The sequence below is a fragment of the Sphingomonas sp. BE138 genome, assembly GCF_031456125.1.
Classification (GTDB): domain Bacteria; phylum Pseudomonadota; class Alphaproteobacteria; order Sphingomonadales; family Sphingomonadaceae; genus Sphingomonas.
Genome location: NZ_JAVDUC010000006.1, coordinates 1 through 57,257, shown reverse-complemented (window position 1 = coordinate 57,257; position 57,257 = coordinate 1). Strand labels below are relative to the sequence as shown.

The window sequence follows — 57,257 nt, the reverse complement described above, 5'->3', positions numbered from 1 at the left end:
TTGGGAGCATCGCGAGGACGTCGCGGAAGGCTTCACTCGCCAATACGGGTGCAAGACGTTGGTCTGGTTCGAGGTGCATGATCGTATCGACGATGCGATCCGGCGCGAGAAGCAGATGAAGGAGTGGCGGCGGAGCTGGAAGCTGCGCCAGATCGAGGTCATGAACCCCGACTGGCACGACCTCTTTCCGACGCTGGCGTAGCAACTGGACCCCGGCCTGCGCCGGGGTGACGGCTAGAAGGTACAGGCACCCGATGAGCATCCTCGTCGACAAGAACACCAAGGTCATCACGCAAGGGATGACCGGCAAGACCGGCACCTTCCACACCAAGGCGGCGCTGGACTACGGCACGCAGATGGTCGGCGGCGTGACGCCGGGCAAGGGCGGCACGACCCATGAGGAACTGGGCCTTCCGAACTTCGACACCGTCGCGGAGGCGGTCGCCAAGACCGGCGCGAACGCCAGCGTCATCTACGTGCCGCCCCCCTTCGCGGCCGACTCGATCCTGGAAGCGATCGACGCCGAAGTGCCGCTGATCGTCGCGATCACCGAGGGCATTCCGGTGCTCGACATGGTGCGCGTGAAGCGCGCGCTGGCGGGCAGCAAGTCGCGGCTGATCGGCCCGAACTGCCCGGGCGTGCTGACGCCGGGCGAATGCAAGATCGGCATCATGCCGGGCAACATCTTCAAGAAGGGCTCGGTCGGCGTCGTCTCGCGCTCGGGCACGCTGACCTATGAGGCGGTGTTCCAGACCTCGAACGCCGGGCTGGGCCAGACGACCGCGGTCGGCATCGGCGGCGATCCGGTCAACGGCACCAACTTCATCGACGTGCTGGAACTGTTCCTCGCCGACGAGGAAACGCAGTCGATCATCATGATCGGCGAGATCGGCGGCGATGCCGAGGAGCAGGCCGCACAGTTCCTGATCGACGAGGCCAAGCGTGGTCGCAAGAAGCCGATGGCCGGCTTCATCGCGGGCCGCACGGCGCCTCCGGGCCGTCGCATGGGCCACGCCGGGGCGATCGTCTCGGGCGGCAAGGGCGACGCCGAGAGCAAGATCGCGGCGATGGAAGCGGCGGGCATCAAGGTGGCGGCGAGCCCCTCCGAGCTCGGCTCGACCTTGCTGAGCGTGCTGAACAAGTAAGCGTATCGGGCCGTCGCCCCGGCCGGTGCCGGGGCGGCGCGCCACACTATCCCGGCGGGCGGTCGGGACGACGAAGGTAGGATCGTCATGGGCTACGAAGGCCAGGATTTCAGCGATATCGCCGGAGGCGTCAGCCCCCAGTTCATCGACGCGCTCTATGCGCGCTTCAAGGAGTCGCCCGATTCGGTCGACACCGGCTGGCGGTCGTTCTTCGAAGGGCTCGAAGGCTCGATGGGCGCGCCGTCATGGACCAACAAGCGCTGGCCGCTGACCACCACCGACGAGCTGACCGCCGGGCTCGACCCGACGCAGATGGAGCCCGCGCCGAAGCCCGAGCGAGACGGCAAGGGGGGCGGCAAGCCCGTTTCCGCCGCCGCGGCTCCTGCCCCGTCGCAGGACGCGATCGTCAAGGCGGCGGCGGACTCGATCCGCGCACAGCTCCTGATCCGCACCTATCGCGTCCGCGGCCACCTGGCCGCCAACCTCGACCCGCTCGGCCTGTCGGGTCTGCGTGAGCTGCCCGCCGACCTGACGACCGAATATCACGGCTTTTCCGACAGCGACATCGATCGTCCGGTCTATCTCGGCGGCTCGCTGGGCATGCAATGGGCGACGATCCGCGAGCTCGTCGACACGCTGCGCGCCAATTACTGCGGCAACGTCGGCCTCGAATATATGCACATCGCCGACGTCGAGGAGCGCAAGTTCCTCCAGGAGCGCATGGAGGGCAAGGACAAGCAGGTCGAGTTCACCGCGCAGGGCAAGAAGGCGATCCTGAACAAGGTGATCGAGGCCGAGCAGTGGGAGAAGTTCCTCGGCCGCAAGTACGTCGGCACGAAGCGCTTCGGGCTTGACGGCGGCGAGAGCATGATCCCCGCGCTGGAAAGCGTCATCAAGTACGGCGGCGCGGCGGGCGTCAACGAGATCGTGTTCGGCATGGCGCACCGCGGCCGCCTCAACGTGCTCGCCAACGTCATGGGCAAGCCGCTGCGCGTGATCTTCCATGAGTTCGCGGGCGGCTCGGCCAACCCCGACGACATCGGCGGCTCGGGCGACGTGAAATACCACCTCGGCACCTCGACCGACCGCGAATTCGACGGTCACAAGGTCCACATGTCGCTGGTCGCCAATCCGTCGCACCTCGAGGCGGCCGATCCGGTCGTCCTGGGCAAGACGCGCGCGATCCAGACGATCGCCAAGGACCTGGAGACGCACTCGCGCTCGCTGCCGGTGCTGATCCACGGCGACGCGGCGTTCGCGGGTCAGGGCATCGTGTGGGAATGCCTCGGCTTCTCGGGCATCCGCGGCTACAACACCGGCGGCTGCGTCCACTTCGTCATCAATAACCAGATCGGCTTCACGACCAGCCCGCAATTCGCGCGCTCGTCGCCCTATCCGTCGGATGTCGCCAAGGGCGTCCAGGCGCCGATCTTCCACGTCAACGGCGACGATCCCGAGGCGGTGACCTTCGCGACGAAGATCGCGATCGAATACCGCCAGAAGTTCCATCGCGATGTCGTGATCGACATGTGGTGCTACCGCCGCTTCGGCCACAACGAGGGCGATGAGCCGGGCTTCACCCAGCCGCTGATGTACAAGGCGATCCGCGAGCATCCGCCGGTCAGCGACATCTACAGCAAGCGACTGATCGCCGAGGGCGTCGTCGACAAGGCGTGGGTGGATGACAACGTCAAGCAATACACCACGCTGCTGGAGGGCGAGTTCGAGGCGGGGGCCGGCTACAAGCCGAACAAGGCCGACTGGTTCGCGGGCCGCTGGTCGGGGCTGCACGCCCCGGCCGATGCGGAAACCGCGCGGCGCAGCGTGGAGACGGGCATCGAGCAGAAATTGTTCGATTCGATCGGCCGGACGCTCACCACCGTTCCCGACAGCATCACGATCCACAAGACGCTGTCCCGCGTCCTCGATGCCAAGCGTCAGATGTTCGAGGGCGGCAGCAACTTCGATTGGGCGACCGGCGAGGCGCTGGCGTTCGGCTCGCTGCTCCATGAGGGCTATGGCGTACGCCTGTCGGGCCAGGACTCGGGCCGCGGCACGTTTTCGCAGCGGCATGCGGTGTGGGTCGACCAGAACGACGAGCACAAATTCGTGCCGCTCTGGACGATCCCGCACGGCAACTTCGAGGTGCTCGACAGCCCGCTGTCCGAGTACGGCGTGCTCGGGTTCGAATACGGCTATGCGCTGGCCGATCCGAAGACGCTGGTGATGTGGGAGGCGCAGTTCGGCGACTTCGTCAACGGCGCGCAGATCATGATCGACCAGTTCATCGCCAGCGGCGAGGCCAAGTGGCTGCGCGCCAACGGCCTGGTGATGCTGTTGCCGCACGGCTACGAAGGTCAGGGACCGGAGCATAGCTCGGCACGCCCCGAGCGCTTCCTGCAGCTGTGCGCGGGCGACAACATGCAGGTCGCGAACTGCACGACGCCGGCGAACTACTATCACCTGCTGCGGCGGCAGATGCACCGCAACTTCCGCAAGCCGCTGGTCGTGTTCACGCCGAAGTCGCTGCTGCGCCACAAGCTGGCGGTCAGCAGTGCGGCGGACTTCCTGGGCGACACGCACTTCCGCCGCATCCTGTCGGACCCGTCGGCGCCGGCGGACACCGAGACGAAGCGGCTGGTGCTGTGCACCGGCAAGGTCGCCTACGACCTGATGGAAGCGCGCGATGCGGCGGGCGACCGGAACACGCAGATCGTCCGGATCGAGCAGCTCTATCCGTTCCCGACCGAGGCGCTGGCCAAGCGCATCGCGCGGATGACCAACCTGGAGGAGGTCATCTGGGCACAGGAGGAGCCGCGCAACAACGGTTACTGGTTCTTCGTCGAGCCGTTCATCGAGGAAGCGCTGGGCATCGCCAAGGCGCGGATCGGACGTGCGCGCTACGCCGGGCGTGCCGCTGCGGCGTCGCCTGCGACCGGGCTGATGAAGCGCCACCAGGCCGAGCAGGGAGCGCTGATCGCCGACGCGCTGGGCCACAACGTGCGCGACGAGATCCGTCGCACGCGCGAGGCCGAGACGACCAAGAAGGCGGCGACGCCGACCGCATGACCCGATCCCGGTTGCGGCCGGGATCTGCTAACGACACTTATCGGCCACGGCCGCGACGACGAGGTTTGAGATGGCAACCGAAGTTCTGGTCCCCACGCTGGGCGAATCGATCACCGAAGCGACGGTCGGCGAATGGCTGAAGCAGCCCGGCGATGCGGTCGCCGCCGACGAACCCATCGCCAGCCTCGAGACCGACAAGGTTTCGGTCGAGGTCCCGTCGCCCGTCGCGGGGGTGATGGGGCAGCACGCGGTGAAGGTCGGCGACACGGTCGAGGTCGGCGCGCTGATCGCGACGATCGAGAGCGGTTCGGGTGCGCCCGCCAAGAGCGAAGCACCGCAGCCCGCGGTGACCGAGACGCCCGCCCCGGCCGCCTCGCCCACCCCCGCTCCCTCGGGCGACGCAGCGGCATTGTCGCCGTCGGTGCGTCGCGCGGTGCTGGAGCACGGTGTCGATCCCTCGACCGTGAAGGGCACCGGCAAGGACGGCCGCCTGACCAAGGAAGACGTCGCCGCCGCCGCCTCGTCGAAGCCCGCCGCTCCGGCCGCCGCCCCTGCCCCGACGCCTTCGGCGTCGACCGCGGGCGGGCGCAAGGAAGAGCGCGTCAAAATGACGCGCCTGCGCCAGACGATCGCCAAGCGCCTGAAGGAAGCGCAGAACACGGCCGCGATGCTGACGACGTTCAACGACGTCGACATGACCGCTGTCATCGAGGCGCGCGCCAAGTACAAGGACCTGTTCGAGAAGAAGCATGGCGTGCGCCTGGGCTTCATGGGCTTCTTCGTGAAGGCCGCGACGATGGCGCTGAAGGACATCCCGGCCGTCAACGCCTCGATCGAGGGCGACGAGATCGTCTATCACGATTACGCCGACATCTCGGTCGCGGTCAGCGCGCCGAACGGCCTGGTCGTGCCGGTCATCCGCGATGCGCAGGACCTGTCGGTCGCGGGTATCGAGAAGACGATCGGCGACTTCGGCAAGCGCGCGAAGGATGGTACGCTGAAGATGGACGAGATGAAGGGCGGCACCTTCACGATCTCGAACGGCGGCGTGTTCGGCTCGCTGATGTCGACCCCGATCATTAACCCGCCGCAGTCGGCGGTGCTGGGCCTGCACCGTATCGAGGAGCGCCCGGTGGTCCGTGACGGCCAGGTCGTCGTGCGCCCGATGATGTACCTCGCGCTCAGCTACGACCACCGCCTGATCGACGGGCGCGAGGCGGTGACCTTCCTCGTCGCGCTGAAGAATGCGATCGAGGATCCGACGCGGATCCTGATCGATCTGTAAGGAAAAACGTCACCCCAGCGAAAGCTGGGGTCTCTCGCCACGTGCGGATCGCCCGTGGCACAAGATCCCAGCTTTCGCTGGGATGACGATCGGAGAATAGTGATGGCAGACCAGTACGACTATGACGTCCTCGTGATCGGCGCCGGCCCCGGCGGCTATGTCGCGGCGATCCGCGCGGCGCAGCTCGGGCTGAAGACCGCCTGCGCCGAGAGCCGCGAGACGCTGGGCGGCACCTGCCTCAACGTCGGATGCATCCCTTCGAAGGCGCTGCTGCACGCTTCCGAACTGTACGACCATGCCGCCAACGGCGCGATGGCCAAGCTGGGCATCAAGACGACCGTCGAGCTCGACCTCGACACCATGCACGGTCAGCGCCGCGACGCGGTGAAGCAGCTGACCGGCGGCATCGAATATCTCTTCAAGAAGAACAAGGTGACCTGGCTGAAGGGCCGTGCGGCGTTCAAGGACGCGCACAGCGTCGACGTCGCCGGGCAGACGGTGACCGCGAAGAACGTCGTGATCGCGACCGGCTCCAGCGTCACGCCGCTTCCCGGTGTCGAGATCGACCAGAAGATCATCGTCGACTCGACCGGCGCGCTCGACCTGCCGACCGTTCCCGAGCACCTTGTCGTCATCGGCGGCGGCGTGATCGGGCTGGAGCTGGGCAGCGTGTGGCGTCGCCTGGGTGCGAAGGTGACCTGCGTCGAATATCTCGACCAGATCCTGCCGGGCTTCGACGGTGATATCCGCAAGGAATCGAACAAGATCTTCAAGAAGCAGGGCATCGAGTTCCAGCTGTCGACCAAGGTCACCGGCATCAAGGTCGAGGGCGACAGGGCGATCCTGACCGTCGAGCCCGCCGCCGGCGGCGAGCCGACGACGATCGAGGCCAGCCACGTGCTGGTGTCGATCGGCCGACGTCCCAACACCGAGGGATTGAACCTGGAGGCCGCGGGGCTGTCGACCAACCCGCGCGGGCAGATCGAGATCGACCACGACTTCCGCACCAAGACGGACGGCGTATGGGCGATCGGCGACGTCGTTCCCGGTCCGATGCTCGCGCACAAGGCCGAGGACGAGGGCATCGCGGTCGCGGAGAATATCGCGGGCCGGCATGGCATCGTGAACCATGCGGTGATCCCGTCGGTCGTCTACACCTGGCCCGAAGTGGCCGGCGTCGGGCTGACCGAGGAAGCCGCGCGCGAGCAGGGCGAGGTGAAGGTCGGCAAGTTCCCGATGATGGCCAACAGCCGCGCCAAGACCAACCACGAGCCCGATGGCCTGGTGAAGGTGATCGCCGACGCCAAGACCGATCGCGTGCTGGGTGTATGGTGCATCGCCAGCGTTGCCGGCACGATGATCGCGCAGGCCGCACAGGCGATGGAGTTCGGTGCGACCAGCGAGGACATCGCCTACACCTGCCACGCGCATCCGACGCATTCGGAAGCGGTGAAGGAAGCCGCAATGGCCGTCCAGGGCAAGCCGATCCACATCTAAGCCCCGGATGGCCGCGCTGACGCAAGGGGCGCGCCGGACCGGCGCCGCCCCGACCGGGACATGACCACGCGCGCCGAGCGGGAGCGGCAATGGCTGTCGCTGACCCGCGAGACCTTGCCGGCGCTCGCGACGCCGCGCGGATGGCCGGTACGCGCGGATCACTGCTTCCAGCGCATCCTGCTCGACCATGCGTGCGGTGGTCGTTGGTACGATCATATCGCCGCCCGTCCGGCGTATGCGCATGCTCCAGACGCTATCCTTGATGCGGCGATCGCGCTGGGCGAAGCCGTGGCGGCGGGCATCGCGGACCTCGCCGCCCTGAACAATCAATCGCTACGATGGCGCGGAAAGCGGTAGCGTCGCGCGCCGCCGACGCGGCTCGATAGGGGAACGACGATGATCGAACGGCTGATTGCGATCATGGCACAGCTGCGCGGGCCGAACGGCTGCGAGTGGGACCGCGCGCAGACGTTCGCGACGATCGCACCCTATACGATCGAGGAGGCCTATGAGGTTGCCGACGCGATCGAGCGCGGCGATCTGGCCGATCTCAAGGACGAATTGGGCGACCTGCTGCTCCAGGTCGTCTTTCATGCTCGCATCGCCGAGGAGGCGGGCGCCTTCGCGTTCGACGATGTCGTCGCCGCGATCAGCGACAAAATGGAACGCCGCCACCCGCATATCTTCCGCGGCGAGCCCGATGGCGGGCACCACCGCTGGGAAGAGGTGAAGGCGGCCGAACGCGCGGCGAGGGGTGCCGCCAGCACGCTGGACGGGGTGGCACGCGGTCTGCCGGCACTCCTGCGCGCCGAGAAGTTGCAAAAGCGCGCGGCGCGCGTCGGCTTCGACTGGCCGGATGCGGACGGACCACGCGCGAAGATCGACGAGGAGTTGGCGGAGGTTGCGACGGCGCAATCGTCGGCCGAGATCGAGGAAGAAGTCGGCGATCTGCTGTTCGCGACGGTCAATTGGGCGCGGCATCTGGGCGTCGATCCCGAGGCGGCGCTGCGGCGCGCGAACGCCAAGTTCGAGCGGCGCTTTCGGATGATGGAGGATGCGGCGGGAGCAGCCTTCGCGGATTTGTCGCTGGAGCAGAAAGAGATGCTCTGGGTCGACGCGAAGGCGGCGGAATAGGCGTCGCCGCCCCCGCGAAGCAGAGGCGACGACACGTCGCTAATCCCGCGTCAGGAAGCGTTCGTGATCGGCGGGGGACATGCGGACCTCGTAGACCACCCGGTCGTCCTCCACATGGCTGTCGAGCACTTCGCCGTGCGCATGCAGCCATGCCGCGGCGGCGCCGTCGCCTGCATCGAGCGTCAGCGTGTACCGCTGATGGCCCTGTGTCAGCAGGTCGCCTACATGGCGGACCAACACCTCCACCCCTTCACCCGTCAGCGCGGAGATCGCGAGCACGTCGTCGCGCCGCGTCGCCTCGGCGAGCAGATCGTCGCGCGCCTCGCCATCGAGCAGATCGAGCTTGTTCCACGCCTCGATCACCGGCGTCCCCTCGGCGACCCCGACCTCGGCGAGCACGGCCTCGACATCGGCCTTTTGCGCGGCGCTGTCGGGATGCGCGACGTCGCGGACGTGGATCAGCAGGTCGGCGGAAACGACCTCCTCCAGCGTCGCCTTGAACGCGGCCACCAGTTGCGTCGGCAGCTCGGAGACGAAGCCGACGGTATCGGACAGGATCGCCTTGTCGATGCCGGGCAGCGACACCTGCCGCAGCGTCGGGTCAAGCGTGGCGAACAACAGATCCTCCGCCATGACGTGTGCACCGGTCAGGCGGTTGAACAGCGTCGACTTGCCCGCGTTGGTGTAGCCGACCAGCGCCACCACCGGCCACGGCGCACGCTGCCGCCGTTCGCGATGCAGGCCGCGCGTCCGCGTGACCTGGTCGAGCTCGCGCCGCAGCCGCGCCATGCGGTCACGGATCAGGCGACGGTCGGCCTCGATCTGCGTCTCGCCGGGACCGCCGAGAAAGCCGAAGCCGCCGCGCTGCCGCTCAAGGTGAGTCCAGCTGCGCACCAGCCGCCCCGACTGGTAGTCGAGGTGGGCGAGCTCGACCTGCAAGCGGCCCTCGGCGGTCGCGGCACGCTCCCCGAAGATCTCAAGGATCAGGCCGGTACGATCGATGACCTTGGCTTCCAGCGCAGTCTCGAGATTGCGCTGCTGGATCGGGGTGAGGCTCCCGTCGAAGACGACCAGGGTCGCCTCCTCCATGCGCGCGCGGGTGGCAAGCTCCTCGATCTGGCCCGAGCCGATCAGCGTCGCAGCGCGCGGGGTGCGGACGCGCAAGGCGACGCGATCGACAACGACCACCCCGATCGCCTCGGCCAGCCCGGCGGTTTCCTCCAGCCGCGCCTCGGCATCGCGGCTCGATCCGCCGAGATCGGGATAGACGACGATCGCGCGCGCGCCGCGCGTCACATCGTCGTCGCGGTCACGCTCGAACCCGGTGTTCACGGAACTGATCTCAATCCTCCCCGTCGTCGGCATCGTCTTCGTCGTCGGCCTCATCGTCGCCCGACAGGTTCAGCGGACGCGACGGCTGAATCGTCGAGACCGCGTGCTTGTAGACGAGCTGGGCCATGCCGTCGCGTTGCAGCAACATGCAGAACAGGTCGAAGCCGGAAATCGCACCTTGCAGCATCACGCCGTTGACGAGGAACATCGTCACGGGATCTTCCGACTTGCGCACGGCGGTCAGAAAGATGTCCTGAAGCAGCGGCTGCTTGCGGCTGTTCTCGCTCATCTGCCCGACGATACCGGCGACATCGACCGGCCCGGCGGGCATGATCGTGGAAATGGCGTGCTTGTAGATCAGCTGCGACTGTCCATCCCGGCGCAGCAGCACCGAAAAATTGTCGAACCAGGTGACGATGCCCTGGAGCTTGACCCCCTTGACGAGGAACATGGTGACGGGCGTCTTGGACTTGCGGAGCGCATTGAGGAAAAGATCCTGCAGCGACGTCTGCTTGTCGGCCATTAGGTACGTGTCCTTGTTCTTGGCGGGAGGTTCCCCGCGGCGTGCGCCGTTGCCGGCGTCGGTTGCGCCGCTGTCACGGCGGCTCACGCAAAATAGGGTTTCGGTGTCCCGGCGTCCACCGGGGCGATGCGGAAGTTGGCGATGTTTCCGCCGATCGCCGTCAAACGCGCCGTCGTGCGAGGCGCAGCCGAGGCGAAACGCCGTCAAAAGGGTCGCGGACGTGGGCGACAGTCCGCGTCAATCGTCCCTGGATTCGGTGATGCCGAGCAGCTTGAGTTTGCGGTGGAGCGCGGAGCGTTCCATGCCGATGAAGCTGGCCGTGCGCGAGATGTTGCCCGAAAAGCGGCGGATCTGCACGCGCAGATACTCGCGCTCGAACGTCTCGCGCGCCTCACGAAGCGGCGCTCCCATGATCGCGCTCGCGCCGGTGCCCGCATCCTGTGTGCCAAGTACCTCGGCGGGGAGCAGGTCGAGGTCGATGCGGCCGATGCGGTCGCCCGGCGTCAGGATGATCGTGCGCTCCACCACGTTGCGCAACTCGCGGACGTTGCCGGGCCATTCGTAGGATTGCAGCGCCACGAGCGCATCGGTCGCGATCTCGGGCGGGGGCACGCGCCGCTCGGCGGCGTAATGCGCGACGAAATGCTCGACCAGCGAAGGAATGTCCTCGCGCCGTTCGGCGAGCGGCGGGATCGTCACGGGGACGACGTTGAGGCGATAATACAGGTCCTCGCGGAAACGCCCCTCCGCAATCTCCATCGCGAGGTCGCGCGCGGTGGCGGAGACGACGCGGACATCGACCTTGACCACACGGGTGCCGCCGACGCGGGTGAAGCTCTGGTCGGTCAGCACGCGCAGGATGCGCGCCTGCGTCGCAGGCGGCATGTCGGCGATCTCGTCGAGGAACAAGGTGCCGCCATGCGCTTGTTCGAGCAGCCCGGTGCGGACAAGGTCGCCGCCCTCCTCAACCCCGAACAATTCTTCCTCGATCCGCTCCGGGTTCATCCCCGCGGTGCTGGCGATCACGAAATTCGCGTGCGCGCGCGTGCTCCAGCCGTGGAGCAGTCGCGCCGCGACCTCCTTGCCCACCCCCGCAGGCCCCATGATGAGCACGCGGCTGCCCGTCTGGGCGACGCGCTTCAGGGTCGCGCGGACCGCGTTGATCGCGGTCGAGCTGCCGGTCAGGTCGGTGCCGCGCCCGGTCGCGGCGCGCAAGCTGGCGACTTCGGCGCGCAGCCGCTCGGTCTCGGTCGCGCGCTCGACCATCAGCAGCAGGCGTTCGGCCTGGAACGGCTTCTCGATGAAGTCGGCGGCGCCTTTTCGGATCGCGGCGACTGCGGTGTCGAGCGTGCCGTGGCCCGAGATGACCAGCACCGGGATCGAGGGATCTCGACGCTTGATCTCCTCGAGCAGGTCGAGCCCGTCGAGCCGCGAGCCTTGCAGCCAGACGTCGAGCAGCACGAGGCTGGGACGGCGCGTCGCGATCGCCTCCAGCGCGCCGTCGCTGTCGCCGGCGACGCGCGTGTCATAGCCCTCGTCTTCGAGCACGCCCGCCACAAGCTCGCGGATGTCGCGTTCGTCGTCGACGACGAGGATGTCGATCGCCATGGCTCTAGATCCGGTTTCTGGTGAGGGCGGCGATCGTGCGATCGTCGTCCTGGGAGGGCGAATGATCGTCGCTGGCGAGGGCTGCCAGCGGCGCGGTGTCGAACGACAGGGTCACGATCGTGCCGCCGCCGGGCCGATCGGCGAAGGTCATCGTGCCGAAATGTTCCTCGACGATCTTCTTGACGATCGCGAGGCCAAGCCCCGTGCCGCGGGCGCGGGTGGTCATATACGGCTCGACGATGCGGTCGCGTTCCAGCGGCAGGCCGACGCCGGAATCGGCGACCGCGATCGTCACGCGACCCTCGTCCCCGCCCAGCGTCATGGTGATGCTGCCCTCGCTGGCATCGGCCTCCTCGACCGCCTCGACCGCGTTCTTGACGATGTTGGTCAGCGCCTGCCCCAATTGGCGGCGGTCGCACACCAGCGACGGCGCGGGATCGTCATGGTCGAGCACGAAGTGGATGCCGGGGTGCGCGACCTCGTGCAGGAACATGGTCTGGCGCGCGATATCGACCAGGGATTCCTCGCGGAACACGGGCTTGGGCATGCGCGCGAACGAGGAGAATTCGTCGACCATCCGGCGCAGGTCGCCGACCTGCCGCACGATCGTGTCGGTCAGCCGCGCAAAGGTGGTGTCGGACGCATCGATCTTGCTGCCGTAGCGGCGTTGCAGGCGCTCGGCGGCGAGCTGGATCGGGGTCAGCGGGTTCTTGATCTCGTGCGCGATGCGGCGCGCGACGTCCGCCCAGGCGGCGCGGCGCTGATCGGTCAATTGCTGGGTGATGTCGTCAAAGGTGATGATCGGGCCGCTGCCGTCGCGCGCGATCCGCACCGCAAAGGTGCGCATCTCGCCCTGCACCGCCAATTGCACCCCGGCCTCGCGCCCCGGCTGGTCGAGCAACCCGTCGAGCTCGGGTGCGACGTCGTGCAGCTTGCGCCCGACCGGCGGCTCGGCCAGTCCCATCAACGTCTGCGCCGAGCTGTTGATGAGGCGGATCGTGCGATCCTTCGCATCGATCGAAATGACGCCCGCCGATACGCCCGACATCACCGCCTCGATCAGCGCGCGGCGGCTGTCGAGCGCGGCGTTCTGCGCCACCAGCCGTGCGGTCATGCTGTTGAAGGCGTTGGAGAGTGTGCCGATCTCGTCGCGTTCCAGCGTCTCGGGCACGCGCGCGGAGAAGTCGCCGCCCTCGACCCGGCGCGCGGCGTCGACCAGTTCGCCGACCGGGCGGACGAGGCGGTCGGCGACGGTCAGTGCGATCCACACCGCCACGCCGACGATCAGCAGCGACACGATCAGCAGCGCGGCGTTGAAGCGCAGTTGCAGCGAGCGAGCGCGCACGATCAACTGACGATAATCGTTCAACACCGCGTCGCCGCGCGTGATCGTCGCCTGGAGCTGCGGCTCGAAGACGCGCGCCACGTAGAGATACGTGCCCGGCGCATAGTCGAGCGGGGTGAGCGCGCCGAGCCGGTCGGACGCCGGCACCGGCACGACGGCCTCGCCGGTCCGCAGCTTGCGAAGAAGCGGGGCGGTGACCACGCGGTCGAGCGCGCGGTCGTAGGGGTTGACCAGCGCCAGCGTGCGCAGCTCGCCGTCGGTACCACGCTGGACGATCAGCGCCTCCGACAGGTTGCGCAGGTACAATTGGTAGAACAGCCCTTCGGTGAAGCGCCGGCTGTCGATCGGCGATTCGCGGAGATATTCGGCGAGGTCGCCCGACATTGCCCGTGCGGCGCCGGTGACGCGATCCTGTTCGGTGCGATAGCTTTCCTGCGCGAGCGAGGCGGCATTTTCGAACATGCCGCGTGCGCGGTCGGAATACCAGAATTGCACGCCGTACTGAAACAGCAGCGAGGCGAAGATCGTGACCAGCAGCGCGGGCACGGCGGCGACCAGCGAAAACAGCAGCACCAGCCGCACGTGCAGCCGCCCCCCCGCCCCGACCGGCGAGCGCGCCGCGCGGCTGAGCGCGATCCGCCGCCCGAGCAGCATCATCAGCGCGATGCCGGTCACGAGATTGGCGACGAGCAGCGAGGCGACGAGCGGCGGCGCGAGCAGTCGGCCCGGATCGCCCTCCCCGCGCAACGCGAAATAGCTGCCGACCGCGACCGCCACCGCCGCGGCCAGCACCATCAGCTCGATCGCCGGCGTCACGCCGACGCGGCGCCGCAGACCGGGCAGGGAAGAGGAGGAGGAAGTCACTCCTGCGAACATCGCTTCCTTGCTACAACATCAGTGTTGCATGGAAAACACATATTTGCGCACGAATGATCCCGATCAGGTACCGGTGCGTCGCTGCCGTGTGTGAGGCTTCCAGCTCAAGCCCGCTCGTCAATGGGAGAAATCTAGACGTCGATCCCCAGCAGGTCGAGCCGCTTGCGCAGCGTGTTCCGGTTCAGGCCGATCGCGCGTGCGGCGCGCAGCTGGTTACCGCCATGCCGCGCCAGCATCGCCTCGATCAGCGGACGCTCCACCTCGCCGATGATGCGCGCATAGAGCGAGCCGTCGTCGAGCGCGCGCGGCTCCTGGCGCGCCAGCCGCTCGATCATCGCGCGCACCGCCGCCTCGATCCCAGGATCGGGCGCGGCGTCTGCCACGGTGCCGCCGCCGTTCCAGATCGTCGCGCGTACCTCCGCCGCGCCGATCCGGTCGTCGCGCGACAATGCGGCGAGCCGGCGCATGACATTCTCCAGCTCGCGGACGTTGCCGGGCCAGTCGTGCGCCTCCAGCACCGCGACTGCCTCACCATCAAGCGTCTTGCGCGGCAGTCCCTCGGCGGCAGCGCGGTCTAGGAAATGCCGCGCCAGCTCCGCCACGTCGCCGCGGCGCTCGCGAAGCGGTGGCAGCGCGATCGGCACGACGTTGAGGCGATAGTAGAGGTCCTCGCGGAACTGCCCGCCGGCCACCGCCTGTTGCAGGTCGCGGTTGGTGGCGGCGACGATGCGCACGTCGGCGCGGATCGTGCGCGCGCCGCCGACGGTTGTGAACTCGCCCGATTGCAGCACCCGCAGCAGCCGCGTCTGCGCCTCGATCGGCATGTCGCCGATCTCGTCGAGGAAGAGCGTGCCGCCCGCAGCCTGTTCGAAGCGGCCGGCGTTGCGCTGTGCAGCACCGGTGAAGGCGCCGCGTTCGTGGCCGAACAGCTCGGCCTCGATCAGCTCGCGCGGAATCGCGGCCATGTTGATCGGCACGAACGGCGCGGCGCGGCGCGCACCGAGATCGTGGATCGCGCGCGCGACCAGTTCCTTGCCGGTGCCCGACTCGCCCGATACCAGCACAGTCAGGTCGTTGGAGACGACGCGCGCGATCACGCGATATACGTCCTGCATCGCGGGCGAACGGCCGATCAGCGGCAGCGAGGGATCGTCGTCGGTCGCCTGCGCCTCGCTTGCCGCGCCGCGCCGCGCCAGCGCGGCGGCGACGGTGCGGGTCAGCGTGTCGAGGTCGAACGGCTTGGGCAGATAGTCGTACGCGCCTGCCTCGGTCGCGCGCACCGCGGTGGTCAGCGTGTTGCGCGCCGACAGCACGATCACCGGCAGCGCCGGATGCGCGGCGAGCACGGCGGCGACATTCTCGATCCCGTCGCCGTCGGGCAGGACGACGTCGGTCAGCAGCACGTCGGGCATGCGCGTCGCCAGCTCGCGCGCCAGCTCCGCCAGGCTGCCGGCGGTGCGCACCTCGTGGCCCGCGCGGCGCAGCGCGTGCGCGACGACGGTGCGGATCGCATCGTCGTCGTCGACCAACAGGACGCGCGTCACGGCGGCGCCGGTCATGGTCGTGCCCGCGGCAGGAGGATGCGGAACACCGTCTGGTGCGGCGTGCCCTCGCGCGAATATTGCACGATGCCGCCCATGTCCCGCACCAGCTTGTCGACGAGCGCGAGGCCGAGCCCCTTGCCCTCCGGGCGGCCGGACACGAACGGGTCGAACAGATGGTCGGCGATGTCGGCGGGGGCGCCGGGGCCGCTGTCGATCACGCAGATCTCGATCGGCAACGGCGTGCGACCGCGCGCTCCGCCACCGGCAGCGACCGTCACGCCGTGGCGATACGCGGTGGCGAGCGTGATCCGCCGCTCGCCGCGCTCGCCGAGCGCCACGGCGGCGTTCTTCAGCAGGTTGACGACGACCTGGAGCAGCGAATCGCTGTTGCCCAGCGCCTTCGGGAGCGACGGGTCGTAGCGCTCCTCGATCGTCATGCCGCGGGCGAAGCCGGCCAAGGCGACGCTGCGCGCGTGCGCCAGCAGCGGGTAGATGTTCATCGGCGCCACCTCGCGCGGGCGGGTGTCGGTAAAGTCTTCCATATGGTCGATCAGCGCGGTGATGCGGTCGACCTCGGCGATCATCAACTGCGTGAGGCCGGCGACGTCGACGCCGTCGGCGATCAGCTGCGCCGCGCCGCGGATGCTCGACAGCGGGTTCTTGATCTCGTGCGCCAGCATCGCCGCCGCGCCGACCGCCGAACGCGCCGCCGCCGCGCGGTCGGTCGACACGCCCAGCCGTCGCGATGCGCCGGCGTGATGAAGCGTGATCGCGCGCCAGCCGGGATGATCGACCACCGCCGCCTCGATCAGGTCGACGCGCAGCCGCGTGCCCCGCATCGTTTCGACGCGCGCATCGAAGATCGCGAAGGCATGGCCCTCGCGCCGCGCCTCGGCATCGGGGAGGGTCAGGACGTTGCCGAGCGGCTGCCCCAGCATCGCGCGCTCCGACAGGTTCAGCAACGTCTCGCACTCGGCATTGACCCGCGCGATCCGGTCCTCGGCATCGACCACCAGCACCGCGACGGGCAGCGCGGCGAGCAGCTCCGCCGGCTCCGGGCCGCGCATCGTCAGCATCACGCCGCGGCGCTCAACCGGTAGGGAGCGTAGAAGTCGGCCAGCATAGACTTGACGCGCGCGGCATCCGGCTCCTGGTTGACCCGGTTGCGGAACTCCGCGGAGCCGTTCAGACCCTTGGTATACCAGCCGATGTGCTTGCGCGCCATGTTGACCCCGGTGAAGTCGCCATAATGCGAAAGCATCGCGTCGTAATGTTCGGCGATGACGCGGTATTGCTCGTCTAGCGGCGGATCGGGCATCCGCTCGCCGGTACGCAGCCAGTGCATGACCTGCGCGAGCAGCCATGGGCGGCCATAGGCGCCGCGCCCGATCATGATCCCGTCTGCGCCGGATTGCTGGAGCGCGGCCTCGGCATCCTCAATCGAGCAGATGTCGCCATTGGCGATCACCGGAATCGACACGGCATCCTTGACGGTGCGGATGAAGCGCCAGTCGGCGGAGCCCTTGTACATCTGGTTGCGGGTTCGGCCGTGGACGGTGACCATCTTCACGCCGAGGTCCTCGGCGATGCGCGCCAGTTCGGGGGCGTTCAGGCTGTCGTGGCACCAGCCCATTCGCATCTTGAGCGTCACGGGCGCGTCTACCGCCTTGACGATCGCGTCGATCAGCTGCGTCGCCAGCTTCAGGTCGCGCATCAGGGCCGAGCCGGCATCGCCGTTCGTCACCTTGCGGACCGGGCAGCCCATGTTGATGTCGATGATCGCCGCGCCCTTGTCGCGCGCCAGCTTCGCCGCCTCCGCCATCTCATACGGCGTGCAGCCCACGAGCTGCATCGACACCGGTTCCTCCGAAAGATGCCACGCGGCCTTCTGGATCGACTGGCGCGTCTCGCGGATCGCGGCCTGGCTGGCGATCATCTCGGTGACGTTAAGCCCCGAGCCGTAGCGACGCACCAACGTGCGGAACGGCTGGTCGGTCACGCCGGTCATCGGCGCGAGCACGACGGGTTCGTCGATGCGCACGTCACCGATCTGGATGGGTCGAAGCATGGAGGTTCGCAAGTTGCCTGAAAAATAGGCAGATAGGGGAAAGGGGTGAGTCGGGCAAGGTGCCGCACCGACGCGGCGAACCGCCCCTGATCCCACCAAAATGTGCGCTCGAGACACGTGCTTCGACAAGCTCAGCACGAACGGCGGGGGGCGATCACGCGAGGAGAGTAGCCATTTCATCGCGCCGCAACCTGTTCTAGGGCGCCGCCATGACCACGGTCGCCCTTATCGTCGCCGCCGGGACCGGCTCCCGCAGCGGCAGTTCGCTCCCTAAGCAATTCGCCCCCGTCGCCGGCCGAGCGATGCTGGCGTGGAGCCATGCCGCGCTGGCCGAGCACCCTGCGATCGACCGCGTGCTGGTGGCGATCGCGCCGGGGCAGGAAGGGTTGCTGCGCGCCGCGTTGCCGGATGCGGAGTGGGTGATCGGCGGGGCGGAGCGACGCGACAGTGTCGCGGCGGGTCTCGCGGCGCTAGGCGACGCGACCCGCGTGCTGGTGCACGACGCGGCGCGGCCGTTCGTGCCCGCGGCGGTGATCGACCGGCTGCTGGCGGCGCTGGACGCGGCGGACGGCGCGATCCCGGTACTTTCCGTGGCCGACACGCTGGTCGCGACCGATGGCGAGACGATCGCGCGCGACCGGCTGCGCCGCGTGCAGACCCCGCAAGCGTTCCGCGTCGATGCGCTGAACGCCGCGCACGCCGCATGGGACGGGACGGTCGCCACCGACGATGCGCAGATGGTGCGCGCGCTGGGCAAGCGCGTCGCGATGGTGGAAGGCGATACGATGCTGGACAAGATCACCTACCCCGCCGATTTCGCCGCTGCCGAGGCACGTGTCGCGACCGAGACGCGTTCCGCCAGCGGCTTCGATGTCCACCGGCTGGAAGACGGCGAGGAATTGTGGCTGGGCGGCGTGCTGATCCCGCACCACCAAGGGCTGTCGGGACACAGCGACGCCGATGTCGCGCTCCATGCGATCACCGACGCGGTGCTCGGCACGATCGCGGCGGGCGATATCGGCACGCACTTTCCGCCCAGCGATCCGCAATGGCGCGGTGCCGAATCGGGGCAGTTCCTGGCGCATGCCCGTGGGTTGGTAGAGGCGCGTGGTGGCCGGATCACCTTCGTCGACCTGACGTTGATGTGCGAGGCGCCCAAGATCGGACCGCACCGCGCGGCGATGCAGGCGCGGATCGCGGAACTTCTGGGGCTGTCGACCGATCGGATCAGCGTGAAGGCGACCACCACCGAGCGACTGGGATTCACGGGCCGTGGCGAGGGCATCGCCGCGCAGGCGGTCGCGACCGTCGAACTGCCGCGCCGGTGGCTGGCATGAAACGCTCCGCCGCGCTCGCCGCGTGCGTGGCGATGCTGACCGCGTCCGCCGCTTCGGCGCAGGCGCCGTGCCTGAGCGCGGCCGATGCCGAGTCGATCGCGCTGGTCGCGATGCCCGACATCATTCGCGACGCCGGTCGCGTCTGCGCATCGCTGCCTGCGAGCAGCCTGCTGCGGCGGCAAAGCGGCGCATTCCTCGACAAATACGACCGTGAGGCGGACCGCGCCTGGCCCGCCGCGCGCACCGCCATTGCAAAGCTCAGCGATCCGGCGGTGGAACTGCTGCTGCTCAGCGACTATGCGCGCCCGATGCTTACCTCGATCTTCGCGCCGCAGATCACCGGGCGTATCCAGCCTGCCGACTGCCCGACGCTCGACCGCCTCGTCACGTTGCTGGAGCCGCTGCCGCCGCGCAATACCGCCGGGATCGTCGTCGCGACGCTGCAATACCTCAAGAGCGAGAAGAACAAGGGCAAGCGCACCGACATCCCCGACCTGCCGGTCTGCGCCGCCGGAGCCGCGCGATGAACGACGTGACTTTGCCCCCCGAACTGGTCGACGCCGCGCGCCGCGTGGTGGAAGCGAACCGCGCCGCCGGGCGCCGCATCGCCGTGGCCGAAAGCTGTACCGGCGGGCTGGTCGCGGCGGCGTTGACCGAGATACCGGGTTCTTCCGACGTGCTGGAGGCCGGTTTCGTCACCTATTCGAACTCCGCCAAGCAGAAATTGCTCAACGTCAGCGGCGACGTGCTCGACACGTTCGGCGCGGTATCGATCGCGGTGGCGTGGAGCATGGCGCAGGGGGCGCTCGCGGAGTCGGAAGCCGATGTCGCGGTGGCGATCACCGGGGTCGCCGGGCCGGGCGGCGGGACCGAGAAGAAGCCGGTCGGCACCGTCGTCTTCGCCCGCGCGGAGCGCGGGGGCGACCCCGCGGACGTGGTCGCCGACAAGCGCTTCTTCGGCGACCTGGGCCGCGGCGGGGTGCGGCTTCAGGCAGCGCTGTGCGCGCTGGAACTGCTGCTGCCCGACGCGCCGTAGAGTTTCGCGGCGCGCTCCTCAAACGCGCCGATCATCCGGCGTAGCGCGACGCCGAACACCTGGCCCGCCAGCATCTCGAACATCCGGTTCTTGAACGCGAAATCGACCGAGAAGTCGACCAGGCACCCCGCATCGCCATCAGGACGGAAGCGCCAGTCGTTGTTCAGATATTTGAGCGGCCCCTCGATATACTCGACGCGGATCGTGTCGGGGCGATGCTTGGTCACCTTGGACGTGAACGTCTCGCGCAGCCCCTTGAATCCGACGATCATGTCGGCAAGCGTCTCTTGCGGATCGTCCTTGCGGACGCGCATCGCGCTGACCCACGGCAGGAACTCCGGGTAGCGCCGCACGTCCGCGACCAGGTCGAACATCTGTTCCGGCGTATAGGGTAGCCGCCGGGTCTCGCTGTGCTTAGGCATTCGTCACGGCGGCCAGCTTTGCATCGCGCGCCGCCTTCATCTTCGCGAAATCGTCGCCCGCATGATAGCTGGAGCGCGTCAGCGGCGAGGAGGCGACCAGCAGGAAGCCCTTCGCGCGCCCGATCGCGGCAAAGGCGTCGAACGCCGCGGGGGTGACGAAATCGGCAACCTTGGCGTGGCGCGGCGTGGGCTGGAGATACTGGCCCATCGTCAGGAAATCGATATCGGCGGACCGCATGTCGTCCATGACCTGATGCACTTCCAGGCGTTCCTCGCCCAGCCCGAGCATGATGCCCGACTTCGTGAAGATCGAAGGGTCGAGTTTCTTGACGCTTTCCAGCAATCGCAGCGACGCGTAGTAACGGGCGCCCGGCCGGATGGTCGGATACAGCCGCGGCACCGTTTCCAGATTGTGATTATATACGTCCGGACGTGCCGCCACGATTGCCTCGACCGCCGCCTCATGCTTGTTGCGGAAGTCGGGGGTCAGGATCTCGATCGTGGTGTGCGGATTTGTGCGACGAATGGCCTCGATGACCTTCACGAACTGCTTGGCACCGCCATCGGGAAGATCGTCGCGATCGACCGAGGTCACGACGATATGCGCCAGGCCCATCTGCGCCGCCGCATCGGCGACGTTCTGCGGCTCCATCGGATCGACCGCGCGTGGCATGCCCGTCTTCACGTTGCAGAATGCACAGGCGCGCGTGCACGTGTCGCCCAGGATCATGACGGTCGCGTGCTTCTTGGTCCAGCACTCCCCGATGTTCGGGCAGGCCGCCTCTTCGCACACGGTCGTCAGGCTTTTCGAGCGCATCAGCGCACGCGTCGCGGCGAAGCCTTCGCTGGTCGGGGCCTTGACCCGAATCCAGTCGGGCTTGCGTTGCCGCTGCGGAGCCGGGAGCGGGGTCATGTCGTTCATGGGGTCGCAGATAGCGTTTACTTCCACCCGAAACAACGAAGGGCTTTTGTAGAATGAGAAAGTTCCACGACCTGATCGAAGGCTATTACCGCTTCCGCGGCAACGAATGGATCGAGGAGCGCGACAGCTGGAGCAAGCTGGCCGAGGGACAGTCGCCCAGGGTGATGGTGATCGCGTGCTCGGACAGCCGCGTCGATCCCGCGACGATCTTCGGCACGGTGCCCGGCGAGGTGTTCGTGGTGCGCAACGTCGCGAACCTGGTGCCGCCGTTCGATCCGTCGGGCGGCCTGCACGGCGTGTCGGCGGCGGTGGAGTTCGCGGTCACCGTGCTGAAGGTCGACGAGATCCTGGTGCTCGGCCACGGCCAGTGTGGCGGCGTCAAGGCGTCGCTGTCGGGCGCGCTGCGCGATGCCAAGCCGGGTGAAGGCGGGTTCGTCGCCGAGTGGATCAAGCTGCTCGACGACGCGCGCGAAAAGGTGATCGCGGAATATGGCGACGGTCCGGAGGGCCAGACCGCGCTGGAGCGCGAGGGCGTCAAGGTCTCGATCGAGAACCTCAAGACCTTCCCGTTCGTAAAGGCGCGGCTGGACGACGGCTCGCTGAAGATCCACGGCGCGGTCTTCGCGATCAAGGACGGCAAGCTGAACGTCCTGCAGGAAGACGGGCATTACGAAGCCGCATAAGCCGCGTAATAAGGTGATGGGCCGCCTCGCTCCTTCACGGAGCTTGGCGGCCATCCTTTTGGAGGCTGAGGGCAGCGCGATTACCACACACCGTCATTCCCGCGTGCGCGGGAATGACGAGGGGAATGTGCGACATCCGCCCTCGCCTCACCCCGCGTGCGGGCTCACCGTGGCCGCGGCGTCCTTTTTCGGCGCGTCGGCGGTCACGCGCACGCTCAGCTCGCGCAGTTGCTTGGCCGAGGCCGGAGTGGGCGCGCCCATCAACAGGTCCTCGGCGCGCTGGTTCATCGGGAACAGCGACACCTCGCGCAGGTTCTGCGCATCGCACACCAGCATGACGATCCGGTCGACGCCCGCCGCCATCCCGCCGTGCGGCGGCGCGCCGTACTGGAACGCGCGATACAGGCCGCCGAACCGCTCCTCGACATCCGCCTTCGACAGCCCGACCAGCTCGAACGCCTTGACCATCAGCTCGGGCGACTGGTTGCGGATCGAGCCCGAGGCGATCTCATAGCCGTTGCAGACGAGGTCGTACTGATACGCCTTGATCGTCAGCGGGTCCTGCCCGGTCAGCGCGTCCATGCCTCCCTGTGGCATCGAGAACGGGTTGTGGGCGAACTCGACCTTCTTCTCGTCCTCGTCCCATTCGTAGAAGGGGAAGTCGACGATCCAGCACAGCCGGAACGCGCCCTGCTCGATCAGTCCGAGCTGGTCGGCAACGCGGGTGCGCGCGAGGCCCGCGAGCTTGGCGGCCTGCTCCGGCTTGCCCGCCGCGAAGAACAGCCCGTCGTCGGGTCCGAGCCCGAGCGCGGCGTACAGCGCCTCCATTCCCTCGGCGCCATGGTTCTTGGCGATCGGCCCGCCGAACTCGCCGCCCTTGCGGGTGACATAGCCGAGGCCCGCATGGCCCTCGCTGCGCGCCCAATCGTTCATCTCGTCGAAGAACTTGCGGCTCTTCTCGGCGGTGCCCGGCGCCGGGATCGCGCGGACGACGCCGCCCGAGCCCACGATCCGCTCGAACAGCCCGAAGCCCGAGGTGGTGAAATGCTCGGACACGTCGGTGATGAGGAGCGGGTTGCGCAGGTCGGGCTTGTCGCTGCCGTATTTCAGCATCGCCTCGTCATAGGGGATGCGCGGGAATTCACCGATCGGCGTCACGGTGCGGCCGTCGGCGAATTTCTCGAAGATGCCGCCGATCACCGGCTCCATCGTCTCCCATACTTCTTCCTGCGTGACGAAGCTCATCTCCAGGTCGAGCTGGTAGAATTCGCCCGGCAGCCGGTCGGCGCGCGGGTCCTCGTCGCGGAAGCACGGCGCGATTTGGAAATAGCGGTCGAAGCCCGCGACCATCAGCAATTGCTTATATTGCTGCGGCGCCTGCGGCAGCGCGTAGAACTTGCCCGGATGGATGCGGCTGGGCACCAGGAAGTCGCGCGCGCCCTCCGGCGACGACGCGGTCAGGATCGGCGTCGAATATTCGGTGAAGCCCGCGTCCTCCATGCGGCGGCGCATGTCGGCGATCACCTTGGTACGGCGCACGATGTTGGCGTGCAGCGTCTCGCGGCGCAGGTCGAGGAAGCGGTAGCGCAGGCGGATATCCTCGGGATAATCCTGCTCGCCCGCCACCGGCATCGGCAGCTCCTCGGCCGCCGACAGGATGGTCGCGGCGCGCGCATAGACCTCGATCTCGCCGGTCGCGAGATTGCCGTTCACCGTGCCTTCCGAGCGACGCTTCACATCGCCGTCGATCGTGACCACCGACTCGACGCGCACCGCCTCCAGCACCGACAGCGCGGGCGAGTCGCTATCAGCCACGATCTGCGTGATGCCGTAATGGTCGCGCAGGTCGACGAACAGGACGCCGCCATGGTCGCGCTTGCGATGTACCCAGCCGGACAGGCGGACGGTGTCGCCGGCCTGGTCGGCGGACAGCGCGGCGCAAGTGTGGGTACGATAGGCGTGCATGGGTTATCTCTGATAGCGTCATCCCAGCGGAAGCCGGGATCTCGTGCCGCAAGCGCGCGCCCGCGGGGAAGACCCCAGCTTTCGCCGGGGTGACGAAGTTGTCGTTGGCCAGCGCCCTCCCCTTTTCATCCCCTCTTTGTCAAGGCGCGTGCGCCGGGCTATGGACGGGCGCTTATGCACGTTCATCCGCTCATCACCGACAGCGCCACGCTCGCCAATCTCTGCGCGCGCCTTGCACAATCTCCGTTCGTCACCGTCGACACGGAGTTCATGCGCGAGAGCACCTATTATCCCGAGCTGTGCCTGATCCAGATCGCCGATACCGAGGAAGCCGCGGCGATCGATCCTATGGCGCCGGGGATCGACCTGGGTCCGCTGCTCGACCTGCTGGTCGACAATGACGACGTGCTGAAGGTCGTCCACGCCGGCGGGCAGGATATAGAGATCATCTACAATCTGACCGGACGCACGCCCCACCCGCTGTTCGACACGCAGGTCGCGGCGATGGCGCTGGGTCAGGGCGAGCAGATCGGTTATTCGAACCTCGTCGACAGCTGGCTGGGCGTGCAGATCGACAAGGGCGCACGCTTCACCGACTGGGCGCGCCGCCCGCTGGACGCGCGGCAGATCGAATATGCGATCGGCGACGTGACGCATCTGTCGAGGATCTTCCCGAAGATGCTGGAGCGGCTGCGCAAGACCGGGCGCGGCGCGTGGCTGGACCAGGAGATGGAGCGGCTGGCCGATCCCGCCAATTATGCCAACGACCCCGATGTCGCTTGGAAGCGAGTCCGCATCTCGAGCCGCAAGCCGGAGGTGCTCGGCCGACTGAAGGCGATCGCGAAGTGGCGCGAGCTGGAGGCGCAGGCCAAGGACCTGCCCCGCGGCCGCATCGTCAAGGACGAGACGATCGCCGACCTCGCCGGCCACGCGCCGCGCAAACAGGCCGATCTCGCCAAGGTGCGCGGGCTGTCGCAGACCTGGGCGACTAACGACATCGGCGCGCGACTGATGGCGGCGATCGAAGGTGCGCGACCGCTGCCCGACGACGAGATGCCGCCGCGCGAGGATCGGAAGCCCGGGCTGGGCAAGGAGGGCGCGCTGGTCGCCGACCTGCTCAAGCTGCTGCTCAAGATCCGCGCGCGCGACATCGACGTCGCGCCGCGGCTGCTGGCGCGTGGCGACGAGCTGGAGGCGCTGGCCGCCGGGCAGCGGCAGGGATTGCAGATCCTGCAGGGATGGCGCTTCGACCAGTTCGGGCAGGATGCGCTCGACCTGGTCGAGGGACGGATGGCGTTCGCGGTGCAGGACGGCCGGCTGACGATGTCGCGCACGATGTCGAGCACCGGGGCAACGGCATGACCCGCAGCGCCGCGATCGTGGCGCCGCTGATTCTGGCGGCATGCGCGACGCCGGCACCGCCGGTCGTCGAGGCGGCGGCGCCCGGCGTGCAGTGCGACGCCAATACGCTAGAGCCGTTGGTCGGACGTCCCGCCGCGCAGGTGACCGGCGAGGCTCAGCGGCTGAGCGGCGCGCGGACGGTGCGCGGCTATGCGACCAGCGATGCGGTGACGATGGACTTCCGCCCCGACCGGCTGAACGTGGAGCGCGACGCCGCGGGGAAGGTGGTGAGGTTCACCTGCGGATAGGCGCGCCCATGCGTCGCCTTTTCCAGCCGCTTCGATGCTGATCGACGTGATTACAGATGGTTGCACTCTGCCGTAGCGTGGGCGGTGGAGGTGCGTCATGCGAATATTCCATCTGAACTGCGGAACCGACTGCCCGCTGGGCGGCGCGTTGTTCGACGGGCGCAGTGTCGGCCCGCTCGGCCGCATCGTCTGCCACTGCCTCCTGATCGAGACCGATGCGCACGGACTGGTGCTGGTCGATACCGGCTACGGCCTGCGCGACGTCGCGCATCCGCACCATCGCCCCGATCCGCGGATCAGCGTGCCGTGGCGCATGATGCTCAACATCCGGCTGCACGAACGCGAGACCGCGATCCGCCAGATCGAGGCGCTGGGCTATGCGGCCGGCGACGTGCGGCACATCATCGCCACGCATCTCGATTTCGATCATGCCGGCGGGCTGGAAGACTTTCCCAACGCCACCGTCCACGTCATGCAGCGCGAATATGATGACGCCACCGGCCCGCGCGCCGGGGTGGTGGCGCGGAATCGCTGGCGCCCGTCGCAGCTGAACGAGGTGCAGCGCTGGCAGGGATATGGCGCACAGGGCGACAGCTGGTTCGGGTTCGACGCGGTGCGCGATCTGGTCGGCCTGCCGCCCGAAATCCTGATGGTGCCGTTGCCCGGCCATACCTGGGGGCACGCCGGAGTTGCGGTTCGGCAGGACGACGGCCGCTGGCTGCTGCACGCCGGCGATGCGTACTTCTACCGCGGCGAGATGCGGCAGGCGCGGCGGCGCTGTACGCCGGGCCTGCGCGCCTATCAGCGGCTGATGGAGGTCGACGCCACCGCACGGCTCGACAACCAGCAGCGGCTGCGCCGCTTGTCGGTGGAACGGCGCGACGCGGTCACCGTCACCTGCACCCACGATCCGGTCGAGCTGGAACGCTTGCAGGCCGGGCGACCGCTATAGCGTCACTCCGGGCGCAGCACCGCCACGATCGGGAAGTGATCGGAGGGGTAGCGCGCGCCCGCGTGCGTGGTCAGCACCCGAGCGGAGATCGGGCGGAAGCCCTTGACCAGCACATGATCGATCCACTTGCCGGGCTCGGGCACCCCGGTGAAATCGTGGAACGTGCCGGTCGGTGCGCCCTTGGTTCGCGCCAGGGCGGAGGCGTCGGTCAGGAACGCGGTCAGGTGCTTGACCGCCGCGCTGTCGACGGTGGTGTTGAGGTCGCCGGTCAGCACGATCGGCAGCCCGCGCGCGATCGCCGGCAAGCGCTCGGCGATCAGCGCGGCGGAGCGGGTACGCGCTTCCTCGTCCTCCGCGCCGCGATGCGCGAAATGCGTATCGGCCATCAGGAAGCGGTGCGGCGTCTTCTCGCCAACGGTTTCGAACACGGCCCATGTCACCATTCGCGGCAGGTTCGCGCCCCACGCCGGCCTGCCCGGCACCTCGGGCGTGTCGGAGAGCCAGAAGTCGCCGCTTTGCACCAGCTTGAGCCGGTCGGTGCGGTAGAAGACGCCCATATGCTCGCCGTCATGCCCGCCGTCGCGGTCGCGCCCGAACCAGCGGTATGCCGGCAACGCGGCGACGATGTCGTCGCCCTGCGATCTCAGCAATTCCTGCGTGCCGATCACGTCGGGGTTCGCCGCGCGCACCGTGCGCATGAACACCGCGCGCCGCGCGCTCCACACGTTTGCGCCGTCGCTCGGATTGGCGAAGCGCACGTTGAAGGTCATTACCCGCAGGTCGCGCGCCCAGGCGCCGCTCGCGGTCATCACGGCCGCGGCCGTCGCGGCGATCATCATCAAGCGTTTCATCGGCAACCTCATTTTTCTTCACAGCGCTCCGCTATCGACCAGAAGCGTCGTCATGGCGAGCGGGGCGACGAAGCTGCAATTGCCCGATCGCAACCAATTCCACGCCCCATCGCCCGCCGTTTCCGCGCAAGGGATGACAGGCGCATGACGCGCGGGCACCCTGCCCGGCGCAAAGGGATAGGAATGTCACGGTTGCTCGACCCCGCACGGCTCACCCACCTCCAGCGGCTGGAGGCCGAGGCGATCCATATCCTGCGCGAAGTGGTGGCCGAGGCGGACAACCCCGTCATGCTGTATTCGGTCGGCAAGGACAGCGCGGTGATGCTGCACCTGGCCCGCAAGGCGTTCTTCCCCAGCCCCCCGCCCTTCCCGCTGCTGCATGTCGACACGACGTGGAAGTTCCGCGAAATGTATCGCCTGCGCGACCGGATGGCGGCGGAAAGCGGCATGACCCTGCTCGTCCACCAGAACCCGGAGGCGATCGAGCGCGGGATCAACCCGTTCGACCATGGCGCGCTGCACACCGACATGTGGAAGACCGAGGGGCTGAAGCAGGCGCTCGATCAATACGGCTTCGACGCGGCGTTCGGCGGCGCGCGCCGCGACGAAGAGAAGAGCCGCGCCAAGGAGCGGATCTTCAGCTTCCGCACCGCCACCCACGGCTGGGATCCGAAGAACCAGCGGCCGGAGTTGTGGAACCTCTACAACGCGCGCAAGAACAAGGGCGAGAGCATCCGCGTCTTCCCGATCTCCAACTGGACCGAGCTGGACATCTGGCAGTACATCCACCTGAACGACGTGCCGATCGTCCCGCTGTACTTCGCCGCCGCGCGGCCGACCGTCGAGCGCGACGGGATGCTGTTGATGGTCGACGACGAGCGCTTCCGCCTGCTGCCCGGCGAGGAGCCGGTCATGCGTTCGGTCCGTTTCCGCACGCTCGGCTGCTATCCGCTGACCGGCGCGGTCGAGAGCCGCGCGACGACGTTGCCGGAGGTCATCCAGGAAACGTTGCTGACCACCACCAGCGAGCGGCAGGGGCGCGCGATCGACAAGGATGCGGGCGGCGCGGGCATGGAAGTGAAGAAGCAGCAGGGGTATTTCTGATGAGCAATGCACCCGCTCCCCAGCCGGCCTATGTCGTCGACGATCTGGTCGCGCAGGACATCGACGCCTATCTCGACCGCCACCAGCACAAGACGATGCTGCGCTTCATCACCTGCGGCTCGGTCGACGACGGCAAGTCGACGCTGATCGGGCGGCTGCTCTACGATTCGAAGATGATCTTCGAGGACCAGCTCGCCGCGCTGGAAAGCGACTCGCGCAAGGTGGGCACGCAGGGTGGCGAGATCGACTTCGCGTTGTTGGTCGATGGCCTTGCCGCCGAGCGCGAGCAGGGCATCACGATCGACGTCGCCTATCGCTTCTTCAACACCGAAAAGCGCAAGTTCATCGTCGCCGACTGCCCCGGACATGAGCAATATACGCGCAACATGGTCACCGGCGCCTCCACGGCGGACCTGGCGGTGATTCTGATCGACGCGCGCAAGGGCGTGCTGACGCAGACGCGGCGGCACAGCTACCTGTGTCACCTGATCGGCATCCGCAACATCGTGCTGGCGGTCAACAAGATGGATCTGGTCGGCTACGATCAGGACGTGTTCGACGCCATCGTCGCCGATTACACCGCCTTCGCGCGCTCGATCGGGATCCAGACCTTCACCGCGCTGCCGATCTCCGGCTTCAAGGGCGACAACATCACCGCGCGCTCCGCAAACACGCCCTGGTACACCGGCCCGACGCTCATCGAGCATCTCGAGACGGTCGAGGTGCTATCCTCGCTCGACGCCGACAAGCCGTTCCGGATGCCGGTGCAATGGGTCAACCGCCCGAACCTCGACTTCCGCGGTTTCGCCGGGCTGATCGCGACCGGTCGTGTGTCGGTCGGCGCTGCGATTCGTGTGCTCCCCTCGGGCAAGACCTCGACCGTCACCCGCATCGTCACGCTCGACGGCGATCTGGAGCAGGCGGTCGCGGGCCAGTCGATCACGCTTTGCTTCGCCGACGAGATCGACTGTTCGCGCGGCGACGTGATCGCCACCGCCGACCAGCCGCCGCAGGCCGCCGACCAGTTCGAGGCGACGCTGGTCTGGCTCGCCGACGAAAGCTTGCGCGTCGGGCGCGGCTATTGGCTGAAGCTTGCCACGCAGACCGTGTCGGTCACCGTCCAGCAACCCAAATACGTCGTCAACGTCAACACGCTCGAGCAGCTCGCCGCCAAGACGCTCGACCTCAACGCGATCGGCGTCGCGGAGTTGACCACCGATCGCGGACTGGTCTTCGAGCCCTACGCCGACAACCGCACGCTCGGCGGCTTCATCCTGATCGACAAGCTGACCAACGCGACGGTCGCGGCGGGGATGCTGCACTTCAGCCTGCGCCGGGCGCAGAATGTCCACTGGCAGGCGGTCGACATCAGCCGCGAGGCGCATGCGCGGCTCAAGGATCAGCAGCCGGCGGTGCTGTGGTTCACCGGTCTGTCCGGCTCGGGCAAGTCGACGATCGCCAACCTGGTCGAGAAGAAGCTGCACGCGCTCGGCCGCCATACCTTCCTGCTCGACGGCGACAACGTCCGCCACGGGCTCAACAAGGACCTGGGCTTTACCGAGGCCGACCGGATCGAGAACATCCGTCGCGTCGGCGAAGTCGCGAAGCTCATGACCGACGCCGGACTGATCGTGCTCACCGCCTTCATCAGTCCGTTCCGCGCGGAGCGCGAGATGGTGCGCGCGATGCTGCCGGCGGGCGAGTTCGTCGAGGTCTTCGTCGACACGCCGTTCGAGGAGGCCGAGCGCCGCGACGTGAAGGGCCTCTATAAGAAAGCGCGGACCGGGCAGCTCAAGAACTTTACCGGGATCGACAGCCCCTACGAGCGTCCGGAAACGCCCGAGGTGCGTATCGACACCACGCGGACCACCCCCGAGGAAGCAGCCGAGCGGATCGTCGACCTGCTGCTGCGCCGCGCATGACCGACGCCGATCTCGCCGCGCATCTCGCAAATGCCGCGGGTGCCCTGCTGATGACGGTGCGCGACAGCGGAATGCTCGCCGACAAATCGCTCGGCGTGGCGGGCGACGCGATCGCCAATCGCTTCCTCGTCGACGCGTTGCGCGCGCAGCGTCCGCAGGACGGTCTGCTGTCGGAAGAGGAAAAGGATTGTCCGATCCGCCTTGACCGCTCGCGGGTGTGGATCGTCGATCCCGTCGACGGCACGCGCGAATATGCCGAACGGCGCGAGGATTGGGCGGTGCATGTCGGGCTCGCGATCGACGGCGTTCCCGCGATCGGCGCGGTCGCGCTGCCCGCCGCCGGCCGCGTCCTGCGCAGCGACCGGCCGGTCCCCGTCCCCCCCGCCCCGGAGCGGCTGCGGATGGTCGTCAGCCGCTCGCGCCCCGCGCCCGAAGCGGTCGCGGTGGCGCAAGCACTCGGTGCCGAACTGGTGCCGATGGGCAGCGCCGGCGCCAAGGCGATGAGCGTGATCCTCGGCGAGGCCGACATCTACCTCCACTCCGGCGGGCAATATGAATGGGACAGCTGCGCCCCCGCCGCGGTCGCCCGCGCGCATAAGCTGCACGTCAGCCGCATCGACGGCACGCCGCTGATCTACAATTGCGCCGACACCTGGCTCCCCGACCTGCTGATTTGCCGCCCGGAGCATGTCACTCGGGTCATGGCGGCGCTGAACCAAGTATCCTGAACTACCCACCGCGTTCGTGTTGAGCCTGTCGAAGCACGTGAGCTAGATGAAGCGCCTGTGGCACGCACTTCGACAGGCTCAGTGCGAACGGCCAGTACATGAGGCTCGTCACGCCAACGGCCGCACGCGCACCAACAACGCCCCACCCGCCATCGCCAACACCCCCAGCAGCAGGCAGAACGCCACCACCCCGCCCCACCCGGCGTGCGTCCAAGCGACGCCGCCGGCCGATCCCAGCACGCTCGATCCCATGTAATAGAAGAACAGATACCACGCCGCCGCCTGCCCGCGCGCCGCGCCCCCGCGCCGCCCGACCCAGGCGCTGGCGATCGAGTGCGCGCCGAAGAAGCCGATCGTGACGATCCCAATGCCCGCGACCACCAACCACAAGGGCGCGGCGGCGGTCAGCGCGACGCCCGCGATCAGGATCGCGACCGGCACCCAGAACACCTTGCGGCGCCCGACGCGCCCCGCCAGCGTCCCGAACCACGACGAGCTGACCGACCCCAGGACGTAGAGCAGGAACACCGCCCCTACCTCCGCCTGCCCCAGTCGGTACGGCGGCCCGAGCAGGTGGAAGCCCGCATAGTTATAGACGGTGACGAATGCCCCCATCAGCAGGAAGCTTTCGGCATAGAGAAGCCGCAAGCCGGGATCGCGGAACAGCGGCCCCGCCCCGCGCACCAGCGTCAGCCAGTCGCCGCCAGCCCTCGCAAACCGGCGCGACGGCGGGGCGAGGCGCCGGAACGCCTCGGCAAGCAACAGCCCGACCCCACCGACGATCGCCAGCGCCCAGCGCCAGTCCGCAACCGCAGCGACCAGGCTGGCGACCAGTCGCCCGCCCATCCCGCCCAGAGCGCTGCCCGCGATGTACAAGCCCATCGCTGATCCGACCGACGCCGTATCGACCTCCTCCGCGACATAGGCCATCGCCACCGCCGGCACCCCCGCCAGCGCGACACCCGCCAGCAGCCGCAACGCCAGCAGCGCATACCAGCCCGGCGCCGCCGCCGCGGCCAGCGTCAGCACCGCTGCCGCCATCATCGCCGCGACCATCAACGGGCGCCGCCCGACCCGGTCGGACAACGCCCCCGCGACGAGGATGCCGATCGCCAGCGGCCCGGTGGCCATCGACACCGCGAGCGACGCCCCCTCGGCGCTCAACCGGTAATGGTCGGCCAGCGCGGGCAGCAACGGTTGCACTGCATAGAGCGTCGAAAAGGTCGCGAACCCGGCGAAGAGCATCGCCAGCGTCAGCCGGCGGTAACCGGGCGACCCGGTCGCCAGCCCCGGCGGTGCTGGCTGGGGCGACGGCATCACCCGCCCGTCGTCTCCCGTCGCGCACCCGCGATCATGCGCTGCGCGATCGCGCGCACGCCGTCGTCGTCCTTCGTCGTGTCGCGTGCCGGATCGCCGAGATGGTCGAGGCTGTCCTCCAGATAGTCGAGCAGCCCCGGGTGCCGGGCCTCGACATATTCGATCAGCTTGAACAGCAGATGCTCGGTCGCGATCTCGCGCTGGCGGGTCTGCACGTCGGTGTCGGTCATGGTGGCACTCCGTCGAGGTTGCCGAGCAAACCGCCGCCGGTACCGCGACGTTCCGTGCGAACCGGCAGGCGCGCCCAACGTCGATCCGCCTCAGTCCTCCAGTTTCGTGATCCGTTCGGTCAGCACCGCCACCGTGATACCGAACTTCTTCGCCTCCAGCCGGTTCGCCAGCGTCCGCCCATCCGGTTGCAGCACCAGCGTCTGACGGATGCGAAACCCGTCGTTGCTGGTGAAGCGCAACGCCATTCTGCGCCCCGTCACCTCACCCGTCACCGGTCCGCGCGCATCGGTCAGCGTGCCCGCATACCGCCCTGGTGCGACCTGCCGCAGCAGCCAGCGGCGCTGCCGCGGCGGCTTGTCGCCCTCTACCACGATCTGGTCGAGCGTCAGGCTGCCGTCCGCGCCGATCCGCCCCGTGCCGCGCACCGACACCGGCCGGCGCGCGCGCAGGATGACCTTCAACTGCGCCTCGCCGCGCGTCCGCCCGTCGAAGAAGCGCAACGGGTCAAACGCCGGCGACGCGGTGACTGCGAGCAGCGTGGGCAGGACGGCGAGCATCATCGCTCCCCAACGCGTCTGCGGCGCGAATGCTGCAAGGCCGCGTGCGGGCGGCCCGGTACTGCACCAGCTTTGTAACAATCTGTGCAAATGATAGTGACTCGCATCATCTCCATTGCTAAAGCCCGCCGCATTCGGGGAGCTAACACATGAAGAATTGGTTATTTTTGCTGTCGAGCAGCGCAGCGGCGCTGTCGTCTGCGGGAGTGCAGGCGCACGGATCGGCGGGCGTCATCGTGCCCGCGTCCGAGGTCCCCGCGCCTGCGGATGACGCCGCCGCGCAGCGCGGCGACGATGTGGTGGTCGTCGGAAAGAGCTACGGCCGCGAGGTCGGCAAGACGGTGACCCCGCTCAAGGACACCGCCAACACGATCACGCTGATCGACCGCGACCAGATCGAGGCGCAGAACCTGTTCACGCTGGAGGACGCGCTGACCGCCACCAACGGCATCACCGTCACCGGCATCGGCAGCGAGGATCCGTCCTTCATCTCGCGCGGCTTTGCCATCGACAATTATCTGATCGACGGCGTGCCGACGCGGTCGTTCGGATTTCCCGGCGTGGTGCCGGACCTGTTCTTCTACGACCGGCTGGAGGTGCTGCGCGGCCCGGCCGGGCTGTTCACCGGCTCGGGCAATCCGGCCGGCAGCATCAACCTGATCCGCAAGCGCCCGCTGGAGGCGACGCGCGTACAGGCGACCGCCGGCTACGGCAGCTTCGACAACCTGCGGCTGGAGGTGGACGCCTCGACCCGCCTGACCGACGCGGTCGGCGTGCGCGCCGGCGCGATGGCGCAGGATCAGGACCAGTTCTTCGACACCGCGCACCGCCGCCGCTACGGCGCGTTCGCGGTCGGCGACGTGGCGATCGGCGCGCGCACCACGTTGACCGGCGGGGTTTATTACGACCGCTTCCAGCCCGCTGTGCAGACCGGACTGCCCGGCTATGCCGGCGGCGCGGACGGCAGCGAGGGGCGACTGCTCGACGTGCGCCGCTCGACCTATCTCGGCGCCGACTGGAACCGCTTCGATGCGGAGAGCTGGACCGGGTTCGTCGAACTCGCGCACCAGGTCAGCGACCGCTGGACGCTGCGCGCGACCGGGCTGCTCGCCAATGTCGATCGACTCGACAAATACAGCTATATCGGCAACGCCGCGATCACCCCCGCCAATGCCGGGCTGACCAGCCACATCGCGTTTCTGGGCGACAATCGCCAGCGCACGCGCTCGTTCGACCTGAACGGCGTCGGCAGCTTCCCCGCGTTCGGGCGCGATCAGACGCTGATCCTCGGCGCCGACTATCAGGCGCTCGACTATACCTCCTACTTCTCGCGACTGTCGGGCTATGCGCGGATCAACGTCTTCGATCCCGTCTACCCCGCCGAGCCCCCGCTCGACCCGCGCGTCCAGCTGCCCGCCTATCCCGTGCAGGGCACGCAGGGACGCTGCAGCGCCGTGCCCGCGGAATGCGTCACGCAGGTCGCCGGGGCGACGCGCACCTATGTCGAGCAATACGGCCTCTATGGCCAGCTGCGCCTCTCGCCGGTCGAGCGGCTGACGCTGGTCGGCGGCGGGCGGGCGACCTGGTGGTCGAGCGACGTGGACACGCTCTACCGCTTCACCGGCGCACCGACCGCGCGTACGCAATATGGCTATAACGGCCGCTTCACGCCTTATGGCGCGGTGCTGTTCGACGTGACCCGTACGCTAAACCTCTACGCCAGCTACGCCGATAGCTTTACGCCGCAGGCGCCGCCCGCCAACCGCGCCCGGCCCGACGGCCGCGCGATCGAGCCGTTGATGGGCGCGCAATATGAGGTCGGCAGCAAGCTGTCGCTGATGAACGACCGGCTGCTGCTGTCGATTGCCGGCTATCAGATCACGCAGGACAACCGGCTGGTCAACCCGCCCGAACTGCCCGACGTGGTGCTCCAGACCGGCCGCGTCCGCGCACGCGGGATCGAGGCGGAGGCGACCGGGCAGATCCTGCCCGGCTGGCGCATCAACGGCGGCTACACCTACACCCACACCGAATACCTGGAGGATAACGAGCCGCAGTTCGAGGGCATCGCGCTGATCCCGATCATCCCCGAACACATGGTGAAGTTCTTCACCAACTATGCGCCCGAGAATGGCCCGCTGGCGGGCGCGAGCATCGGCGGCGCGCTGACGTGGTTCTCCTCCACCTACGGCGGCAATCCGGCGCTCTACGCGGCGAACGGCACGGTGCGCAGCGTGTCGACGATCGTGCGCCAGCCCGATTATGCGGTGGTCGACCTGCGCGCAGGCTACAAGCTCACCGAGCAGCTGTCGCTGTCGCTCAACGTCGCCAACGTGCTCGACAAGAGTTATTACGCCCGCATCTCCAGCACCGGGCGTGGCAATTTCTACGGCAGCCCGCGCACCGTGTTCGGCACGATCCGCTATACCTTCCAATAGCGGCCCGCGGCGAGCGCCCCCCGCCGGTCGGCGCGGGCGCTGCAACGAAAAGCGCGATCGGCCGCCCGAAAGTTGCCCGATCGCGCGGTGACCGATACCGGGGCGGAATCGGGCGGCTAACCGCGCGTGTCCGCCGATCCCGCGGACGATCACATGAACAAACGACCGGCTTCTGGTCGCGCTGGGGCCGCGTCAATGACCGACGCCTTACCCGATCGGCATCCCCGGCGGGATCGTCGGCGCGGCACGGGTGGCGGGCGCCAGGACGCGATCGAGCGACGCGGCGTCCCCAAGCAGCCGCGCGACCCCCAGCGCCCATGGATCGCCCTTGTCGCGACCGAGCCGCTCGCGCATGGACTGGAGACTTGCGTCGAGGCGCAGCGCGACGTCCGGCCCGGTCGCGGGCGCGCGCGCAGCGGCGGCAATCGCGAGCACCGTACGCAGCGCAATCCGCTGCGCGACCGCCCCGTCGTGGCGCATCACGATTTCGCGGACAAGTCGATCAAGCACCGTCTCTATGCCAGGCAGCGCCGCGTCCGCGGCGTGCTGGAGATGAAGCCGAGTGAGGCGGGTCGGCGCGAGCAGCGTCTCCAGCGTCACCTGCGCCGCCACGTCGGTCGCAACCAACGGGTCGAAGACCGCGCCGCCCGCGGTGTCGAGCACCTCCGTATCGAATTGCGGGTCGGCGTTGCCGTTGACGCCCGACGACAGGGTCAGGGCCAGCGCGGGCGGCACCGTCAGGGCAGCAGGAGACAGGGTCGCGAGCAGCGCGTCGAGCGCCCCGGCCTGCTCCGCTGCGCTGGCGCGGCTCGGCGTCGGCGCGCTATCGCCGACGGTGGCGTAGCTGTAATGCACACCCCCCAGCGTCTTGCCGATCGCAGCGACGGCGTAGCGGTGGAACAGCCACACCGGCACGAAGCTGCGACGGAGATCCGCGAGCGGTGCACCGGCGTGGAGCACGCCGGGACCGAAGCGCGCCAGCGCGACGCGGCGTACCGCCATGACGTGCGCGAGGTCCGCAGGTCCGTCGTCGCCCTCCGTCCACATGCTGTCGCCGGGCACGGCAAGGCTCGCGTCGCGTCCGTCGATGTCGGTCAGGTACCGCATGCCCGCGCGCTGCGCAGCGTCCGCCTTGGCCGCAGCGGCGGCGTCCGGGTCGGCGCCCGCAGCGGGTTGCCCATACAACCAGTCGACCGTGAACTTGTCCCACGTCCCGATGCCGGTCGCATAAGCATCGGAAAGATCGATCGTATCGCCGTTCAGCGCGACCTTGGCGAAGGGATAGTCCATCACCGAGGCGCGCCCTTGCGTGCTCGCCGCGAAATTGTGCGAAAAGCCCAGCGCGTGGCCGACCTCGTGCGCGCCCAGCTGCCGGATCCGGGCCAGCGCGACCCGGACCGGATCGTTCGCGGTGCCCTTGTTTTCCTCCCCGGTGCCTACCAGAGCCTCGAAAATAACGATGTCCTGACGCAGCCGGAGCCCCTCCAGCACGACATTGCCCTTGATAATCTCGCCCGTGCGCGGATCGGTGACGCCGCCGCCATAGGACCAGCTGCGCGTCTGCCGCTCGTTCCAGTTGACCACATTGTAGCGCACGTCCTGCGGATCGGCGTCGGCGGGCAGCACGCGGGCCTGGAAGGCATCGATATAGCCCGCGGCGTCGAACGCCTGGTTCCACCATGCCACGCCTTCGACCAGTGCCGTGCGGATCGGCTCGGGCGCCTTGTTGTCGATGTAGAAGACGATCGGCTTGCGGACGCGCGATCGCGCCGCACCGGGGTCCAGCTTTTCGATACGGAAATGATTGGCATATTGCTGCAATACCGGCGCGCCGAGCGGCGTGTTGAATTCGTACACGGGCGTGGCGAACGTGCCGGAGCGGATATCGAAGCGGCGCGGGACGAAACCGGGCGCCGGCAGTCGTATCAGCGAGTGGTGGACGGTGAAGCTCACCTGACGCCCGTCGGGTGCGATCGTATCGACCTCCTTACCCGGCGTGTCGGAGGCGTAGGTCTGCACCGCCTCCATCTCGATATTATCGGGGAAGGCCTTGACCGATCCGGGATCGACCGCGCTCAATGCATCGATCGGCTTGAAGCCCTTTGCCTCGGCGTTGAGCTTGTCGGCCAGCCGCATCGTGTCGCGCAGCAGGAACGGCGCGAGATCGACGGTCACTGCGCCGTCCGGACCACTCGCCGCAACGTCGAGCATCGCCACGGTGCTGAACGGAAAGTCCGCGCTCGCGCCACGCCGCTCGAGCGCATCGCCGGACGAGCGATAGCGCGGGTTTTCGAACACGACCGCGACCTTCTTGCCGAGGCGTCTGAAGGCTAGCACCTGCGTCTCGCCGACCATGCCGTGATCGATACGGATCGGCGCCGATCCGAGCCCGGTCTTGAGCGCGGTGGCATAGAGGAAGCGACCGGAGACGCCGTCGTCATCGGGGCGCGGCAGGGTGACGAGCACCTTTCCGCTCTCCCGCTCGACCTTCACCGGGAGCAAAGTCGGGGCGACGGTGGCGGGTTGCTGCGCGGCGACGCTGGAAGCGCCCGTTCCAGCGGCAAGCAGGAGCGACGCGCCGAGCGCGCGGCGAAGCAATTCGGTGTTGGTCATGCGGCCCCTTTGTCCTGCGAACTTGATGAACGCTAACACAGATGGCGTTGCGCATCCCGCCTCTTTCAATCACTTTCGCGCCCTGTTTTGATGCTTTCGCATCGCAGAAGGGGGCTTCGGTGATGGATTTCACAACAAGCGATATCGATCAGACCGACTGCCGCTTGCTCGGCGAACTGTCCGCGGACGGGCGGATGTCCGACGTGGCGCTGGGCGAACGCGTCAACCTGTCGAGCACGGCGACCGCGCGTCGGCGCAAGATCCTGGAGGAGCGTGGGCTGATCGCCGGCTATACCGCCAGCCTCGATCTCGACCGGCTCGGCTATGGCATCATGGTGCTGGTCTCGATCGAGCTGAACTCGCAAGCGGAGCAGGCGCTGATCGAATTCGAGGAAGCGGTGATGCAATGCCCGTCGATGAGCTTCTGCAGCTTCGTGTCCGGCGACACGGATTTCGTGATGATGGTGCACGTGCGCTCGTTCAACGATTATGACCGGGTCTATCGCAGCGAACTGTCGCGCTTGCCCCATGTGGCCAAGATCCGCAGCAGCTTTATCATGCGTCAGGTCGCCCGTCGTGGCGTGCCGCCGGTGGTCTTCGAACGCTAGGCGCGGCTGACGGCCCAGCGTCGGTCGGATGGCGGAGCGGGTGAAGGCCGCGCCGAGGGGCGTCGGTCGACGCGCGGCACCATGCCCTTGCGTCCGCAACAAGCGAACAAAGCGCTGAATCAGCTAGATACGGAGCATCATCCCGAAAGTGCCGATATGGCCCGTTTGCGGGATTTGCCCACAAAGGCGGCTTCGAACGTCGAAAATCATCACATCAGCCCGAAATTGGCGTGACTTTTCCGAGGATCGCCCATGCCCTAACGTGCAAGCTTATAACCATCGACGCCCGGCTCGACGCATGAAAGTTGCGCGGGCCGCCGCGGCGATACGGTTGCACCCGATCAAGGCGGGGCATGTCGGACGATCCGTGTCGTGCCTCGAATGGCGCGCCGGAGACGAGACGCGGAGCCGGGGAGAGCGATGCCAGCGAGGCTGGTCGATTCTTCTCGGGGGTGTTCGGACATGCAGGTACCATCAGCCACGGCCCAGCGGCGGCGCTATACGGCCCGGCTCGTCACGATGCTGCTTGGTACAGCGGGAACCATGTGGGGCGGCATGGCCGCGGCGCAGGCGCCAGCGTCCTTCGCGGCACCGCCGCCATCGGCGTCGGTGGGCGCGCCCGATGCCGCCGACCTTGCGCTCACCGCAGTGCCGGCGCAGGATACCGGCGCCGACGCCGTCCCGCCCGACGATATCGTCATCACCGGCAGTCGCATCGTCCGCGACGGCTATAGCGCGCCCACCCCCGTGACGGTGCTCGGCGCCGCGGAGCTGGCGGCGCAGCGCCCCGCCAACGTATCCGACTTCGTCAACCAACTTCCGTCGATCGCACAGGGCAGCACCGCGGCAAACAGTTCGGGCTCGCTGTCGAACGGCCTGGCCGGGATCAACTCGGTCAATCTGCGCGGGCTCGGCGCCGGGCGCACACTGGTGTTGCTCAACGGGCAGCGCTCGGTCGCCTCGGCGGTCAACGGCGTGGTGGATGTGAACACCTTCCCGCAGGACCTGATCGAACGCGTCGAGGTCGTGACCGGCGGCGCGTCGGCGCAATACGGGTCCGACGCCGTCGGCGGGGTCGTCAACTTCATCCTCGACGAAAAGTATCGCGGGATCAAATTCGCCGCCGACACCGGCATCACGGAACGCGGCGACGGCCACAATTACCGGTTCGCCGCGACCGTCGGCAAGTCGCTGGCCGGCGACCGGCTCCACCTGCTCGCCAGCGCCGAATATTTCCATCAGGACGGAGTCGCGACGATCGCGCGCGACTGGAACGACCGCGGTTATTTCCAGATCAACAATCCGGCCTACACCGCCACCAACGGCCTGCCGCAACGGCTGGTCGGGGAGGGTTTCGGACCGGCCACCTATACGGCGGGCGGGCTCGTCACCGCCGGGCCGTTGCGCGGCACCTATTTCCTCGCACCGGGCACCACCGGACAGCTCACCTACGGCACGACCAACGCCACCTCGTCGCCATGGATGGTCGGCGGCGACTGGCGCACCACGCTGGCCGGGCACGTGGGCACCAACTCGCTGCTGCCCAACGAGAAGCGCATCAGCCTTTTCTCGCGGCTCGGCTTCGATCTCACGCCGGACGTTCAGGTCTATGGCCAGGTGTCGTTCAACCGCTACGAAGGGCAAAGCTTCTACCAGCAGACGCCGAGCACCGGCGTCACGATCCGCGGTGACAATGCCTATCTGCTGACGCAATATCCCGACGTCGCCGCGCGCATGGCCGCGGCGGGGGTGTCGAGCCTGACGATCGGGACGTCGAACGCCGGCTTCCCCGTGCCCGGCAGCGACAACCGCCGCGACGTCTATCGCTATGTCGGCGGGGCGAAGGGGAAATTGAGCGTCTTCGATCGCAGCTGGTCGTGGGACGTCTATTATCAGCACGGCCTCACCAAGTCGCACGAGGAACTGACCAACACTTGGAACAACGCGCGCATGGCGCTGGCGCAGGACGCGGTGCTGTCCGGCGGCCAGATCGTCTGCCGCTCGACCCTGACCGCTCCGGGCAACGGTTGCGTGCCGATCGACCGGCTCGGTACCGACGGCCCGTCCGCCGCGGCGCTGGGCTACATCTACGGCGCCGCGCAGCCGCAACGCGATCAGTCGATCCAGCAGGACGTCGCCTCGGCGAGCATGAGCGGCACGTTGTTCGATCTGCCCGGCGGCGCGGCGGCGATCGCGTTCGGCGGGGAGTGGCGCAAGGAGCAGATCGACGGGCGGGTCGATCCGCAGTTCAGTTCGGGCTGGCTGTACGGCAATTATCTGGTCAATCGCGGCGACTATAACGTGAAGGAGGGCTTCGTCGAGATCGACCTGCCGCTCTGGCGTGGGCTGACCGTCAACGCCGCCGGGCGCTACACCGATTATTCCACCTCGGGATCGGTGTTCACGTGGAAGGCCGGCGCGACATTCGAGCCGATCCCGGACCTGAAGTTCCGTGGCACCTACAGCCGCGATATCCGCGCGCCCAATCTGCAGGAGCTGTTCGCCGCCGGCACCGCGCGCACCAATACCGTGATCCTGCCCGCCAACGCCCCGGCGACGGGCTCGCAGCAGTTCCTGGAGAACACGATCGGCAACCGCGCGCTCGACCCCGAGAAGGCGAAGAGCTGGACGGTCGGCGCGGTGGCGACCCCCCGCTTCCTGCCCGGGTTCACCGCCTCGTTCGACTATTACGATATCCGCATCAGCGACGCGATCGGCACGATCACCGCGCAGAACACCGTCGATTTCTGCTACTCCGGGACGACGCGCTATTGCGACAACATCGTCTACACCGGCGGCACGCTCAGCTCGATCGTGATCCAGCCCTTCAACTTCGCCAGCCAGGTGGAAAAGGGCTTCGACATCGCGGTGAGCTACCGCCGCGATCTCGCCGACATCGCGTCGTCGCTGCCGGGGCGGCTGACGATCAACGGCGCGGTGACCCACTATATCGAGAACGTCATCGATAACGGAATCTTCCCGGTCGATTATGCCGGGGTCAACGGCGGCAGCCTGTCGGGCACCTATTCGTCGCCGAGCTGGCGCTACCGGGTCAGCGCCTTCTACGATCTCGACGCCTTCACGCTCAACCTCGTCGGCCGCGGCTTCGGCGCCGGCGTATACGGCAACGATTATATCGAGTGCACCAGCGGCTGCCCGACCTCGACGACGCGGTACCGCACGATCAACGACAACGACATCGGCGGCGCCTTCTACCTCGATGCCTCGCTCGGGGTGAAGCTGCGTGCCGGCGGGCGCGAGGGGTCGCTGACCTTCATCGTCACCAACCTGCTCGACAAGGATCCGCTGCTCGTCGGCAACGGCCCCGACGGCAACAACACGCCCGCTTATCCGCAGACGTCGCGCAGCCTTTACGACGTGCTCGGCCGCAGCTTCCGCGTCGCCTTCACCACCAACTTCTGACCGCCGAAACCCAGAGGAGATACGATATGACGAGGTTCCGCGACGCCGTGACCGCGCTGCTGCTCGGTACGATGCTGGCGCCGCAGGCAGCGCTGGCGCAGGCCGGCAAGGCGCTGAAGCGCGAGGCCCAGGACAAGGTCGATGCGCAGGCCAAGGACATCCAGGTGATGGTCGACCAGGTGTTCAGCTATGCCGAGCCCGGCTTTCAGGAGGTTCGCACCTCGGCCTATCTCGAGGACGTGCTGGAGAAGGCCGGCTTCACCGTGACGCGCGGCGTCGCCGGCATCCCGACCGCCTTTACCGCGACCTGGGGCGAAGGCGGTCCGCTGATCGCGCTGGGCAGCGACATCGACGGACTGCTCGGCGTCTCGCAATATCCCGGCATGGCGGAGGCCAAGGCGATGGTGGAGGGCGGCCCCGGCCACGGCGAGGGCCATAATGCCGGGCTGCCGCTGGTGATCGCCGCGGCGATCGCGACCAAATCGGTGATGGAGAAGCATCACATTCCCGGCCGGCTGATGATCTGGCCCGGCGTCGCGGAGGAATTGCTCGCGACCAAGGCCTATTATGTCCGCGACGGGCTGTTCAAGGGCGTCGACGCCTGCATCTTCACGCATGTCAGCAGTGATTTCGGTACCGCGTACGGCGACTTCGGCATGAACGGCATGGTGTCGGTCGAATATCAGTTCCGCGGCAAGACGGCGCATTCGGCGGGCATGCCGTGGGAGGGGCGCTCGGCGCTCGATGCCGTCGAATTGATGAACGCTTCCTGGAATTTCCGGCGCGAGCACCTGCCCGTCACGCAGCGTTCGCACTACGTCATCACCGATGGCGGCGGCCAGCCGAACATCGTCCCGGCGACGGCGTCGGTCTGGTATTATTTCCGCGACCGCAGCTTCGGCGCGATCAAGTCGATGTTCGAGACCGGCAACGAGATCTCCGAGGCGGCCGCGAAGTCGACCGGCACCACCGTCAGCCACCGCGTGCTCGGCTATGCCGCCCCGAACTTTGGCAACAAACCGATCGCCGAGGCAGCCTACGCCAATATCGCCGCTGTCGGCATGCCGCGCTGGTCCGCCGACGATCAGCTTTTCGCCAAGGCGGTGCAGCAGGCCAATCAGCGCAAGGTCGAGCCGCTCAAGGCCAAGGTGAGCGACCTGTCGACCCCGGAGAACCGGCCGCAGTCGATCGGGGGCGGCTCGGACGACATCGGCGACATCATGTGGGCGGTGCCGACGATCACGATCCGCTTTCCTTCCAATGTGCCGAACATGATCGGTCACCATCTCACCTCGGCGATGGCGATGGCCACCCCGATCGCGCACAAGGGAGCGGTGGCCGGCGCGAAGGCGGTGGCGATGACGGTGCTCGATCTGATGACCTCGCCCAAGCTGCTGGCGCAGGCCAAAAGCTATTTCAATGACGTCCAGCTGAAGACCGATACCTACGCACCGCTGATCACCGCGCAGGACAAGCCGGCGATATGGCTCAACGAAAAGGTGATGCGCGACATGCGGCCCCAGCTGGAGAAGTTCTACTATGACCCGGCGCGCTACCCCAGCTATCTCGAGCAGCTGGGCATCAGCTATCCGAACCTGCCGCGTGAAAACAAAACGGCGCCGTGATTGAACATTATCGACAGCACGTCACGCGGCCGATCGACCGTGAGGCGGAGATGACCTCCGCCTCACGCGTCCTTGCACCTCTCACGACCCTTCCTTTGCTCCCGCACGCATCAATCGACGGCATCGTGCGCTAGCGGCCGGGACCAGGCAGGAAGCCGGATGGTCTCCCCCAGCACGGGCCGCGAAGCATCGCGCCGGACGTCGATCCGATAGGCGCCTTCGGCGATGGTCCAGGCGCTTCCGCGCACCCGCGCGAGGAGGCGCGGTTCGAGCAGGATCGAAGCAGCGCGGGTTTCGCCGGGCGCCAGCGCAAGTTTGGCGAAGCCGACGAGACGAGGCTGATAGTCGCAATCGCCGGGCCGCGAGGCATAAACCTGTACGACTTCAGCCCCCTTCCCGCCGCCCTGATTGGTGACGTCGACGCTGACCGCGATCCTTTCCGGCGATGCCGGCCGCACCCGCAAATTCGAGTAAGCGAAGCGCGTATAGCTCAGTCCATAGCCGAATGGATAAAGCGGCGTCTGCCCGGTCCGCGTATACCAGCGATAGCCCACGTCGGCGCCCTCGATGTTATAGTCGATCGGCACCGGCGGTTTCGTCAGCGGCTGGCCCGGATTGGAGACGACGTTCTTGGGATCGATCTGCGCGGGGCGCGGCAATTGCCGCTCGCTGGCGGGGATCGTGTACGGCAACCGGCCCGAGGGATTGACCCGCCCGAACAACACGCCAGCGATCGCATCCGCGCCGCCCGAACCCGGATAGAAGGCCAGCACGACGCCCGCCACCTGTTCGCGCCACGGCATCGCCACCGCACCGCCCGTCTCCAGCACGACGATCGTCTTCGGATTGGCTGCGGCGACCGCGGAGATCATCGCGTCCTGACCGTCCGGCAGCGCCAACGACTGGACGTCCCGGCTCTCGACGCGCCACTGCTCGGCGAACACGATTACCGCATCCGCCTCTGCAGCGGCGCGCACGCTCGCCGCCGGGTTCTTGCCGTCCAGATAGCGAACCTCATGCGCCCCCGCCTCGCGTCGGATCGCATCGAGCGGCGCGCCGGGCTGGTAGACGCGCTTCGCGTTCAAGCCGGGAAGCGAGGCGCCCTCCAGTTCCAGGCTGCCGGTCGGCGTCACCGACGATGAACCGCCGCCCGACAACACGCCGGTGTCGGCGTGCGCGCCGATCACCAGCAGCCGTTTCGCCCCCTTCGCCAGCGGAAGCGCTCCGCCGCGGTTTTCGAGGAGAACAAGCCCGGCTTCCGCCGCCCGCTGCACGATGCGGCGATGCGCATCGTAATCGATCGGGCCACCCGGCCTGGCGGGATCATCGATCGCGCCCACCGCGAACAGGCTGCGTAGCTGGCGGCGAACGGAGTCGTCCACGCGCGCCTGCGGCACGATGCCACGAGCGATCGCGTCGCGCAGCGGCGCGGCAAAGAACGGCTCGCTGTCGAGGTTGGCACCCGACTGAACGTCGAGGCCGGCGAGCGCCGCCTTCACCGTCGAATGCGTCGCGCCCCAGTCGGACATGACCCAGCCCGGATAGCGCCAGTCGCCCTTCAGAACCCGGGAGAGCAGAAAGGCGCTCTCCGACGCCCAATCGCCGTTTACGAGGTTGTAGCCCGGCATCACCGCTCCGGGCCGTCCCTGCTCGATTCCGATCTCGAAGGCGAGCAGGTCGCTCTCGCGCAGCGCGGGCTCGCCGAGCCGCGAATCGACCATCACGCGGCCGGTTTCCTCTGCGTTCACCGCGAAATGCTTGATGGTCGAGACCACGTGGCGCGACTGGATACCGGCGATCGAACCGCCGACGATCATGCCGGTCAGCAGCGGATCCTCTGAGATATACTCGAAATTGCGCCCCCCGCGCGGCTCGCGAAGCAGGTTCGCACCGCCGCCCAGAACCACGTTGAAGCCCTTTGCATGGGCTTCGGCGCCGACCAGCGCACCTGTTTCGCGTGCGATCGCCGGATCGAACGTTGCACCCAGCAGCAGCGACGACGGCAGGGCCGTGGCGCTGTCGCCCGGTCGCACGTCGTTGAGGTTGCCGATGCCGAGGCTCGCGTCCGTCTGCTGCTGCGCCGGTATGCCGAGCCGCGGCACACCCGGAAAGTAGCCGGCGGAGCCGATCGCCCCGGCCGGCTTGGGCTTGCCGGCGGGGGGAATCGCCATCGGGCCCGACATCCAGGCGAACTTTTCCTCTGCCGTCATCCGTCGCAGGGCCGCATCCGCGCGTGCGCCCGGCGAGGGTGCCGGGACGATCCCGCCGGCTTGCGGGATTCGTGCCGGGCCGTGCGATCGAGGGTTCGGCTTCGTGGAGGCGATCTCCGCACGTTGCTCGGCCTGCACGATGGCCGGGGACGGAAGCGGGATCATCGCGCGTCTCCGTCGTTGGTGAGGACGATCTTGCCGATCGTGGTCCCTGCCTCGATCGCATCGTGCGCCTCGCGCAGGGTCGCTGCGGACATCTCGCCCGCGACCCGCGTCAGCGTGGTGACGATGATCGATCGATCGACCAGATCGGCCAGCTCGTTCAGGATCTCGTGCTGACGGATCATGTCGGCGGTGCGGAACAGCGGGCGCGTGAACACCATTTCCCAGCTCACGCTGACGCTCTTCGGCTTCAGCCGGCCGATATCGAGATCGACGTCGTCGATCAGCGCCAGATGCCCCTGCGGCGCTATGATCTCGGCGATTTCGTCCAGCTGGCGATCCGTGCCGGTCAACCCTGCCACAAATTCGACCTGTTCGATGCCGAGGTCGCGGATTTGTGACGCCAGTGGCTTGCGATGATCCACGACATGGTGCGCGCCCATCGTCCTGACCCAGTCGACCGTCTCGGGCCGTGAGGCGGTCGCGACGACGGTCAGGTTCGTCAGGCGGCGTGCGAGTTGGACGAGAACCGAACCGACGCCGCCCGCACCGTTGACGATGAGGATCGTGCCGCCCGTGCCGGCCGGAGCGCGTTCGACGCGGAGCCGGTCGAACAGCAGCTCCCATGCGGTCAGCGCGGTCAGTGGCAGCGCGGCGGCCTGGCCATGATCGAGTGTTGCGGGCTTGCGACCGACGATGCGCTCGTCGACAAGATGATAGTCGGCGTTCGTGCCGGGCCGGTCGATCGTGCCGGTGTAGAAGACCTCATCTCCCGGACGGAACAGCTGCACCGCCTGACCGACCGCGACGACCACGCCCGACGCATCCCAGCCGAGGACCTTGGGAGCGGCAACGTCGCCCGGCGTGTTCGCCCGGACCTTGGTGTCGACCGGATTGACCGACACCGCCTTGACCGCGACGAGCAGATCACGGTCGGATGGCTTTGGTCTGGCGAGTTCGATGTCCTTCAGGACTGCGCTGTCGCCGTTCCGGGTATAGCCCACCGCCTTCATTGGACGTTCTCCTGCCTGGCGTGCCCTGCTGCGGGCGAGGTGTGTTCAACTGATCGTGCGATTGAAGCGCGAACCGCGCTGTCGCGAAGCAGGCTATTGGATCGTGTAGCCGCCATCGACGAGGAGATTGGCGCCCGTGGTGCTGCCTGCCCCGTTACAGGCAAGATACAGCACGGCGAGCGCGATCTCCTCGGGCTCGGCGAAGCGCCGGGTCGGCAGCCTCGCGCGGAACTCCACTCCCGCATCGCCGTCAAAGATGCGCCGGCCAAGCTCTGTGTTGACGACCGTCGGCGATACGGCGTTCACGGTCACACCCTTGGGGCTCCATTCGAAGGCAAGCGCCTTGGTCATGCCGATGATCGCCGCCTTGGTCGCGGTGTAGGCGACATGCCCTGGCAGCGCGATCACGCCCGCCTGCGAGGCCATGTTGACGATGCGTCCGCTGCCGCGAGCGATCATGCGCCGCCCGACCGCCTGAGCGATCAGGAACGGTGCCTTCAGGTTCAGGTCCATCTGGAAATCCCAGCGATCAACCGGGACATGTTCGGCCTCGTCAATCAGCGCAGCGCCGGCGTTGTTGACAAGGATATCGATCGGACCGACGTCCGCCTCGATCCGCGCGATCAGCGGCTCCAACGTGTTAAAGGCGATCAGGTCGGCGACGATCCCGACATGGCCGATACCCGGCAGCCCTGCCGCCACATCCGCAATGGTCTCGACCTTGTCGATGAGGACGACACGGGCACCCGCTTCGGACAGCGCGGTTCCGATCGCAACGCCTAGATTGCCCGCACCGCCGGTGACGATTGCGGTGCGGCCGGTAAGATCATAGGCTCGAGTGATGATGGACATGGCGTAGCCGCCTCCTTCGCGGCACAGATCGGTCCGTTCGTTCGGAGTCGCTGGGGTCGCTCGCGCATTCAGGCCGCGACCGTCTCCTCCAGCGGCGCCATCGCCAGCGGGGGCAGCGCGCGCTGCCAGGCGGAGCCATAGCGGGTATATTGGGGCGGGACCGGCGCGGGTGTCCGCAGGTCATCCGCGGCGGTGCGCGCCCAGAACGGGTCCTTCAGCATCTCGCGCCCGACCAGGACGATGTCGGCCCGGCCGTTCCGAAGGATCTCCTCCGCTTGGCGCCCGGTTTCAATCAGTCCGACCGCGCCCGTCATGATGCCGACCTCGCGCCGGATCAGCTCGGCCGCGGGGACCTGATAATTGGGGAAGGAATCCACCTTCAGCATGGCGATCCCGCCGGACGAGCAGTCGATCAGGTCGACGCCCTGTTCCTTCATCCAGCGACCGTACACGAGGAAGTCCTCCGGCCGGTTGCCGCCCTCGACGTAGTCGGTCGACGATATGCGCACGAACAGCGGACCGTCCCACTCGCCGCGCACCGCGTCGATCACCTCGCGCACGATGCGGTAGCGGTTCTCGTGGCTGCCGCCATACGCGTCGGTGCGGTGATTGGCCTTGGGCGACAGGAACTCGTTCAGCAGATAGCCATGCGCCGTATGGATCTCGAGCACGTCGAACCCGGCTTCGCGGGCACGGCGTGCCGCCTGTCGGAACGCGTCGACCAGCGCCGCGATCTGCGCGATCGACAGTGCCTGCGGCACGCGCGAGTCCGGCGTGAAGGGAATGGCCGATGGCGCCACGGACGGCAAATCCGCGATCGGATACTGGCGGCCGGCGTGGCCGATCTGGCACCCCGCCTTGGCGCCCATCGCGTGGATGGTGTTCACCAGTTCGGCCAGGCCGTGGACGTGACTTTCGTCCCAGATGCCGAGATCGCCCGGACCAATCATGCCGTTGGGCTGCACCGCGGTAGTCTCTAGAAAGACTAGCCCCGCCCCGCCGAGCGCGCGCGCACCGTAATGGACATGGTGGAAAGTCGTGACATCGCCGGTCGGCGTGGCGGAATGCATGCACATCGGGGACATCGCGATGCGATTGCGGAGTTTGACACCGCGGATGGTCAGCGGTTCGAAAAGCTTGGTCATGGTTCACCTGCTGCACGAGACTGGATGGATCCCATTTATTGAGCAGGCCAAAACGAACAATACGGCTAAAGTTTACACATACTACCCTTAAGCGTACCGTGGCGATCGTGGTTCAGGCCGTGCCGGCGATGAGCGCACTGGCCGGTATCGGTGGGCAAAACGGCATAAGGGACCGCGTCGAGCAGCCGGGCGCCGTCAGGCGACCCGCTCGACCGGATCGTCGGCGAGCGTCGTGAGATGGCGCCGGTCGAGCCAGCCGCGGCCCCAGTCGCACAGCTGCATCAGGATCGGCGCGATCGATCGCCCCTCCTCCGTCAGCGAATATTCCACCTTGGGCGGCACCACGGCATAGACGGTGCGATTGATGAACCCGTCCTCCTCCAGCTCCCGCAATTGCTTTGCCAGCAAGCGCGCGGTGCTTCCGGGGCAGCGCCGTTGAAGGGCATTGAACCGCGTCGTGCCGTCTTGCAGCAGATGGTACAGGATCACGCCCTTCCAACGACCGTTGATGAGATTGAGCGCCGCTTCGATCGTGCAGGCTGGGACGGCATCGTAGTTCCGGCGCTTGGGCACGGGCATCTCCACGGTACGGTTAATGACAGTATAGGCCGATGTAAGAGCTGACCCGAGGCATTCGCAAGCGGTCAGTTCTCATCGGCGGCCAAAGCCGCGGGCGGGATAGGAAACGGCATGCGCGGTCGGATAGGCTAGCGGCCTTTGCCGTTGCGGCGAGGCGATCGCCCGCTGCCCAGCGCGGGCGCGACTTACCGTGGCGACATTCGCCACCGCTTCGGCCATCAGCCCGAAAAACCGCGCGGACGCTGCCCCAGTCGATCGGATGCGACACGGCGCGGCGGGCCGATGGTAGCGTCCGGCCAGGGAAGCGGCGGGGCGGCCGCACCTGGCGCGGATTCGGATTGCGCCGTTCCGTCGGCGTCATGGCGCGGTCATGCGGCATGCGGCGGGTGCCTGACCCAGGTTGTCGGGCCGGCGGCGGCCGAAGATGCGGGCAGTTGCGGCCTGGCTGAGCGTCGCGAGCATCGGCGCGCAGCCCCCCTCCCGCCCGTTCACGCCTGAAATGCCTGCGCCTGACGCGTGGCCGTTCGCCGGCCCAACCTCACGGGCCGGCCACAACAGAAGCCTTGTCGTCACCGGCGCCGCGATGCCATTGGTTGGCGAGATAGTGCAGACGCTCTGTTTCGAAATGAAGCCCTGCTTCAGGCGAACGTAGCGCGGCCGTAAGCCGCTAACAGGTCGCCGTGGTCGAGCGGAGCGCGGAACGCGATGTGTCCGTCCGGGCGGACCAGCAGCAGCGCAGGACGGCCGATCAGGCCGAAGGCACGATGCGCGTGCAGGTCCAGGTCGAACAGCGTGTCGACCCCTCCCACAGCTTTGCCCGCCGGATGCGCCACGATCGCACTCGATCGCACGTGAAGCCAGGGATCGGCGTCCGCGATGGCCACCGCGATCTGCTTGGCCGCGCCCTCGACCATGCCGTCGAACGCGAGAAGCGACCAGCCCCAACTCAGGATATCCGAAGCATAAATGCGGCTGAATAGCGTGCCCGTCTCACCGTTCGGCAAGCGAACGGTGGCATCCGGCGCGCGGTCCCCCGCACGAGGTTCGCCAGCATGCAAGGGCTTACTGAGCAGCCCCATATGATCAGCATTCAGCGGGCTGTCAGGATAGCTTACGTCGATCTGCTGCAGGTCGTTGGTGCCCTGTATCAGCGAGCCGATGTTCGGCACCACCCGTGACACCGCCTCCAGCGCCGCATCGGCGATCTTTCCGCGATACATAAGCTTCCTGAACGCACCTGCCTGCTGCTCGTCGAGCCGCTTGCGCTCACGCTGCCGCTCGGCGTCGTAAGAGCCGAGAACGACGGGTGCTGCTGCACCTGCCAGCGTCATGGCGAGCCGCCAGGCAACCTCCACCGCGTCGTGGAACCCCGCGTTCATGCCCTGCCCGCCGATCGGCAGCGTGAAGTGGCCGGCGTCGTCCACCAGCAGGATGCGACCCTTCGCATAATGCGGCGAGACGCCGTGCTTGAAGCGGTTGCGCGTGCACCAGATTGGATCGGTCAGCGTCAGGCTGTCGTCGCCGGTGACCTGGCGGGTGAGCGCGATCATCTCGTCCAGCGTCGGGTCGCGGTCCGGCACGCCCGCGTCGTCGGTCAGCACGAACAGCCGATGATAGCCGCCCCACACGGGCATGACGCCCATAAACCCGCGCTCGAAGTAGAAGAACCAGAGCTGGTCCGGGTCGACCGGTCGCTTCCACGACAGCCTGGCATCGACCTGACGATTGATCCGGCCCTCGAACGCCTCGGCCTGAAGGTCTTCGCCGATCGATTTGCGCACGAGGCCTTCGTTGCCGTCCGCGCCGATCAGGTAGCGGCAGCGCAGGTGTCGCATCGCCCCGCCGCCATCCGGATCGTCGGTGTAGCTGACGGTGACGCCGCCGTCGTCCTGCGCGACCTCCGTCACCTTCACCCCGCGCATGATCCGCCCGCCGCGCTTGTCGTAGGCGCCGGACAGCGTCTCCTCGATCACGTCCTGACCGCTGTAGAGCACGCGCGCAAAGGGGCTCGACGCCTCGTCCACCGCGATGGGCGCGCCGGGCCTGCCGAAGAAGATCGAGTTGATCCGGGTGACAGGATAGGACCGCTCCGCCAGCGCGTCGCGCAACCCAATGCTGTCGAGCAGTTCCTGCGGGCGCGCCCACAGGTTGTTGGCGCGCGAATAGGGCTTCGCTTCCTCGCGCTGTTCCAGCATCAGGCAATCGACCCCGTGATGGCGCAGCGCGCAGCCCGCGGTCAGGGCGATCGGCCCCGCGCCGACGACGATCACGTCGGCGTCATAAGCTTGGCTTGGAGCGTTCATCGCCTGCCCTTCCGTCGAGCTATGCAAATCGGCGTCGGTCCGGTTGGCGGGACGACGCGATCGAAAAGGATCAGGCGACGCAGATGCCGGGCACGGTCACCGTCTTGAACAGGTGGGGGGAAGCGACCGCCTGCTCGGGATAGGCGGACAGCTTGGCGCGGAACTCGGGGTGGGTGAAGGCATCCCGGAATCGCGCACTCGATTCCCATACGGCGTAGTTGAGGTAGGCGGGGCTGTCCCCCACGGCACGGTGCAACTGGGTAGAGATGAAGCCCGGCTGCGCCTTCATGAAGTGCGCATCGTCGGTCCACGCATCAAGGAACGCCTGCTCGTCGGCGGGATCGAGCAGGAAGAGATTGACCAGCACCACCGGCGACGTCTCGACGCCGAGTTGCTGCTGGATCGGGAAGGCGGGGTCCATCGGACGCATGTAGGGCATGAGCGTCGATCCATTTATTACGAACCAAATCGAATTCGCCGCAACTCACTACCAATTTGACATCACGATGTCAAAACGCAATCGAGGTTTCATGTCACGTAACGTCACCGGCACCGCTACGACGCGCCTTACTCAGCTGATCCTTGAGGTGTTCACGCTCAACAATCGACTGCTGACGAGCGGCGATCGGCTCGTTGGCCAGCTAGGGCTGTCGAGCACACGCTGGCAGGTGCTGGGTTTCATCATTGAAAACGAGCGGACCCAACCTGTCGCTTGGATCGCGCGTGAGATGGGCGCCTACCGGCAGAACATCCAGCGCATCGTCAACGAACTGGTCGTGGACGGGCTGCTGCAATTCGCGCCCAACCCCCACCATCGCCGCGCGCACCTCGTCGTACCTACCGACAAGGGTGTGGCGGCCCACAAAGCGGCCCTGCAAGTCCAGCGCCCGTGGGCTGAAGCACTGGCGAGCGGCATTTCCGATGCCGACCTGGAAATCGCGCACCGCGTCGTCACCACGCTGCGTGAAAGACTGGAACGGACGGGTGATCGTGACGCGCGGGAAAACAAATAGCGAAGACGATCTGCGACCCACCGTGAACATCAGGAACGCAGTCGGTTATCTCGAAGAATCAAACGGCATCGACATGTCGCCGGGCATGATCTCGACGGTGACCGAAGCGGTGCTGGACATCATGGCGGCAGCGCGGCCGCCCTTTCCACACCTGGTGCTCGCCGGCGTTCTACGATCCGATCCGGGAAGGTCTCCGCGCGCAAAGACCCGCTGGAGCACGCCACCCGTCGCGGTGTTGCAGCATCATCTTCTGACGGTAGAGCATGCACGCCCGTTCGTCCGGTGCGGTGGGAGACAGGGCCATGTCACCCGCCGTCGATCGTGGCCGTCTGCAATATGCGCGCGGTCCTGTCGCGGCTGACACGGCACGCTTGCGCATCCTGTTTGAGGTCGATCCCATAGGTGGGGACGATCTTCCTTAGTGCCGGCAACCAGTCGCTTTCGACCAACCGTTCGGGGAAGCAGCGATGCAGCGTTTCGAGCGCGATCGCCGCAGCGGTCGACGCCCCCGGTGATGCCCCCATCAGGGCGATCAGGGAGCGGTCGCTGGCACCCACCAGCGCCGTTCCGAAATCCAGCGTACCGCCGCCATTCCCGGTCGGTCGGATGATCTGGACGCGTTGCCCCGCCACTGCTTCGTGCCAATCCTCCTCCCGCGCATCGGGGAAGAACTGCTTTAGCGTCTCGAAGCGGCTGCTCTCGGTCAGGATCAGCTGGTCGGCCAGATATTCCTCTAAGCCGAAGGAATGGATGCCGACATCGATCATCGGCCCCAAATTTCCCCATCTCAGCGACAGCGGCAGGTCGAACCACGATCCCTGCTTCAGGAATTTGGGGCTGAAGCCGGCATAGGGGCCGAACAGGATCGAGTGTCGCCCATCGACCACGCGCGCGTCCAGATGTGGAACGGACATGGGTGGCGATCCGTGCGCGGCTTTGCCATAAACCTTTACCTTATGCCGCTCGACGATCTCGGGACGGTCGCAGCGCAGCCAGATGCCGCTGATCGGAAAACCGCCATAGCCATGCCCCTCGGGAATACCGCTCTTCTGCAGGAGGCTCAGCGATGCCCCGCCAGCTCCGATGAAGACGAATCTGGCGTCCAGCGTCCCGGACGCGGCCCCTTTTCCATGCGCACGGTATCCGATGTGCCAGCGCCCGTCCGGCTTCCGCGAGAGCGCATCGACTTCGGCACCGAAGAGATCGTGGAAACCCGGCTTCGCCTGCAGCGCATCGAACAGCAAACGGGTGAGCGTGCCATAGTCGACGTCGGTGCCCGTCACCATCCGCGTGGCGGCAACCGGTGCGGCGGGATCGCGCCCGGTCATGACGAGCGGCGCCCATCCGGCGATGACGCCCGGGTCCTCGCTATACTCCATGCCGGCGAAGCAATGATGGGCGCTCATCGCCGCGTGGCGCTTCTTCAGGAATGCCATGTTGTCCTGGCCAACGACGAAGGCACAATGCGGACAGGCGCGGATGAAGGCCGACGGATCGGGGATGTCGCCCGTCTCCACCAGATGGGACCAAAGCTGCCGCGACAAATCGAACTGGACGTTGACGTCCAGGGCCTTCGAGATGTCGACGCTCCCGTCGGCCTTCTCCGGCGTGTAGTTCATCTCGCAATTGGCCGCGTGCCCGGTGCCGGCGTTGTTCCAGCCGTCCGAACTCTCCAATGCGGGGGCCTCCAGCCGTTCGAGGATCGCGATCGTCAGCTTCGGATCCAGCGCACGCAGGAGCGTCGCGAGCGTGGTGCTCATGATGCCCGCCCCGATCAGCGCGACATCGACCAGCCTGGCATCGGCAGATTTCATGGCTGCCCCCTTAACGCTTGGCCTTGAAGCCGACATCGCGGCCTTCCGGCAGGATGACATAGGCCCGCCGCCAGGGCTCCTCGCCGATGATGCGCCAGACATGGCCGGTGCCCGTGGTATCTTCCGCCAGCAGGACATCCCCCGGCCGGATGATGAACGATTGATGGTCGTGCGTCGTGAATTCCAGCGTTCCGCCCAAGGTGAGGACAAGCTGATAGGTCGGCGCGTCATGCCATTCGAGCGCTTGATCGGGCCGCGTCTCGCGGAAGGATACGGATGTTGCACCAACAGTAGATCCGATGAAATCTCCGTCTTTTCCACCGCTTAACCCGATAACGCCCTCTTCGAACGATGAATTTCCCGCGTCGTTCGTCCAAATGCGGATACACCTGATCATGTCATCCTCGCTCGGCATTTGCAAAGGCGTTGGTGAGACCTTGGGCATAATACGATTCGAGCGATCGAAATATCCATGGCAGGATACCGGCCCTATAAGCGAGCGCCGGGCATCAGGCGATGGTCACGTCCAGTGCGACCTGCATGAGTCGACCAATTGGCTTTCTTTTGACGTGGCTATAGTTCGTGCTCGCGACGATCGCACAACGTTCAGGGCCTGGGTGACGTGCTCCCCGAGAATCATGCCATTGGTAAGTTAGCTCGTCATGTGGAGACGAGCGATGCGGCGAGGGCGTTTTACCGAGGATCAGATCATAGGCGTGCTGCGTGAGCACGAGGCTGGCGTGAAGACCGCGGAGCTGTGCCGGAAGCACGGGATCAGCGATGCGACGTTCTACAACTGGAAGGCGAAATACGGCGGGATGACCGTGTCGGAAGCGGCGCGGTTGCGGACGCTGGAGGACGAGAACCGACGGCTGAAGAAGCTGCTGGCGGAGTCGATGCTGGACGTGTCGGCACTGAAGGATCTGCTGGGAAAAAACTGACCCGGTCTGTGGATCGCTACGCTGCGGTGGAGAAGCTGATGACCGACCACGGCTTCTCCGAGCGTCGCGCCTGCAGGCTGGTCGGGGTCAACCGGTCGGCGTGGCAATATGAGCCGCTTCGCGGAAAGGACGATGCTGTTCGCGAGCGGATGCGCGAGATCGCCAACGAACGTCGCCGGTTCGGCTATCGCCGACTTGCGATCCTGCTCAGGCGCGAAGGCAAGGGCATGAACCTGAAGAAGGTGTATCGGCTGTATCGCGAAGAGCGGCTGACGGTGCGCAAACGTGGCGGGCGGAAACGAGCGCTGGGCACGCGGGCGCCGATGGCGATCCCGCAGGAGGCCAACCATCGCTGGTCGCTCGACTTCGTGTCGGATGCATTGGCCTGCGGCCGGCGGTTCCGCGTGCTCAACGTCATCGACGACTACAGCCGGGAATGCCTGGCATGCATCGTCGACACCTCGTTATCGGGCCGGCGTGTCGTCCGCGAACTCACCGCTATTGCGGAGCGTCGCGGGCTGCCGTGCATGGTGGCCAGCGACAACGGCACCGAACTGACCAGTCATGCCGTGCTCGCCTGATGCCAGGACACCGGCGTCGAGTGGCATTACATTGCACCGGGCAAGCCGAAGCAGAACGGCTTCGTGGAATCGTTCAATGGTCGCTTGCGCGACGAGTGCCTGAACGAGCACCTGTTCCCCTCGCTGGCTGCGGCGAGACGGATCATCGAGGCATGGCGGACCGACTATAACACCGTGCGTCCGCACAGCAGCCTTGGCGGCATGGCACCCGCCGAGTTTACCAACCGACCACGCCACGGGCATAAGGACACCGAAGCTAGCTTATCCGCGGCCTGAAAATGGGGAGCACGTCACCGAGGAAGGGCGTCAGGGCAATGCGACGGCCGCGCGACTACGCCAGCTGATCACGGAGCTGGAGACCCTCTACCAGAACTGCTCATTGGCGTTGCCGGTCCTGCGCTGCAGACGATGATCGCCGTCCGAGAAGCGGAGAAGGCGCAGTTCGCCCGCCGCGCGCGGAACGAGGCACAGGGGACACCCGCCATGCCGATGCCGACGTCCTTGGTTCTTCGGGAGCGGTTCAGCCGAAAGGTCGCGGCGCTCCGCCAATCGCTCGATGATGCATCGATCCGGACCGAGGCGGCAGCGGTGCTGTCGACGCTGATCGAGAGCGTGACGATCTACCCGGACGAGGCGGGTGGCCCGGAGGCCGAGGCGGTGGCGAAGGTAGCGGACTTGCTCGGCTGGGCCATAAACGACGACGCCGCCCCGAAAGGGCGGCGTATCGAGTTCCATGGCGTTGGTTGCGGGGACAGGATTTGAACCTGTGACCTTCAGGTTATGAGCCTGACGAGCTACCGGGCTGCTCCACCCCGCGCCGAGGTGTGTGTGTGAA

General features: G+C 67.3%; 47 protein-coding genes, 1 tRNA gene and 1 pseudogene (1 of these 49 running past the window's edge). 24 read left to right on the top strand and 25 right to left on the bottom strand.

Annotated features, from left to right (window positions below):
• From J2Y58_RS09615 to mazG, 7 genes are all read left to right on the top strand, one after another.
• On the top strand, positions 1-202 hold the 3' portion of the coding sequence (locus tag J2Y58_RS09615; protein WP_310102132.1) for a GIY-YIG nuclease family protein. It extends 89 nt beyond the left edge of the window; the window shows 202 of its 291 coding nt (coding positions 90-291); the start codon falls outside the window, past its left edge; the stop codon is at positions 200-202.
• 52 nt (positions 203-254) lie between these two features.
• Positions 255-1,145: a succinate--CoA ligase subunit alpha gene (gene sucD, locus J2Y58_RS09610; RefSeq protein WP_310102129.1), complete on the top strand. Its 891-nt coding sequence runs from the start codon at positions 255-257 to the stop codon at positions 1,143-1,145.
• An 87-nt stretch (positions 1,146-1,232) separates the two neighbouring features.
• A complete protein-coding gene (locus J2Y58_RS09605) occupies positions 1,233-4,214 on the top strand; it encodes a 2-oxoglutarate dehydrogenase E1 component (protein ID WP_310102126.1) in 2,982 nt (993 codons plus the stop codon).
• Positions 4,215-4,284: 70 nt separating this feature from the next.
• A complete protein-coding gene (odhB, locus tag J2Y58_RS09600) occupies positions 4,285-5,499 on the top strand; it encodes a 2-oxoglutarate dehydrogenase complex dihydrolipoyllysine-residue succinyltransferase (protein ID WP_310102124.1) in 1,215 nt (404 codons plus the stop codon).
• Between the two features lie 102 nt (positions 5,500-5,601).
• On the top strand, positions 5,602-6,996 hold the full coding sequence (lpdA, locus tag J2Y58_RS09595; RefSeq protein ID WP_310102120.1) for a dihydrolipoyl dehydrogenase: 1,395 nt from the start codon (positions 5,602-5,604) through the stop codon (positions 6,994-6,996).
• 60 nt (positions 6,997-7,056) lie between these two features.
• Positions 7,057-7,353 (top strand): GCN5-related N-acetyltransferase, encoded by a 297-nt coding sequence (locus J2Y58_RS09590; protein WP_310102117.1) that lies wholly within the window; start codon positions 7,057-7,059, stop codon positions 7,351-7,353.
• A 39-nt stretch (positions 7,354-7,392) separates the two neighbouring features.
• On the top strand, positions 7,393-8,130 hold the full coding sequence (gene mazG, locus J2Y58_RS09585) for a nucleoside triphosphate pyrophosphohydrolase (RefSeq protein ID WP_310102114.1): 738 nt from the start codon (positions 7,393-7,395) through the stop codon (positions 8,128-8,130).
• Positions 8,131-8,169: 39 nt separating this feature from the next.
• Here the strand turns inward: mazG and hflX are convergent, their stop codons facing one another.
• The 7 genes from hflX to dusB form a co-directional block, all read right to left on the bottom strand.
• Positions 8,170-9,462: a GTPase HflX gene (hflX, locus tag J2Y58_RS09580; RefSeq protein ID WP_310102109.1), complete on the bottom strand. Its 1,293-nt coding sequence runs from the start codon at positions 9,460-9,462 to the stop codon at positions 8,170-8,172.
• Between the two features lie 10 nt (positions 9,463-9,472).
• Entirely contained in the window at positions 9,473-10,072 is a 600-nt protein-coding gene (hfq, locus tag J2Y58_RS09575; RefSeq protein WP_310102106.1) for an RNA chaperone Hfq, read from the bottom strand.
• A gap of 150 nt (positions 10,073-10,222) precedes the next feature.
• Positions 10,223-11,593, bottom strand: a complete 1,371-nt coding sequence (locus tag J2Y58_RS09570; RefSeq protein WP_310102103.1) for a sigma-54 dependent transcriptional regulator — start codon at positions 11,591-11,593, stop codon at positions 10,223-10,225.
• Positions 11,594-11,597: 4 nt separating this feature from the next.
• Positions 11,598-13,814, bottom strand: a complete 2,217-nt coding sequence (locus tag J2Y58_RS09565; RefSeq protein WP_310102100.1) for an ATP-binding protein — start codon at positions 13,812-13,814, stop codon at positions 11,598-11,600.
• A gap of 131 nt (positions 13,815-13,945) precedes the next feature.
• The gene (gene ntrC, locus J2Y58_RS09560) at positions 13,946-15,373 is read right to left on the bottom strand and encodes a nitrogen regulation protein NR(I) (protein ID WP_310102097.1); all 1,428 of its coding nucleotides are present in this window, start codon (positions 15,371-15,373) and stop codon (positions 13,946-13,948) included.
• Positions 15,370-16,434, bottom strand: a complete 1,065-nt coding sequence (locus tag J2Y58_RS09555; RefSeq protein ID WP_310102493.1) for an ATP-binding protein — start codon at positions 16,432-16,434, stop codon at positions 15,370-15,372. The genes ntrC and J2Y58_RS09555 overlap by 4 nt, the downstream gene beginning before the upstream one ends.
• Positions 16,434-17,426, bottom strand: a complete 993-nt coding sequence (gene dusB / locus J2Y58_RS09550; protein ID WP_310102092.1) for a tRNA dihydrouridine synthase DusB — start codon at positions 17,424-17,426, stop codon at positions 16,434-16,436. The genes J2Y58_RS09555 and dusB overlap by 1 nt, the downstream gene beginning before the upstream one ends.
• A 209-nt stretch (positions 17,427-17,635) precedes the next feature.
• Here dusB and J2Y58_RS09545 point away from each other — a divergent pair, with 209 nt between their 5' ends.
• Genes J2Y58_RS09545 through J2Y58_RS09535 form a run of 3 tightly spaced genes read left to right on the top strand, consistent with a single transcriptional unit; the run spans position 17,636 to position 19,799 of the window.
• Complete coding sequence (locus J2Y58_RS09545) at positions 17,636-18,763, top strand: bifunctional 2-C-methyl-D-erythritol 4-phosphate cytidylyltransferase/2-C-methyl-D-erythritol 2,4-cyclodiphosphate synthase (protein WP_310102089.1); 1,128 nt, start codon at positions 17,636-17,638, stop codon at positions 18,761-18,763.
• Entirely contained in the window at positions 18,760-19,290 is a 531-nt protein-coding gene (locus J2Y58_RS09540) for a hypothetical protein (RefSeq protein ID WP_310102086.1), read from the top strand. Before J2Y58_RS09545 ends, J2Y58_RS09540 begins: the two co-directional genes overlap by 4 nt.
• Positions 19,287-19,799 carry a CinA family protein gene (locus tag J2Y58_RS09535; RefSeq protein ID WP_310102083.1) on the top strand — a complete coding sequence of 171 codons (513 nt, stop codon included), beginning with the start codon at positions 19,287-19,289 and terminating at the stop codon, positions 19,797-19,799. Before J2Y58_RS09540 ends, J2Y58_RS09535 begins: the two co-directional genes overlap by 4 nt.
• On the opposite strand, the gene J2Y58_RS09530 is transcribed toward J2Y58_RS09535, so the two are convergent.
• On the bottom strand, positions 19,751-20,221 hold the full coding sequence (locus J2Y58_RS09530) for a type II toxin-antitoxin system RatA family toxin (RefSeq protein WP_310102080.1): 471 nt from the start codon (positions 20,219-20,221) through the stop codon (positions 19,751-19,753). The genes J2Y58_RS09535 and J2Y58_RS09530 overlap by 49 nt on opposite strands.
• Positions 20,214-21,143 carry a lipoyl synthase gene (gene lipA, locus J2Y58_RS09525; protein WP_310102077.1) on the bottom strand — a complete coding sequence of 310 codons (930 nt, stop codon included), beginning with the start codon at positions 21,141-21,143 and terminating at the stop codon, positions 20,214-20,216. Before lipA ends, J2Y58_RS09530 begins: the two co-directional genes overlap by 8 nt.
• 53 nt (positions 21,144-21,196) lie before the next feature.
• Here lipA and J2Y58_RS09520 point away from each other — a divergent pair, with 53 nt between their 5' ends.
• A complete protein-coding gene (locus J2Y58_RS09520) occupies positions 21,197-21,826 on the top strand; it encodes a carbonic anhydrase (protein ID WP_310102074.1) in 630 nt (209 codons plus the stop codon).
• A 147-nt stretch (positions 21,827-21,973) separates the two neighbouring features.
• On the opposite strand, the gene aspS is transcribed toward J2Y58_RS09520, so the two are convergent.
• Positions 21,974-23,791, bottom strand: a complete 1,818-nt coding sequence (gene aspS / locus J2Y58_RS09515) for an aspartate--tRNA ligase (RefSeq protein ID WP_310102070.1) — start codon at positions 23,789-23,791, stop codon at positions 21,974-21,976.
• Positions 23,792-23,965: 174 nt separating this feature from the next.
• On the opposite strand from aspS, the gene rnd reads away from it, so the two are divergent.
• The 3 genes from rnd (at position 23,966) to J2Y58_RS09500 (ending at position 26,392) form a co-directional block, all read left to right on the top strand.
• On the top strand, positions 23,966-25,153 hold the full coding sequence (gene rnd, locus J2Y58_RS09510; RefSeq protein WP_310102068.1) for a ribonuclease D: 1,188 nt from the start codon (positions 23,966-23,968) through the stop codon (positions 25,151-25,153).
• On the top strand, positions 25,150-25,440 hold the full coding sequence (locus J2Y58_RS09505; RefSeq protein WP_310102065.1) for an I78 family peptidase inhibitor: 291 nt from the start codon (positions 25,150-25,152) through the stop codon (positions 25,438-25,440). Before rnd ends, J2Y58_RS09505 begins: the two co-directional genes overlap by 4 nt.
• Positions 25,441-25,537: 97 nt before the next feature.
• Complete coding sequence (locus J2Y58_RS09500) at positions 25,538-26,392, top strand: MBL fold metallo-hydrolase (RefSeq protein WP_310102062.1); 855 nt, start codon at positions 25,538-25,540, stop codon at positions 26,390-26,392.
• A gap of 2 nt (positions 26,393-26,394) precedes the next feature.
• Here the strand turns inward: J2Y58_RS09500 and J2Y58_RS09495 are convergent, their stop codons facing one another.
• Positions 26,395-27,243, bottom strand: a complete 849-nt coding sequence (locus tag J2Y58_RS09495; protein WP_310102059.1) for an endonuclease/exonuclease/phosphatase family protein — start codon at positions 27,241-27,243, stop codon at positions 26,395-26,397.
• A 183-nt stretch (positions 27,244-27,426) separates the two neighbouring features.
• Between J2Y58_RS09495 and cysD the strand changes: the two genes are divergently transcribed.
• From cysD to J2Y58_RS09480, 3 genes are read left to right on the top strand one after another with little or no spacing between them, the layout of a single operon-like run.
• Positions 27,427-28,347 carry a sulfate adenylyltransferase subunit CysD gene (cysD, locus tag J2Y58_RS09490; protein ID WP_310102056.1) on the top strand — a complete coding sequence of 307 codons (921 nt, stop codon included), beginning with the start codon at positions 27,427-27,429 and terminating at the stop codon, positions 28,345-28,347.
• Positions 28,347-30,269: a sulfate adenylyltransferase subunit CysN gene (cysN, locus tag J2Y58_RS09485; RefSeq protein WP_310102053.1), complete on the top strand. Its 1,923-nt coding sequence runs from the start codon at positions 28,347-28,349 to the stop codon at positions 30,267-30,269. The genes cysD and cysN overlap by 1 nt, the downstream gene beginning before the upstream one ends.
• Complete coding sequence (locus tag J2Y58_RS09480; RefSeq protein WP_310102050.1) at positions 30,266-30,997, top strand: 3'(2'),5'-bisphosphate nucleotidase CysQ; 732 nt, start codon at positions 30,266-30,268, stop codon at positions 30,995-30,997. The genes cysN and J2Y58_RS09480 overlap by 4 nt, the downstream gene beginning before the upstream one ends.
• A gap of 108 nt (positions 30,998-31,105) precedes the next feature.
• Here J2Y58_RS09480 and J2Y58_RS09475 read toward each other — a convergent pair whose 3' ends face one another.
• The 3 genes from J2Y58_RS09475 to J2Y58_RS09465 all read right to left on the bottom strand — a co-directional run bounded on the left by J2Y58_RS09475 (position 31,106) and on the right by J2Y58_RS09465 (position 33,102).
• Complete coding sequence (locus tag J2Y58_RS09475) at positions 31,106-32,314, bottom strand: MFS transporter (RefSeq protein ID WP_310102047.1); 1,209 nt, start codon at positions 32,312-32,314, stop codon at positions 31,106-31,108.
• Positions 32,314-32,544, bottom strand: a complete 231-nt coding sequence (locus J2Y58_RS09470; protein ID WP_310102045.1) for a hypothetical protein — start codon at positions 32,542-32,544, stop codon at positions 32,314-32,316. The genes J2Y58_RS09475 and J2Y58_RS09470 overlap by 1 nt, the downstream gene beginning before the upstream one ends.
• A 90-nt stretch (positions 32,545-32,634) precedes the next feature.
• The gene (locus tag J2Y58_RS09465; RefSeq protein ID WP_310102042.1) at positions 32,635-33,102 is read right to left on the bottom strand and encodes a DUF3833 family protein; all 468 of its coding nucleotides are present in this window, start codon (positions 33,100-33,102) and stop codon (positions 32,635-32,637) included.
• Positions 33,103-33,251: 149 nt separating this feature from the next.
• Between J2Y58_RS09465 and J2Y58_RS09460 the strand changes: the two genes are divergently transcribed.
• Positions 33,252-35,540, top strand: coding sequence for a TonB-dependent siderophore receptor (locus tag J2Y58_RS09460; protein ID WP_310102039.1), 2,289 nt, complete (start codon positions 33,252-33,254; stop codon positions 35,538-35,540).
• A gap of 207 nt (positions 35,541-35,747) precedes the next feature.
• Here the strand turns inward: J2Y58_RS09460 and J2Y58_RS09455 are convergent, their stop codons facing one another.
• On the bottom strand, positions 35,748-38,153 hold the full coding sequence (locus J2Y58_RS09455) for a zinc-dependent metalloprotease (protein WP_310102036.1): 2,406 nt from the start codon (positions 38,151-38,153) through the stop codon (positions 35,748-35,750).
• A gap of 41 nt (positions 38,154-38,194) precedes the next feature.
• Between J2Y58_RS09455 and J2Y58_RS09450 the strand changes: the two genes are divergently transcribed.
• The 3 genes from J2Y58_RS09450 to J2Y58_RS09440 all read left to right on the top strand — a co-directional run bounded on the left by J2Y58_RS09450 (position 38,195) and on the right by J2Y58_RS09440 (position 43,809).
• Entirely contained in the window at positions 38,195-38,761 is a 567-nt protein-coding gene (locus J2Y58_RS09450; RefSeq protein ID WP_310102034.1) for an Lrp/AsnC family transcriptional regulator, read from the top strand.
• 462 nt (positions 38,762-39,223) lie between these two features.
• On the top strand, positions 39,224-42,184 hold the full coding sequence (locus J2Y58_RS09445; RefSeq protein WP_310102032.1) for a TonB-dependent receptor domain-containing protein: 2,961 nt from the start codon (positions 39,224-39,226) through the stop codon (positions 42,182-42,184).
• A gap of 26 nt (positions 42,185-42,210) precedes the next feature.
• Positions 42,211-43,809: an amidohydrolase gene (locus J2Y58_RS09440; RefSeq protein ID WP_310102029.1), complete on the top strand. Its 1,599-nt coding sequence runs from the start codon at positions 42,211-42,213 to the stop codon at positions 43,807-43,809.
• A gap of 110 nt (positions 43,810-43,919) precedes the next feature.
• On the opposite strand, the gene J2Y58_RS09435 is transcribed toward J2Y58_RS09440, so the two are convergent.
• The 7 genes from J2Y58_RS09435 to J2Y58_RS09405 all read right to left on the bottom strand — a co-directional run bounded on the left by J2Y58_RS09435 (position 43,920) and on the right by J2Y58_RS09405 (position 52,512).
• On the bottom strand, positions 43,920-46,184 hold the full coding sequence (locus J2Y58_RS09435; protein WP_310102027.1) for a glycoside hydrolase family 3 C-terminal domain-containing protein: 2,265 nt from the start codon (positions 46,182-46,184) through the stop codon (positions 43,920-43,922).
• Positions 46,181-47,194, bottom strand: a complete 1,014-nt coding sequence (locus tag J2Y58_RS09430) for a zinc-binding alcohol dehydrogenase family protein (RefSeq protein ID WP_310102023.1) — start codon at positions 47,192-47,194, stop codon at positions 46,181-46,183. The genes J2Y58_RS09435 and J2Y58_RS09430 overlap by 4 nt, the downstream gene beginning before the upstream one ends.
• Before the next feature lie 93 nt (positions 47,195-47,287).
• Positions 47,288-48,046: a GolD/DthD family dehydrogenase gene (locus tag J2Y58_RS09425; RefSeq protein ID WP_310102021.1), complete on the bottom strand. Its 759-nt coding sequence runs from the start codon at positions 48,044-48,046 to the stop codon at positions 47,288-47,290.
• A 68-nt stretch (positions 48,047-48,114) separates the two neighbouring features.
• The gene (gene namA, locus J2Y58_RS09420) at positions 48,115-49,191 is read right to left on the bottom strand and encodes an NADPH dehydrogenase NamA (protein WP_310102018.1); all 1,077 of its coding nucleotides are present in this window, start codon (positions 49,189-49,191) and stop codon (positions 48,115-48,117) included.
• Positions 49,192-49,386: 195 nt separating this feature from the next.
• Positions 49,387-49,770, bottom strand: coding sequence for a helix-turn-helix domain-containing protein (locus tag J2Y58_RS09415; RefSeq protein ID WP_310102015.1), 384 nt, complete (start codon positions 49,768-49,770; stop codon positions 49,387-49,389).
• Positions 49,771-50,408: 638 nt separating this feature from the next.
• Positions 50,409-52,073, bottom strand: coding sequence for an FAD-dependent monooxygenase (locus tag J2Y58_RS09410; RefSeq protein ID WP_310102013.1), 1,665 nt, complete (start codon positions 52,071-52,073; stop codon positions 50,409-50,411).
• 70 nt (positions 52,074-52,143) lie between these two features.
• Positions 52,144-52,512, bottom strand: coding sequence for an antibiotic biosynthesis monooxygenase family protein (locus J2Y58_RS09405; RefSeq protein ID WP_310102010.1), 369 nt, complete (start codon positions 52,510-52,512; stop codon positions 52,144-52,146).
• Between J2Y58_RS09405 and J2Y58_RS09400 the strand changes: the two genes are divergently transcribed.
• Positions 52,511-53,086: a MarR family transcriptional regulator gene (locus J2Y58_RS09400; RefSeq protein ID WP_310102007.1), complete on the top strand. Its 576-nt coding sequence runs from the start codon at positions 52,511-52,513 to the stop codon at positions 53,084-53,086. The two genes, J2Y58_RS09405 and J2Y58_RS09400, sit on opposite strands and share 2 nt — an antisense overlap.
• 305 nt (positions 53,087-53,391) lie before the next feature.
• On the opposite strand, the gene mqo is transcribed toward J2Y58_RS09400, so the two are convergent.
• Both mqo and J2Y58_RS09390 read right to left on the bottom strand, forming a co-directional pair.
• Positions 53,392-54,900: a malate dehydrogenase (quinone) gene (mqo, locus tag J2Y58_RS09395; protein ID WP_310102005.1), complete on the bottom strand. Its 1,509-nt coding sequence runs from the start codon at positions 54,898-54,900 to the stop codon at positions 53,392-53,394.
• 10 nt (positions 54,901-54,910) lie between these two features.
• Positions 54,911-55,345, bottom strand: coding sequence for an AraC family ligand binding domain-containing protein (locus tag J2Y58_RS09390; protein WP_310102002.1), 435 nt, complete (start codon positions 55,343-55,345; stop codon positions 54,911-54,913).
• A gap of 232 nt (positions 55,346-55,577) precedes the next feature.
• Here J2Y58_RS09390 and J2Y58_RS09385 point away from each other — a divergent pair.
• Together J2Y58_RS09385 and J2Y58_RS09380 are read left to right on the top strand one after the other, a co-directional pair.
• Positions 55,578-56,698, top strand: a pseudogene (locus J2Y58_RS09385) (IS3 family transposase).
• 132 nt (positions 56,699-56,830) lie between these two features.
• Entirely contained in the window at positions 56,831-57,184 is a 354-nt protein-coding gene (locus tag J2Y58_RS09380) for a hypothetical protein (RefSeq protein ID WP_310101999.1), read from the top strand.
• Here the strand turns inward: J2Y58_RS09380 and J2Y58_RS09375 are convergent.
• Positions 57,163-57,239, bottom strand: a tRNA-Met gene (locus J2Y58_RS09375). The two genes, J2Y58_RS09380 and J2Y58_RS09375, sit on opposite strands and share 22 nt — an antisense overlap.
• Positions 57,240-57,257: the final 18 nt, after the last annotated feature.

Bases quoted from the DNA above. Each gene is read 5' to 3' on its own strand.
- J2Y58_RS09565 (WP_310102100.1), bottom strand. From the start codon at position 13,814: ATGTTCGCAGGAGTGACTTCCTCCTCCTCTTCCCTGCCCGGTCTGCGG.
- mazG (WP_310102114.1), top strand. From the start codon at position 7,393: ATGATCGAACGGCTGATTGCGATCATGGCACAGCTGCGCGGGCCGAAC.
- J2Y58_RS09540 (WP_310102086.1), top strand. From the start codon at position 18,760: ATGAAACGCTCCGCCGCGCTCGCCGCGTGCGTGGCGATGCTGACCGCG.
- mqo (WP_310102005.1), bottom strand. From the start codon at position 54,900: ATGAAATCTGCCGATGCCAGGCTGGTCGATGTCGCGCTGATCGGGGCG.
- J2Y58_RS09520 (WP_310102074.1), top strand. From the start codon at position 21,197: ATGAGAAAGTTCCACGACCTGATCGAAGGCTATTACCGCTTCCGCGGC.
- J2Y58_RS09380 (WP_310101999.1), top strand. From the start codon at position 56,831: ATGATCGCCGTCCGAGAAGCGGAGAAGGCGCAGTTCGCCCGCCGCGCG.
- aspS (WP_310102070.1), bottom strand. From the start codon at position 23,791: ATGCACGCCTATCGTACCCACACTTGCGCCGCGCTGTCCGCCGACCAG.
- J2Y58_RS09470 (WP_310102045.1), bottom strand. From the start codon at position 32,544: ATGACCGACACCGACGTGCAGACCCGCCAGCGCGAGATCGCGACCGAG.
- J2Y58_RS09495 (WP_310102059.1), bottom strand. From the start codon at position 27,243: ATGAAACGCTTGATGATGATCGCCGCGACGGCCGCGGCCGTGATGACC.
- J2Y58_RS09435 (WP_310102027.1), bottom strand. From the start codon at position 46,184: ATGATCCCGCTTCCGTCCCCGGCCATCGTGCAGGCCGAGCAACGTGCG.
- cysN (WP_310102053.1), top strand. From the start codon at position 28,347: ATGAGCAATGCACCCGCTCCCCAGCCGGCCTATGTCGTCGACGATCTG.
- J2Y58_RS09545 (WP_310102089.1), top strand. From the start codon at position 17,636: ATGACCACGGTCGCCCTTATCGTCGCCGCCGGGACCGGCTCCCGCAGC.
- J2Y58_RS09590 (WP_310102117.1), top strand. From the start codon at position 7,057: ATGACCACGCGCGCCGAGCGGGAGCGGCAATGGCTGTCGCTGACCCGC.
- J2Y58_RS09405 (WP_310102010.1), bottom strand. From the start codon at position 52,512: ATGCCCTACATGCGTCCGATGGACCCCGCCTTCCCGATCCAGCAGCAA.
- namA (WP_310102018.1), bottom strand. From the start codon at position 49,191: ATGACCAAGCTTTTCGAACCGCTGACCATCCGCGGTGTCAAACTCCGC.
- J2Y58_RS09505 (WP_310102065.1), top strand. From the start codon at position 25,150: ATGACCCGCAGCGCCGCGATCGTGGCGCCGCTGATTCTGGCGGCATGC.
- J2Y58_RS09535 (WP_310102083.1), top strand. From the start codon at position 19,287: ATGAACGACGTGACTTTGCCCCCCGAACTGGTCGACGCCGCGCGCCGC.
- rnd (WP_310102068.1), top strand. From the start codon at position 23,966: ATGCACGTTCATCCGCTCATCACCGACAGCGCCACGCTCGCCAATCTC.
- J2Y58_RS09430 (WP_310102023.1), bottom strand. From the start codon at position 47,194: ATGAAGGCGGTGGGCTATACCCGGAACGGCGACAGCGCAGTCCTGAAG.
- lpdA (WP_310102120.1), top strand. From the start codon at position 5,602: ATGGCAGACCAGTACGACTATGACGTCCTCGTGATCGGCGCCGGCCCC.
- J2Y58_RS09390 (WP_310102002.1), bottom strand. From the start codon at position 55,345: ATGCCCAAGGTCTCACCAACGCCTTTGCAAATGCCGAGCGAGGATGAC.
- J2Y58_RS09465 (WP_310102042.1), bottom strand. From the start codon at position 33,102: ATGCTCGCCGTCCTGCCCACGCTGCTCGCAGTCACCGCGTCGCCGGCG.
- odhB (WP_310102124.1), top strand. From the start codon at position 4,285: ATGGCAACCGAAGTTCTGGTCCCCACGCTGGGCGAATCGATCACCGAA.
- J2Y58_RS09425 (WP_310102021.1), bottom strand. From the start codon at position 48,046: ATGTCCATCATCACTCGAGCCTATGATCTTACCGGCCGCACCGCAATC.
- J2Y58_RS09445 (WP_310102032.1), top strand. From the start codon at position 39,224: ATGCAGGTACCATCAGCCACGGCCCAGCGGCGGCGCTATACGGCCCGG.
- dusB (WP_310102092.1), bottom strand. From the start codon at position 17,426: ATGCTTCGACCCATCCAGATCGGTGACGTGCGCATCGACGAACCCGTC.
- J2Y58_RS09475 (WP_310102047.1), bottom strand. From the start codon at position 32,314: ATGCCGTCGCCCCAGCCAGCACCGCCGGGGCTGGCGACCGGGTCGCCC.
- lipA (WP_310102077.1), bottom strand. From the start codon at position 21,143: ATGAACGACATGACCCCGCTCCCGGCTCCGCAGCGGCAACGCAAGCCC.
- sucD (WP_310102129.1), top strand. From the start codon at position 255: ATGAGCATCCTCGTCGACAAGAACACCAAGGTCATCACGCAAGGGATG.
- cysD (WP_310102056.1), top strand. From the start codon at position 27,427: ATGTCACGGTTGCTCGACCCCGCACGGCTCACCCACCTCCAGCGGCTG.
- ntrC (WP_310102097.1), bottom strand. From the start codon at position 15,373: ATGACCGGCGCCGCCGTGACGCGCGTCCTGTTGGTCGACGACGACGAT.
- J2Y58_RS09460 (WP_310102039.1), top strand. From the start codon at position 33,252: ATGAAGAATTGGTTATTTTTGCTGTCGAGCAGCGCAGCGGCGCTGTCG.
- J2Y58_RS09440 (WP_310102029.1), top strand. From the start codon at position 42,211: ATGACGAGGTTCCGCGACGCCGTGACCGCGCTGCTGCTCGGTACGATG.
- J2Y58_RS09455 (WP_310102036.1), bottom strand. From the start codon at position 38,153: ATGACCAACACCGAATTGCTTCGCCGCGCGCTCGGCGCGTCGCTCCTG.
- J2Y58_RS09605 (WP_310102126.1), top strand. From the start codon at position 1,233: ATGGGCTACGAAGGCCAGGATTTCAGCGATATCGCCGGAGGCGTCAGC.
- J2Y58_RS09450 (WP_310102034.1), top strand. From the start codon at position 38,195: ATGGCGTTGCGCATCCCGCCTCTTTCAATCACTTTCGCGCCCTGTTTT.
- J2Y58_RS09555 (WP_310102493.1), bottom strand. From the start codon at position 16,434: ATGCTGACGATGCGCGGCCCGGAGCCGGCGGAGCTGCTCGCCGCGCTG.
- J2Y58_RS09400 (WP_310102007.1), top strand. From the start codon at position 52,511: ATGAGCGTCGATCCATTTATTACGAACCAAATCGAATTCGCCGCAACT.
- J2Y58_RS09570 (WP_310102103.1), bottom strand. From the start codon at position 11,593: ATGGCGATCGACATCCTCGTCGTCGACGACGAACGCGACATCCGCGAG.
- J2Y58_RS09410 (WP_310102013.1), bottom strand. From the start codon at position 52,073: ATGAACGCTCCAAGCCAAGCTTATGACGCCGACGTGATCGTCGTCGGC.
- J2Y58_RS09500 (WP_310102062.1), top strand. From the start codon at position 25,538: ATGCGAATATTCCATCTGAACTGCGGAACCGACTGCCCGCTGGGCGGC.
- J2Y58_RS09480 (WP_310102050.1), top strand. From the start codon at position 30,266: ATGACCGACGCCGATCTCGCCGCGCATCTCGCAAATGCCGCGGGTGCC.
- J2Y58_RS09530 (WP_310102080.1), bottom strand. From the start codon at position 20,221: ATGCCTAAGCACAGCGAGACCCGGCGGCTACCCTATACGCCGGAACAG.
- J2Y58_RS09415 (WP_310102015.1), bottom strand. From the start codon at position 49,770: ATGCCCGTGCCCAAGCGCCGGAACTACGATGCCGTCCCAGCCTGCACG.